The sequence below is a fragment of the Ruminiclostridium cellobioparum DSM 1351 = ATCC 15832 genome (assembly GCF_000621505.1).
GTDB classification, from domain to species: Bacteria; Bacillota; Clostridia; order Acetivibrionales; family DSM-1351; genus Ruminiclostridium; species Ruminiclostridium cellobioparum.
In genome coordinates this window covers 173,014-217,398 of record NZ_JHYD01000010.1, presented here as the reverse complement: position 1 = coordinate 217,398, position 44,385 = coordinate 173,014, and the positions used below count along the sequence as shown (strand labels likewise).

49 protein-coding genes (1 of these 49 only partly in view) are annotated in these 44,385 nt (G+C 41.4%); 44 read left to right on the top strand and 5 right to left on the bottom strand.

What is annotated here, in order from left to right; translation table 11 throughout:
• The 12 genes from T344_RS29650 to T344_RS0107805 all read left to right on the top strand — a co-directional run.
• The coding region (locus T344_RS29650; protein WP_154669429.1) for a peptidoglycan-binding protein at window positions 1–1,056 on the top strand (1,056 nt) is incomplete at its 5' end.
• Window positions 1,057–1,085: 29 nt separating this feature from the next.
• Window positions 1,086–1,352, top strand: coding sequence for a hypothetical protein (locus T344_RS0107860; RefSeq protein WP_034860770.1), 267 nt, complete (start codon window positions 1,086–1,088; stop codon window positions 1,350–1,352).
• 224 nt (window positions 1,353–1,576) lie between these two features.
• Window positions 1,577–2,218, top strand: coding sequence for an RHS repeat domain-containing protein (locus T344_RS31525; RefSeq protein ID WP_027628246.1), 642 nt, complete (start codon window positions 1,577–1,579; stop codon window positions 2,216–2,218).
• A 104-nt stretch (window positions 2,219–2,322) separates the two neighbouring features.
• Entirely contained in the window at window positions 2,323–2,595 is a 273-nt protein-coding gene (locus T344_RS31520; protein ID WP_027628245.1) for an RHS repeat-associated core domain-containing protein, read from the top strand.
• 46 nt (window positions 2,596–2,641) lie between these two features.
• Window positions 2,642–3,400, top strand: a complete 759-nt coding sequence (locus T344_RS31515; RefSeq protein WP_242842039.1) for a hypothetical protein — start codon at window positions 2,642–2,644, stop codon at window positions 3,398–3,400.
• 1 nt (window position 3,401) lies between these two features.
• Complete coding sequence (locus tag T344_RS0107840) at window positions 3,402–3,650, top strand: hypothetical protein (protein ID WP_154669428.1); 249 nt, start codon at window positions 3,402–3,404, stop codon at window positions 3,648–3,650.
• Between the two features lie 24 nt (window positions 3,651–3,674).
• On the top strand, window positions 3,675–3,923 hold the full coding sequence (locus T344_RS0107835) for a hypothetical protein (protein ID WP_027628242.1): 249 nt from the start codon (window positions 3,675–3,677) through the stop codon (window positions 3,921–3,923).
• Window positions 3,914–4,129 carry a hypothetical protein gene (locus T344_RS0107830; protein ID WP_027628241.1) on the top strand — a complete coding sequence of 72 codons (216 nt, stop codon included), beginning with the start codon at window positions 3,914–3,916 and terminating at the stop codon, window positions 4,127–4,129. The genes T344_RS0107835 and T344_RS0107830 overlap by 10 nt, the downstream gene beginning before the upstream one ends.
• 515 nt (window positions 4,130–4,644) lie before the next feature.
• Window positions 4,645–4,827 (top strand): ribbon-helix-helix protein, CopG family, encoded by a 183-nt coding sequence (locus tag T344_RS0107825; RefSeq protein ID WP_027628240.1) that lies wholly within the window; start codon window positions 4,645–4,647, stop codon window positions 4,825–4,827.
• A gap of 141 nt (window positions 4,828–4,968) precedes the next feature.
• On the top strand, window positions 4,969–5,274 hold the full coding sequence (locus T344_RS0107820) for a hypothetical protein (protein WP_027628239.1): 306 nt from the start codon (window positions 4,969–4,971) through the stop codon (window positions 5,272–5,274).
• On the top strand, window positions 5,271–5,564 hold the full coding sequence (locus tag T344_RS0107815) for a DUF6809 family protein (protein WP_027628238.1): 294 nt from the start codon (window positions 5,271–5,273) through the stop codon (window positions 5,562–5,564). Before T344_RS0107820 ends, T344_RS0107815 begins: the two co-directional genes overlap by 4 nt.
• A 267-nt stretch (window positions 5,565–5,831) precedes the next feature.
• Window positions 5,832–6,161 carry a hypothetical protein gene (locus tag T344_RS0107805; RefSeq protein ID WP_027628237.1) on the top strand — a complete coding sequence of 110 codons (330 nt, stop codon included), beginning with the start codon at window positions 5,832–5,834 and terminating at the stop codon, window positions 6,159–6,161.
• 132 nt (window positions 6,162–6,293) lie between these two features.
• On the opposite strand, the gene T344_RS0107800 is transcribed toward T344_RS0107805, so the two are convergent.
• Entirely contained in the window at window positions 6,294–7,793 is a 1,500-nt protein-coding gene (locus tag T344_RS0107800) for an MDR family MFS transporter (RefSeq protein WP_027628236.1), read from the bottom strand.
• Between the two features lie 49 nt (window positions 7,794–7,842).
• A complete protein-coding gene (locus tag T344_RS0107795) occupies window positions 7,843–8,268 on the bottom strand; it encodes a MarR family winged helix-turn-helix transcriptional regulator (RefSeq protein ID WP_027628235.1) in 426 nt (141 codons plus the stop codon).
• A 459-nt stretch (window positions 8,269–8,727) separates the two neighbouring features.
• Between T344_RS0107795 and T344_RS0107785 the strand changes: the two genes are divergently transcribed.
• The 20 genes from T344_RS0107785 (at window position 8,728) to T344_RS29645 (ending at window position 25,663) form a co-directional block, all read left to right on the top strand.
• A complete protein-coding gene (locus T344_RS0107785) occupies window positions 8,728–9,234 on the top strand; it encodes a phage tail terminator family protein (protein ID WP_027628234.1) in 507 nt (168 codons plus the stop codon).
• A 15-nt stretch (window positions 9,235–9,249) separates the two neighbouring features.
• The gene (locus tag T344_RS0107780) at window positions 9,250–10,314 is read left to right on the top strand and encodes a phage tail sheath subtilisin-like domain-containing protein (protein WP_004623561.1); all 1,065 of its coding nucleotides are present in this window, start codon (window positions 9,250–9,252) and stop codon (window positions 10,312–10,314) included.
• Window positions 10,315–10,401: 87 nt separating this feature from the next.
• Entirely contained in the window at window positions 10,402–10,836 is a 435-nt protein-coding gene (locus tag T344_RS0107775) for a phage tail tube protein (protein ID WP_084331146.1), read from the top strand.
• A 35-nt stretch (window positions 10,837–10,871) separates the two neighbouring features.
• Complete coding sequence (locus tag T344_RS0107770; RefSeq protein ID WP_004623501.1) at window positions 10,872–11,276, top strand: phage tail assembly chaperone; 405 nt, start codon at window positions 10,872–10,874, stop codon at window positions 11,274–11,276.
• 222 nt (window positions 11,277–11,498) lie between these two features.
• Window positions 11,499–12,911, top strand: a complete 1,413-nt coding sequence (locus tag T344_RS0107765; RefSeq protein ID WP_027628232.1) for a phage tail protein — start codon at window positions 11,499–11,501, stop codon at window positions 12,909–12,911.
• Window positions 12,912–13,532: a LysM peptidoglycan-binding domain-containing protein gene (locus tag T344_RS0107760; protein ID WP_027628231.1), complete on the top strand. Its 621-nt coding sequence runs from the start codon at window positions 12,912–12,914 to the stop codon at window positions 13,530–13,532.
• Window positions 13,533–14,504: an XkdQ/YqbQ family protein gene (locus T344_RS27805; RefSeq protein ID WP_051571653.1), complete on the top strand. Its 972-nt coding sequence runs from the start codon at window positions 13,533–13,535 to the stop codon at window positions 14,502–14,504. It abuts the gene before it with no gap.
• Between the two features lie 28 nt (window positions 14,505–14,532).
• A complete protein-coding gene (locus tag T344_RS0107750) occupies window positions 14,533–14,997 on the top strand; it encodes a DUF2577 family protein (RefSeq protein ID WP_027628230.1) in 465 nt (154 codons plus the stop codon).
• A 37-nt stretch (window positions 14,998–15,034) separates the two neighbouring features.
• Window positions 15,035–15,460 carry a DUF2634 domain-containing protein gene (locus T344_RS0107745; RefSeq protein WP_027628229.1) on the top strand — a complete coding sequence of 142 codons (426 nt, stop codon included), beginning with the start codon at window positions 15,035–15,037 and terminating at the stop codon, window positions 15,458–15,460.
• Window positions 15,453–16,529: a baseplate J/gp47 family protein gene (locus T344_RS0107740; protein ID WP_027628228.1), complete on the top strand. Its 1,077-nt coding sequence runs from the start codon at window positions 15,453–15,455 to the stop codon at window positions 16,527–16,529. The genes T344_RS0107745 and T344_RS0107740 overlap by 8 nt, the downstream gene beginning before the upstream one ends.
• Complete coding sequence (locus tag T344_RS27800; RefSeq protein ID WP_051571651.1) at window positions 16,530–17,231, top strand: putative phage tail protein; 702 nt, start codon at window positions 16,530–16,532, stop codon at window positions 17,229–17,231.
• An 11-nt stretch (window positions 17,232–17,242) separates the two neighbouring features.
• On the top strand, window positions 17,243–17,932 hold the full coding sequence (locus tag T344_RS0107730; RefSeq protein ID WP_027628227.1) for a hypothetical protein: 690 nt from the start codon (window positions 17,243–17,245) through the stop codon (window positions 17,930–17,932).
• 13 nt (window positions 17,933–17,945) lie between these two features.
• Window positions 17,946–18,356: a hypothetical protein gene (locus tag T344_RS0107725; RefSeq protein ID WP_027628226.1), complete on the top strand. Its 411-nt coding sequence runs from the start codon at window positions 17,946–17,948 to the stop codon at window positions 18,354–18,356.
• Window positions 18,353–18,511: a hypothetical protein gene (locus tag T344_RS30970; protein ID WP_154669427.1), complete on the top strand. Its 159-nt coding sequence runs from the start codon at window positions 18,353–18,355 to the stop codon at window positions 18,509–18,511. Before T344_RS0107725 ends, T344_RS30970 begins: the two co-directional genes overlap by 4 nt.
• A 48-nt stretch (window positions 18,512–18,559) precedes the next feature.
• On the top strand, window positions 18,560–19,687 hold the full coding sequence (locus T344_RS0107715) for a glycosyltransferase (protein WP_027628225.1): 1,128 nt from the start codon (window positions 18,560–18,562) through the stop codon (window positions 19,685–19,687).
• Between the two features lie 39 nt (window positions 19,688–19,726).
• Window positions 19,727–20,557, top strand: a complete 831-nt coding sequence (locus tag T344_RS0107710) for a hypothetical protein (protein WP_027628224.1) — start codon at window positions 19,727–19,729, stop codon at window positions 20,555–20,557.
• 118 nt (window positions 20,558–20,675) lie between these two features.
• Window positions 20,676–21,641, top strand: a complete 966-nt coding sequence (locus T344_RS0107705) for a radical SAM protein (protein ID WP_242842038.1) — start codon at window positions 20,676–20,678, stop codon at window positions 21,639–21,641.
• Between the two features lie 133 nt (window positions 21,642–21,774).
• Entirely contained in the window at window positions 21,775–22,275 is a 501-nt protein-coding gene (locus tag T344_RS0107700; protein ID WP_027628222.1) for a sigma-70 RNA polymerase sigma factor region 4 domain-containing protein, read from the top strand.
• Window positions 22,276–22,530: 255 nt separating this feature from the next.
• Entirely contained in the window at window positions 22,531–24,711 is a 2,181-nt protein-coding gene (locus T344_RS0107695) for a glycoside hydrolase family 9 protein (RefSeq protein WP_027628221.1), read from the top strand.
• A gap of 250 nt (window positions 24,712–24,961) precedes the next feature.
• Window positions 24,962–25,663: a lysoplasmalogenase family protein gene (locus tag T344_RS29645; RefSeq protein ID WP_027628220.1), complete on the top strand. Its 702-nt coding sequence runs from the start codon at window positions 24,962–24,964 to the stop codon at window positions 25,661–25,663.
• 99 nt (window positions 25,664–25,762) lie between these two features.
• Here T344_RS29645 and T344_RS0107685 read toward each other — a convergent pair whose 3' ends face one another.
• Window positions 25,763–26,242 carry a hypothetical protein gene (locus T344_RS0107685; protein ID WP_004623586.1) on the bottom strand — a complete coding sequence of 160 codons (480 nt, stop codon included), beginning with the start codon at window positions 26,240–26,242 and terminating at the stop codon, window positions 25,763–25,765.
• 376 nt (window positions 26,243–26,618) lie between these two features.
• Between T344_RS0107685 and T344_RS0107680 the strand changes: the two genes are divergently transcribed.
• Window positions 26,619–27,854, top strand: coding sequence for an SIS domain-containing protein (locus tag T344_RS0107680; RefSeq protein WP_027628219.1), 1,236 nt, complete (start codon window positions 26,619–26,621; stop codon window positions 27,852–27,854).
• Window positions 27,855–27,984: 130 nt separating this feature from the next.
• Here T344_RS0107680 and T344_RS0107675 read toward each other — a convergent pair whose 3' ends face one another.
• Complete coding sequence (locus tag T344_RS0107675; RefSeq protein ID WP_027628218.1) at window positions 27,985–29,586, bottom strand: dockerin type I domain-containing protein; 1,602 nt, start codon at window positions 29,584–29,586, stop codon at window positions 27,985–27,987.
• 367 nt (window positions 29,587–29,953) lie between these two features.
• Here T344_RS0107675 and T344_RS0107670 point away from each other — a divergent pair, with 367 nt between their 5' ends.
• The 11 genes from T344_RS0107670 (at window position 29,954) to T344_RS0107620 (ending at window position 43,940) form a co-directional block, all read left to right on the top strand.
• Complete coding sequence (locus tag T344_RS0107670; RefSeq protein WP_027628217.1) at window positions 29,954–30,955, top strand: substrate-binding domain-containing protein; 1,002 nt, start codon at window positions 29,954–29,956, stop codon at window positions 30,953–30,955.
• Between the two features lie 13 nt (window positions 30,956–30,968).
• Window positions 30,969–32,558 carry a response regulator transcription factor gene (locus tag T344_RS0107665; protein ID WP_027628216.1) on the top strand — a complete coding sequence of 530 codons (1,590 nt, stop codon included), beginning with the start codon at window positions 30,969–30,971 and terminating at the stop codon, window positions 32,556–32,558.
• Complete coding sequence (locus tag T344_RS0107660) at window positions 32,545–34,380, top strand: sensor histidine kinase (RefSeq protein WP_084331143.1); 1,836 nt, start codon at window positions 32,545–32,547, stop codon at window positions 34,378–34,380. Before T344_RS0107665 ends, T344_RS0107660 begins: the two co-directional genes overlap by 14 nt.
• A gap of 49 nt (window positions 34,381–34,429) precedes the next feature.
• Window positions 34,430–35,992: an ABC transporter substrate-binding protein gene (locus T344_RS0107655; RefSeq protein WP_027628214.1), complete on the top strand. Its 1,563-nt coding sequence runs from the start codon at window positions 34,430–34,432 to the stop codon at window positions 35,990–35,992.
• A 133-nt stretch (window positions 35,993–36,125) separates the two neighbouring features.
• Window positions 36,126–37,202, top strand: a complete 1,077-nt coding sequence (locus tag T344_RS27790) for a substrate-binding domain-containing protein (RefSeq protein ID WP_051571649.1) — start codon at window positions 36,126–36,128, stop codon at window positions 37,200–37,202.
• Between the two features lie 129 nt (window positions 37,203–37,331).
• Window positions 37,332–38,858, top strand: a complete 1,527-nt coding sequence (locus T344_RS0107645; protein ID WP_027628213.1) for a sugar ABC transporter ATP-binding protein — start codon at window positions 37,332–37,334, stop codon at window positions 38,856–38,858.
• Window positions 38,842–39,861 (top strand): ABC transporter permease, encoded by a 1,020-nt coding sequence (locus T344_RS0107640; RefSeq protein WP_034860764.1) that lies wholly within the window; start codon window positions 38,842–38,844, stop codon window positions 39,859–39,861. The genes T344_RS0107645 and T344_RS0107640 overlap by 17 nt, the downstream gene beginning before the upstream one ends.
• A 25-nt stretch (window positions 39,862–39,886) precedes the next feature.
• Window positions 39,887–41,026 carry a Gfo/Idh/MocA family protein gene (locus T344_RS0107635; protein ID WP_027628211.1) on the top strand — a complete coding sequence of 380 codons (1,140 nt, stop codon included), beginning with the start codon at window positions 39,887–39,889 and terminating at the stop codon, window positions 41,024–41,026.
• A gap of 60 nt (window positions 41,027–41,086) precedes the next feature.
• Window positions 41,087–42,076, top strand: coding sequence for a sugar phosphate isomerase/epimerase family protein (locus tag T344_RS0107630; protein WP_027628210.1), 990 nt, complete (start codon window positions 41,087–41,089; stop codon window positions 42,074–42,076).
• Window positions 42,077–42,230: 154 nt separating this feature from the next.
• On the top strand, window positions 42,231–43,049 hold the full coding sequence (locus T344_RS0107625) for a TIM barrel protein (RefSeq protein ID WP_027628209.1): 819 nt from the start codon (window positions 42,231–42,233) through the stop codon (window positions 43,047–43,049).
• A gap of 78 nt (window positions 43,050–43,127) precedes the next feature.
• Window positions 43,128–43,940 (top strand): alpha/beta fold hydrolase, encoded by an 813-nt coding sequence (locus tag T344_RS0107620; RefSeq protein ID WP_027628208.1) that lies wholly within the window; start codon window positions 43,128–43,130, stop codon window positions 43,938–43,940.
• 179 nt (window positions 43,941–44,119) lie between these two features.
• Here T344_RS0107620 and T344_RS0107615 read toward each other — a convergent pair whose 3' ends face one another.
• On the bottom strand, window positions 44,120–44,385 hold the 3' portion of the coding sequence (locus T344_RS0107615) for a hypothetical protein (RefSeq protein WP_027628207.1). 556 nt of this gene lie beyond the right edge of the window; only the last 266 of its 822 coding nucleotides appear in the window; the start codon falls outside the window, past its right edge; the stop codon is at window positions 44,120–44,122.

Genomic DNA, 44,385 nt, shown 5'->3' with positions numbered 1-44,385 from the left:
CTGGGGGACCGCAATGACCCGCTGAGTTTGAACCTGTATACGTATTGCCATAATGAACCCATAATGTATACTGATCCGACAGGTCACGTAACCATGAAGGTAGGCTCAAAAGGTGATGGAGTAGTTGCAATTCAGGAAATGTTGCAAAAGCTTGGTTATAATGTAGGTAAAGCAGACGGTTCTTTTGGTTCAAAGACAGAAGCAGCAATAAAGCAATTTCAAAATGATTATAAAATAAAATCAGATGGCATAGTGGGCAATCAAACATTGACATATTTGAAATCAACATCAGCAACTGTGAATGCACCGGATTATGCTAAGGAAGCTGCGATACAAAGTGCATCAAAAGCAAAATCTGGAGGTATTAGCGATAAAACGATATTAATGTCAAATACGACATTTAATAATACGTTAAATCAAATATCTAGTTTGCAGAAAGCTACAGGAGGGGTAGTCAAAACAGATGTTAAAGATGGTAAGATAGTAATAACCGGTGTTACTCCGAAGTCCTCGCCAGCTGTATCAAATAACAGCAGCAGTATTTCAAAAAATGGTAATCAGGGAACGGGGAATAGTGGGGGAGTAAATAAAAATAATAACAACTCTAGTATCAATATAATACAGAGTAAACCTGTCCTTAAGCAAAACAATAATTTGAGCAGGAGCGAGATTATACTTTCAGGGACTCTAGCTTTAGATGTAGGATTACTTGCTGATGATGTGACTGGAGTTGGAGTTGTTGATGATATTGCTATTCCTATCATAACCGTAATTGGCGGAATTGCTGTTGCTGGAACATATATTTATGAAAAAACTGTTGAAAAGTCTGACAAAGATCGTTTAACTGGTGAGCCTGGGGATATTAATAAATCGAAAAATAAAGAAACTAAAATCGGTGAGGACGGTCGTGCTAATAAGGAAAGGCATCATACAGACCACGGAAATCCGAAAGTTCATACAAATCCTCATGATCATGATATTAATTGGGATGAAAGTGGAAACCCTGATTTTAGTGGCCCAATCAATTACCCAAATGGAGCACCTGAACTTAAATAATACATTAGTATTATAACTGGAGGAATATTATGTCAAATGATAATTTTAAGTCTATAGAGGAGTTAATCGACAATGTAAGAAGGGGTGGAGAAGTAGAATTTGTTTATAATAACAAGCAATACTCAATTACACATTTTGGAGAAGGGCAAGAAAAGCAAATCCAGGTAATGGAGTTTTATAACTATGATTCATTAGTTATATATAAATCAGCAAATGAGATAAGTGAATATATTATTGAATCTGAGAAGTTGAAGGATATAATAACTAAAATAGAAGTTACATTTAGATGTTTCTAAAAACCAAACATACCAGTGTACCTATTTGTACACCTCCCAAATCCACAGGGCATGAGCTATTTTTCGACCACCCAACCGACACACAACAGGTCATTCCGACCACCTTACAAAAACAGTTACACCGCCGGCACTGCCGGCGGTTGTGTTTGGCACAGGTCGCTGTGAGACCACTAATATAAATAAATAGTGTATTATTTCTGGAACATTAAGATTCTATAAGTAATTTGTCAAAAAACTACGACAGAGCAGGCAGACTGAAAGCTGTCACAGCAGACGGAAAAACAACAACCTACAACTATCTGGGCAACGGGGCAAGAGAAAGTGTAGTATACAGCGGAGGAGCAAGAGAAGACTACACCTACTATGCAGATGGGCTGCTGCACACGCTGACAAACAAAAAAGCAGACGGAAGCGTAATAGACACCTACAGCTATACATATGATGCTGCTCATAACCAGATAACTAAAACCGATGCAAAAGGAACTACAAGCTATACCTATGATGTGCTGAACAGACTGGAAACAGTAACCGAACCGAACGGTACAAAAACCACCTACACCTATGATAAAGCAGGAAACAGGGAAACCGAAACTGTAAAGCTTGGAAGCAACACAGCACTTAATACATACAGCTATAATGAACAGAACAGGCTTATGCAGGTAACCACCAAACAGAATGGTACCCTAACAACCACAACGGCATACACTTATGATAACAATGGGAACCAGCTCACAACCACCGTAAACGGAACAGTAACCGTCACAAATAACTATGACAATAGAAATCAGCTTATACGGACAATTACTGGCAGCATCACAGTTGAAAACCTTTATAACGGAGAAGGCTACAGAGTAGAAAAAAAGTAAACGGAATAATAACCAGATACCTGTATGATTATACCAAGGTAGTCCTGGAAGTAGATCAATCAAACACCCAGAAGGGCAGGAATGTCTACGGCACGAACCTGCTGATGAGGACAGCCGACGGAACCACCTACTACTATATGTACAATGGACATGCAGACGTAACCGCCCTTTTAAGGCCGGACGGAACAATAGCTGCGACCTACTACTATGATGCCTTCGGAAACATAACCGACACAACAGGAAGTACAAGCAACAGCATAACCTATGCAGGCTACCAGTACGACAAGGAGACGGGACTCTACTATCTGAACGCTAGAATGTATGATCCCAACAGCCAGATTCCTGCAGGAGGATACCTACCTGGGGGACCGCAATGACCCGCTGAGTTTGAACCTGTATACGTATTGCCATAATGAACCCATAATGTATACTGATCCGACAGGGTATGCAGATGCAAAAATCACGGATTTAGCAAAAGCATCAAATGGAAGCGCAAAATGGAATGCAAGTGACAGTTCTGTTACTGTAACTATCAATGGTACATCGGTAAAATTCGGCTACAATGATTTTAAATTAGAAAATGGAAGTGCAATTATAGATAATGAAAAATTTAATAGTAAAATTAACTCCAAGCAACAAGATGTCCGTGTAAAAAGCTATATAGACAACAAGACAGGAAAAATAGTATGTACTACCGAATATAGAAATGCTTCAGCTGTCACAAAACAGGTAAATAATACATACAAACCTGAAAAAAAGGTTACAGATATATCGGTTGCAGGATTTAGACAGGCGGAAGAGATAAGTAAAACCACAACTTATCAGGGGACGGATAACACTACAATGGCAGATATATTGTCGGCAAATCCTCAATGGAATAAATCTAATTGGGATGACTCACAAAAGTACTATTCTGCATGGTTATATGGTACGCACAGTGTTGACCAAATTGCCGATTTGGAAAATTCATCGTACGTTTTAGCATATATAAAAGTAAAAAAAATTGATGCATCCAAGTTAACAGTAGCTGATATGGACAATATATATAAAACGGCAAACAGTATAGGATTTAAGGCAAAATCTGCAGTGATGGTGGGAGCAACAGCATATGGAATGTACGGGAGAGGAGCGGCTGTAGAGGGAACGAGTAGTACTGTAAATCTTTCAAGGAATGTTAAGTAAATTGAAGAATGAAGGTACAATCACTTCAGGCGGTAGAAGTGGAGGAAATAGACCACTTACTGGAACACCAAATAGTTATGTTAAGACCGATGCTGGACATACCTTTGTATATGACAGTGAAGGGAAGTTGATATATGATATTTCCGGTGAAAGGGTAAAAATTACAATTTGGGATAAGGCACCTAATGGAAATTCATATCCAAGAGATTTAAAACTTGAGGGCTCAGTTCCAAGTGATTTATTGAAATAATAGGTTTATTAAATGGAGGTTTATATGGAAATATACAGTAGCATTGTGGATAATAGTATTATTGAATCGTTCAAGAATTTAAGAGGTAGTACACTAATTAATAACGCAGCGAACTCCTGTGGTATTGAAGAAGTGATATCTGTCGCAAATCTCTTATGCCCGGAAATCATAGAAGTTAAGGGGTATATATTTATATCAGAATTTTATAATGGCAATATTGATAGTCTTGAAAAACAATTCAACTGTGACAGGAAAAGGTGGAAATGTTTGTAAATAGTTGGTCTTTAGCTGACTTCTTTCTTCAAGCGAGTAATGAATCTGTCCATGTAGATAAAATCATACAAGAATTTGGAAAAGTAATTCAATACTTTTGGCAGAGACGGTTAAAAGAAATATTTCCAGCAAAAAAAGTGACTGTTGAAATAGGTGATGAAATAATGGGGGAAAACGGTCTTACTGTGACTGTATATCAAGAATAATAAGCTACAGAAACATTAATGATAAATTGGTCACACAGTTTGATATGCTCCCTGTCTACTTGACAGGGAGCATATCAGTTTCGGCTGATGTGGCCTTTCTTCTTGTCATCTATGTAGACATAAAATTAATAAAATGAAACCGTTACAACATATACTTTTTAAACGCAGCATTAGCCACATGCAACCTATCTCGACCACCTCTCTTTAACCTGCTTCATTTTCGGCTGTATGGTTCAGAAGAACAATAGGCATGACAAGGAGAATTTCCCCTCATCAAATTGCACCCAATTTTCTTCAAATCCATTGATAGGTGCACTTATCCAAACCTATGTCTCAAAATCTAAAACAGGGGTAACGCGTTGATGCACATTGGTAAGAGAATTAATGATGGAAAACGTGCTGCTCAAATCAATTCCTTCAGCTAATCCGGAAAGCAGAATTAAAAACACAATTCTATTGACTTCTTGTACGCACAATATTATAATTAATGTGCGCACAAGAAAAGAGGTGAATGTATGGCGCAAAGGAAAAAAGGGCGTCCACCATCCGATAATTCCTTGAAAGATAGAATATTTATACGAGTGGATGATGATACAAAAGAAAAACTCGATAAATGCACTGAAAAGCTGAATACCACCCGTTCAGACATTGTTCGCAAGGGTATTGGAATGGTGTACGAATCCCTGGATAAAAAGTAAAAGGAAGCGGCGCTCTCCAACAAAGACACACGCCACTTCCCCAACCGACAACCGCCCAAAGGCAATTGCAGCGTAAATATTATATCATGCGCTGAAGTTCCTATCAAGCTTGCCGGAAAACTGACTGAAAGGATGGCGCTTATGACAAACGAAGAAAGCAAAATGATTAAAACCTTTATCAACATGCGGGAAGAGATTGCAATAAGTCGTTTAAAAAACAATTCACAATATTTTGAATTATGTACATTGCAGGAGAAAACTGAAAATATGGTGGAGGAACTGTTTCAGCGTTTTGAGAGAGCTGAGCTTATAACCATTCACCGCCATTATGAAGGCGAAACCAGAAAACATGGTTTTGAAATTGATGAAGTTTATATTCAAGGTATGAGAGACAGCATCAAAATTTTGACCTTTTTTGGAGCCTTCAGCGTAGAGGTGAGCCTATGAAATCCATATTACAGGAACTGTTTAATGGGAGTATATACCCTGATGAATTGATCATTTCGAGAGACCCTGACTATTCACTATTAAGTAAAAAGATATCCGAAATGATGCACATGTGGAGAAATAAGCTTTCAAAGGATGAATTTGCGGAGTTTGAGGCTCTGATGGACTTACGTTCTGAAGTAGATTCTCTGCACGCTGAAGCGTCGTTTATGTGTGGTTTTAAGCTTGCCACATGGATTATGATTGAAGCGATTACTGGAAAGGGGGAGCTTGTGCGTAATGAGAATTAAAGCTTGTACTCACCAGGATTACAACTATGCCATTGATGTAGTTACAAAAGATGATGTACAGGCTATTTTGGGTTATGGCAGAAGTTAACAATACCACCTATTGCTGCTTATGATGAATATGAAAGGACCGAAAAGGGCGGGTTGACAGCCCGCCCTTTTTATCAATCTTTTGAGCTATAAATTAGATAACTTGGAAAAACTTTTTTATTCTGTGGCATTTTTGAACATGATTTGGTAAAATTAAATGAGGAATGGAGAGTGTAGCAAATGGAAGATAAAATGTTTGAATTAGTAACAAAAATGTATGATGAATTTTCGGAATTCAGAAAAGATATGAATGAATTCAAAGAAGATATGAATGAATTCAAAGAAGATATGAATGAATTCAGAAAAGAAACAAATAAAGAAATAAGAGGCCTGAAAAATGATGTAATCAGGTTTGAAAATAAGCTTGATGCAGTTTTTGATGGGTATAAGCAAACTTTTGAAAAGCTTACAGTTGTTGAAAAGAAGGTAGATGATATTTCAGCAAAAGTTGAAAAGCAGGATGTTGAAATAACAGTTATTAAAGGCGGAAAGAAAACTAAATCAAAATGATGAAAACATCTAATACATATTAAAAATCAGGTTTATAGATGAGACCTGATTTTTTTGTTTCAGTAATTTGGTATATTTAAAACTGTCAACGAGAAACATAAAACCTGCAAGGGGGGATTTGTCCCCTGGTGTTCACATATCCAAACCTATGCTGTCTGTATCCATTACCTTCTCTTCAGGTGCTTTGGAAGCTTTCTTCAGGAAGAGGGCCGGTATTAGTCCAAATATGGTCAAAGCGGATGCTGCTAAAAAAACATCCTCCAGACCTTTTACAAAAGCCACATCTTGAATCCGGGCAGTCTGTGAAGTGACGGTTTTTCCGGCTGACATTAAGCCGGTGCTGATTTGTGCGGCATAATGGATGGTGCGGCTTGTTAATATGCTGGTCAAAGCTGCAATTCCCAGGGAGCCTGATACCCTTGATATGATATTTGATATGGCGGTTGCAGCACCGACCTCTGAATTTGTAACAGAGTCCAGGGATGCGGCCTGAGCGGATACGGCAGCAAAGGCCATACTTATACCTCTTAAAACCATCCAGTAAATGATTTTGGAATTGCTTGTTGTAACATCAATGCCGTGCAGCATGTAAGTGGTATAGGCAAGACTTATGATACCGAATATTGCAAGGGGCTTCGGGCCGGTTTTATCATACAGCTTGCCAATAACCGGCATTAACAGACCGGAAACCAGAGCACCCGGAAGCATAATGAGGCCTGTATTAAGAGCGCCTAAGCCTTTGATATTCTGTAAAAACAAGGGTACAAAGAATATACCGGAAAATAAGCCTACTGTGGTAATAAAGGTTGTTATATTTGCCGCTGTAAAATTCCTGTTTTTAAAAACTCTTATATTCAGCAGGGGATTTTTAAGCCTTAATTCCAAAAATAAAAACATTCCAAATGCAGCCAGGCTGATAAGCAGTAAAAGGATTGTTGTACCTGAGGTCCAGCCCCAGTCACTCCCTTTGCTCAGAGCAAGCAGCAGACTGAAAAGCATTATGACGGCAGTGACGGCACCTCCAAGGTCAAGCTTTTCTACCTTCAGTTTTTCAAATTTGGGAAGCAAAAAAACAGATAAAATTATACCGATAATCCCTATGGGAATATTTATTGTAAATATCCATTTCCAGTCCACATATTCAACCAGGTAGCCTCCGATGGTGGGACCCAGAGCCGGAGCAATCAGAAGGGCCACTCCAACAATACCCATTGCGGTTCCAAAGCTTCCCGTGGGAACAATTTTTTTAACCATTGTCATCATGGTGGGCATTAAGAGACCTCCGCCCAAAGCTTGAATCACTCTCGAAATAATGAGGGAATTCACACTCCAGCTTACAGCACACAGGAATGATCCGAAAGTGAACATTGACAATGCAAAAATATATAGTTTTTTATAACCGAATTTATCTCCGGCCCAGCCGCTAAAGGGTATTACAACACCCAGAGCAAGCATGTAAACTGTTACGACCCATTCAATCTGACTGGCCGTTGTATTAAAAACCTGCATCATTTTAGAAATAGCTACGTTAACAATACTGGAATCCAGAATCGACATAAAGCCGCCGATTAAAGCTGCCAGGATAGGCAGTACCCATTTTTGATTATTTTTAGTTTGAGTGATTTGAGTCATTTTGACAACCCTTTCTATAAAGCATATTACAAAAATGCAATAATCCGGTTCAATTATCGGTTTCTTTTATCAAGTGCTTCTGCAGGGTCTGCAAATCCTCCAGAAAATGTTTCAGGAATTCCGGGGGAAGTGTGTCCAACAAAGTGGTTAGTTCACCGTCGGCTTTTTCAACAAGGGATACAATCATATCCTTTAATTTTGGTGTACCCTGTATCAGAATGCATCTTCTGTCTTTTTTATCATGGGCTCTTGTTAAAAAATCCTTTGTTTCCAACCTGTCGAACAAGCTGGTCAAAGTACTGGCAGGGACACCCGTTTTCAATGAGAGGTCTGTTATTTTACATGGGCCGTTTTTATTGATTTTCCAAAGGATGATCAATTCTGTTACAGATATGTCGCTGGATTTTACAAGAGGCGACAATGCCCTTAAAATCTGTGCATTTACCTGTGTAAGCAGTTCTATCAATTCAAACAAATGAAAACCTCCTTAAAATAATTTTGCTGTATGATTAAAATATTACCAATAAGAAATATCCGAATATGTATATTACCAAATCGTAATAAATATAACACTCTATCTCAGATGAGTCAAGAAATATCAGTAAAATGTCCGTAAAAAGCAGGACAAAAACGGGATGAAACCTAAATACATTTGTGTTAAAATGCAAAATGTAAAGAAATGTAAAAAAGCTCTTGGATTTTTATTCAAAGGGCTTTTTTATTGTCCGGGAATTATAAATTTTTTTGTACTGAAATTAGTATGAAATGCCTGCAGGTAAAGATGTACAAGAGAATGTAAAGATTTCCCTGACAATAAAAATATTAAAATAACCTCCTTTATTCGCCGTATAGCGGATGAGGAAGGAAAAGATTTCATTACAGTTTTGTGGCCGCTATGCGGCTCAAAGCCACTAGTGTGGCTTGGGAGGTTAATATGCAGAATGTGTTTGACGCCATTTGTACATTGATAAGCGAGGCTTTCCCGGATGTTAAAATCTATTTTAGCGGAATAGACAGCAGCATTCAGGTTTCAATCAACAATACCCTGCCGGAGGCAAAGATATACTGCACGGGAACCGAAGCAGGCTTTGATATTCCCAGCATTCTGGTAACTCTGACCGGATATGAGCTTTCAGATGCAAATAGGGGTATGTCTGCTGAAAAATTATCCTTCAAAATAACCCAACATTTTTATTCAAGCTGTCTGGACAGAAATGAGGGGAAAAAGCAGATTGAACAATTTGTAAAACTGAAGAGATTATTCAGCAGCGGATTTACGGTAAGTGACGGAACCAAGGCAGAGCTAAACAGGCTGGAAGCCGGTATGAACCAGCAGGACATGTACCTGGTCGTACGTCTGGAACGCTTTTTGGAAAAAGATAATGTAGAAGGGGAATACGATATTATGAAATCGCTGGAATACAACCAGCGCAACATTTAAAAGGAGGATTGTATTATGGGTTTGCCAAAAATCAGTATTGCATTCAAAACAGCAGGTATAACAGCTGTTAAAAGGGGAGAAAGAGGCATAGTGGCGCTTGTTTTGAGAGATGATGCTCAAACCGGAGTTTTTACCATGTCGGAAATTGATGAGATTCCGGCAGGAATAAGTGATTACAACCGGGAGCAGATACAGTTGGCCATGATGGGGACAGCCAACCCGCCTAAAAGAGTCATTGCCTATTTCATTTCCATGAGTTCGGAAAACTATAATGAAGCGATGAATTATCTCGAAACAGTAAAATGGGACTATATTGCCATTCCTGAAATAACGTCCCAGGATACCTTGACGGTGGCAACCTGGATCAAGCAGCTGCGTAATAGCAGGAACAAAAAGGTGAAAGCCGTATTGCCGGATTGTGCTTCGGATAACGAAGGGATTGTAAATTTTGCTACAGACAGTATCCGGACTGCTGACAAAACTTATACCGCAGGCCAGTACTGCGGCAGAATTGCAGGAATACTTGCAGGTATGCCGCTTACCATCTCGGCCACATATCAGGTGCTGCCGGAGGTTACCGATGTACCGCACCTTAAGGATACCGAATTGAATGAAGCAATAGACGCCGGAAAACTTATTCTGTACCATGACGGTGAAAAGGTTAAGATAGCGCGTGCCGTCAATAGTTTTGTATCTGCGACCCAGGATAAGGGTGAGGATTTTAAAAAGATAAAGATCATGGATATTCTTGATCTTATCAATCAGGATATTACAAAAACCGCAGAAGACTATTATATTGGAAAGGTGGCCAACAGCTATGATAACAAGTGCCTTCTTATATCGGCCATACAGGCATATTTTGAGGCACTTGAACTGGATAATCTTCTGGATCCCGGTAAAAATCAGGTTTTTATAGATATTCCTGTCCAGAGCAATTTCCTGAAGGGTACAGGTGTTGATGTGAGCAGCATGAATGAGCAGCAGATAAAGGAAGCAAATACAAAGGACAAGGTATTCCTTGCTGCCAATATTAAACCATTGGATGCGGTGGAGGATATTACCCTCAATATAAATCTTTAGCGGAGGCATGCGGCTGAAAAAGCGAAGCAAACATTAGTGCTTTTATTACTATTTGTGTCGCTGCATGGCAGCAGAATGGAGATCAAAATGAATGCAAAGAGAATTATTAACGGAACCTGGGGCGAAGTATGGCTGGATGATGATAAGGTCGGCGAATGCAAAGGTTTGCAGGCCAAGATAGAGATACAGAAGGAAGATGTAAAACTGTGCGGACAAATGGCCCAGGATACAAAAATCACCGGATGGAAGGGAAAGGGCACGCTGAAATTATATAAAACCAGTTCGCGTCTTGCCCTTAAAATAAAAGACGAAGTGCTCAAGAATGGAAAAGATATCAGATTCAAAATAATATCAAAGCTGGCTGATCCGGATGCATCAGGAGCTGAAAGAGTTGTTATCAAGAATGTGAGCTTTGACGATTTGATGCTGGCCGACTGGGAGGCTGCTAAAAACGGCGAAGTAGAGGCACCATTTACTTTTACCGACTTTGATTATCTTGATATGATTCAGCCGGAAAACTGATATTCCGGCTCTGGAAATAATGGAGGTGTAGATTTATGAACCTTACTGAAATGCTTCTGGCAAGTGATATAAGTGAATTCAGTATGCCTGAGAGGGAACTGGAAATCAAAAGGCTGAGCAATTTGTACAGGCACCCGTTTGTTATTACCTTCCGTGCCATAAGGCCGGATGAAGAAGAGGAAATACAAAGGGACTGCATGACCATAACCAAGGACGGAGTGGATTTGGACTCTTCAAGGATGAAATATTCAACTGCGGCAAAATGTATTTTAAGTCCGGATATAAGGAATAAGGAGCTGCAGAAAAAATTTAATGCTGAAAACCATATGGAGCTGCTTAAGAAAATGTTCCTAATAGGAGAAGTTTCGGCTGTATATGATCAGATCCAGGAATTAAGCGGTTATGGAAAAGATAAGGTGGAAGAAATAAAAAACTTGTAGGCAGGGATAGGATTACCTATCTCTGCTATAGGAACTGGCAGAAGGGTATTCTTCCGGGTACTACATACAATCTGTCGGCAGGTGAAAAAACAGTCCTCGAGGCATTTATAAGGTATGAGGATGAGCAAAAAAGTGAAGCAGTCAGAGAAATATGCGAATCCGAGGCATTCTGCCCATATGTGCTGCTGAATCTGCTGTAGAATCGGTAAAGGCGGTGAGATTGTGGAAGAAGCAATAGGTTTAAGGAATATAGACATTGTAGTCAGTTATCTGGAGAAAAACAGGACTAAAGTACAGGAAACAATGAAAACCCTTGAAACAATGGGTAAAAAGGTATTTACTCCTGCGATAGAGATAGCTGATAAGACCAAGGGGAAAATCAAAAGTATAGAAAAAACCATGCTGGAATTTGATAAAAAAGTGCTGGGGCCCATAATCAAAATAACAGGCGGAGATAACAGCAAGCTTAAATTCCTCCAGGATGGACTGATGTCCATGGACAAAAAAGTGTTCAAACCGGCCATAGAACTGGTGGACCAAACAAAAAATACAATCAGCAGTATAAAATCCGGCCTGGATTTTCTGAGCAAGTCGGGAACAAGGATTTTTGACATGATGACTAAATCGGCTGTGTTCTTCTCGGCAGCCCTTGACATGGCAAAAGCGGGAACCCTTAAAGCGACACTGGCACAATGGGGCTTTAATGCGGCAATGCTTGCCAACCCCGTTACATGGATTGTTGTTGGGGTAATTGCTCTCATTGCCGCCATCATATTGCTGGTAAAAAACTGGGACAGGGTAAAGCAGACGATTTCGGGATTTATCACATGGTTTAAAGGTGTTTTTTCAGCGATAGGTACCTGGCTGTCAGACAACTGGAGGAAAGCCGTAACAGCGGTGCTTTTGGCAATGGGGCCTGTGGGCTGGGCTGTACTGGCGCTGGTGCGGGTTATCAGAACCAACTGGGATTCAATCAGGGAAGCTGTGGTTACGGTGTGGAATACTGTTGCAGCATTTTTCACAAATCTCTGGGATGGTATAAAAAGCACCGCTCTGACTGTATGGAATGCCATAGGAGACTTTATCGGCAGCATTGGAGAAGCTGTAAGGGGTGTTTGGAACGGCATAATGGAATGGTTTTCTCAAAAGTTTCAATGGGTCAGGAGTTTCTTAAATGAAATAGCAAACAATCCCGTTTTTAAACTTATTTCAGGTTCTGTTGACGGCACGGTAAATGTCACAGGTAAAGTAATATCCGGGATTTCCGACTGGGCCCTGGGGGAGGATGTCAATCAGGCACGGAAAGTTCAGATGAAAACAGTGGAAAGGGAGAAAATCCACGGCAAAGCAGCCGGCAGGGAAATAAATAGCAGCACAGCTGTTAAAAGTAATACCATACGCGCAGCGGCTCAACGGCGCCCGTCTGAGTCTCCGATTCAGCAATACAGGAAACTCAGCCAGCCGAATAAAATTAACAAAGCCGCTGCAAACAGGAATGCTCCTGATACTGTAAATATCACCATACCCAAACTGGCTGACAGTATCATAGTCCGGGAAAAGGAAGATATCGACAGGCTGGCTGCAGCAATTGTCGGGAAATTAAAACAGCACTCTGTTAACATGGGGGTGGTCTAAATGGAAATATCGCTTATACACAGCATCAGTGATGAAAAGCTGATCCTGCCGGTTTCTCCCGAGGAGTTTACCATACAGGAAGGCAGCAACAACCAGGTTGTCACTGTTGAAAATCTGGGTGAACTGAATATTTTCGGAAAGCCTAAACTTGTATGTATAACCTTGTCCAGCTTTTTTCCGGGACAGAACTACCCGTTCTGTACATCGGTTAACAAGGAGGACCCGCAGCCCTATCAGGATTACGTTGAATTGCTCGGCAGATGGATGAAGGACGGAAAACCGCTGATACTCAATGTACAAAATACCCGTTTCAACCTTACCTGCTGTATAGAGAACTTTTCCTACGGGGAAAAGGATAGCAGCGGTGATGTATACTACACCCTGGAATTGAAGGAGTACCGCATTGTCAATACCGTGACAAACTCAAGTGATAAAGGCGGCTCAAATCAACGGCAGCAAGTCAGGGAACCTGCAAAAACTCATATTGTAAAATCCGGAGACACACTCTGGATGATTGCACAGAAGGAATACGGTGACGGCTCACGCTGGAGGGAAATTGCTTCTAAAAATGGCGTTAAGGATCCCAAAGGACTTCAGCCGGGTCAGAGGTTGGTGTTATAAATGAAAGTGTTTTATTTGCCGCAGGACGGCAAATCAATGGAAATTACAAGCTTGTGCAGCAGTGTGCGGTGGAGCGGAGATTCACAGCAGGCGGCACGAAAAGTTGAGCTGGAAATTATTGCATCGGCTTATGATAAAAACATACCCAGGGTTAATATTTCGCCGGGAAGTATGATCACACTGGTTAATGATGATAACATTAAAATATTTCAGGGATTTGTATTTATGCAGGAAAGGGATTTCAGCAGCCAGACCGCAAAAGTGCTTTGTTATGATGCAATGATATATCTGACAAAGTCAAAAGCCAGCTATAATTTCCGTGATACGACAGCAGAGCAGATATCGGGGAGAATATGCCGGGACTTTGGCATAACGCAGGGAACTATTGCTGCCACAGGTATAAAGCAAAGCCGCATATTCATCGGAAAAACCCCCTACGAAATAATTACCGAAGCCTATAACAATGCCGCAAAGCAAAATAAAAAACAGTACATTTTCATAATGAAGGAAGGAAAGCTGAGCATTGCAGAAAAGGGAAATCTCAAAGTTGACTATCTGCTGGACCCGGAGGCAAATATAAGCAGTTCGCGGTACAGCGAGAGTATAGAAAACATGATCAACACAGTCAAAATTTATGATGACAGGGGCAATATGGCAGGTAAAAGGCAAAACGATGACTGGGTTAAATTATATGGTGTTTTGCAGGAGGCATATCAGAAGGAAAACGGTAAAAATGCGGCAACTGTAGCTGATAATATGCTTAAGGATATGGAGAGAAACGGTGAAATTGAAGCTCTGGGAAACACCGATTGTATCACTGGAAATGCGGTTCAGATCAAAGAAAGCTACAGCGGTATAAAGGGTCTTTTCTATATAAGCAGTGATAACCATACCTGGAAAGAGGGCTTGCATACAATGCAATTAACTCTGGATTTTGAAAAAATCTGCACCGAAGCGGGGGCGGGTGCATAGTGCCCGGAATGGGCACATGGAGGTTAAATTGAAAACAAATAATCCATATACTGAAATGCTTGGGCTCATACAGGAACACGGAGCAAAATACAATCCTCCGTCCATCCGGCTGGCAGAGGTTTTGGCGCCGCCTCCCGAGCTTATTATTAAACTGGGTGATATACAGGTTGACAAAAACAACATATTGATTGCCGACTACCTCCTTGCAGATTATAAAAGAGCATACTTTGCAAACGGAAGACTTGTATTCAAGGATGACAAACTGGGAGGAGAAACTGAACAAAATGCGTGTCAGCATCCTCATCCCCATAAAATGAAATCCATTGAGGCTGATACATATGACTATCACATTGAAGGTAAGGTCGGTGAAGCCAGCGGCCTATGGTTCAAGGATACTCTTGTAAAGGGAGACATGCTTGCGGTCATGCCGACTTACGATATGCAGCTGTATATCATTCTGGCAAGGCTGGTGAGACCGGATGCGTTTGCTTAGCGTATAAGTACAGGTGTTTGAAAAGGTGGTGAAAGCAATGGGTGAAAATATATTTCCTTTTATCAGCTATCAGGAGCCAAAGGAATATGTTGAAGAAAAAAAGATACCAAAGGAATTTGCCTGGGATTTCGGCAAAAATCAGTTCATCCTGGAGAACGGAAGGATGAAGATTCTTGAGGGAGCCGAGGCCTTAAAGGTTTGGATATGTAAAATGCTGAAAACCCAGAGGTACAGGTATCTGATATATTCGTGGAACTACGGCAGTGAGCTGGAGAAGCTGATAGGTGCTGGATATGCCTCAAATACCGTTCGGAATGAAGTGAAGAGGCTTCTGGAAGATGCGCTGCAGGTTAATTCCGGCATAAAGGGTACTAAAAATGTAAATGTGACATTCAGCGGCGATAAACTGGACTTAAGCTTTACCGTCATTACCGATTACGGGGAGGTGAAAATAAATGTATGAGATGTATACCAAAGAATTTCTTCAAAATAGGATGCTGGGCAGGATCAAAACCGATATAGACAAATCGGAAGGCTCTTTTACCTTTGATGCAATTGCACCGGCAGCCATAGAGCTTGCGCAGAACTACATAGAACTTGACGGTATATTGGAAAAGGCATTCGCCCAGACAGCCTATGGTGAATGGCTGCAAAAACGAGCCGAAGAATACGGGGTATACCGTAAAGCGGGAACCCGCGCATATGGAGCGGTCACATTTTACGGGGCGGACGGAACGGCAATACCCGAAGGAACCTTGGTACAGACAGAGGCAGGTCTGCAGTATGAGACTGTCAGGGAGATTATAATTTCACAGGGAAATGCCGTCGTCAATATCCGGGCAATCACTGAAGGGACGCAATACAATATTCCTGCCAGAACCATATCCCAGCTGCCTGTTCAGCTCACCGGCATAACAAAAGTGGAAAACACCGGGCCCATAGCCGAAGGCAGGGACATGGAAAGCGAAAGTGATTTTATACAGAGACTGCTTTTAAAAGTCAGGAAACCTGCCACCAGCGGCAACAAAAACCATTACAGGCAATGGGCTCTTGAAGTTCCAGGCATAGGTGATTCCAAAGTTTTTTCGCTTTGGAACGGTGCCGGAACGGTAAAAGTCCTTGTGGTTGACAGCAATAGATATCCGTTAAGCCCGGAGGGTGAATTACTGAAAACGGTAAGGGACTATATCAATGATAACAGGCCATTAGGAGCGGATGTTACGGTGGAATCTGCAAAGAGACTGGATATAAATATTGCGGCAAATGTTGAAGTTGAAAAAGACCATTCCATGGATCTGATCATGCAGGAATTTAAAACAAAAATTGTTGACTATTTAAAGAGTATCACATTTATTGATAATTTTGTAAATTACCTGCAGATAGGAAAAATGCTGGTGGATACCGACGGAGTTAAAAGATGCCATAGCATGAAGGTCAACGGAGGTACAGACGACATTGAAATTGATGCTGAAGAATGCCCTGTTCTGAATGAGGTGAACATAGCTCAGACTGTAGAACAGGAGGTATCTTAAATGAAGGAAGATTTCAGCGGTAAAGCTGCGGATATTCCGGCTGAAAAAAATCTGATGTCCTACATGCCGGGTTACTATATTGAAAACTATATTATGAGTGACATCCAGAATTCAATTTCTGCCGAACTGGGTGAGTTGGACAAACATATGTCGGATACTCTAAAACAGCTTTTTGTAAAGTCTGCCACCTGGGGGCTGAAACTGTGGGAAACCGAGCTGGGTATACCTCTTGACTCAAATAAACCCGAGGGAACCAGGAAAAACGCTGTTCTGGGAAAAATAAGAGGTTTGGGTATTACAGCACCGGATACCATAAAGGAAATGGCTGAATTATTCTCAGGCGGAAGAGCCGTTGTCACCGAACTTTACGATGAATACAAATTCATTGTCAAATTTTTTGAAATCCGGGGTATTCCAGCCAATTTAAGAGAGTTGAGCGAAGCAATAGAGGAGATAAAGCCTGCCCACCTGACTTTCAGTTATGAGTATACCTGGTTAATCTGGTATGAGACTTCAGGTTATCTGTGGGATGAAGTCCGTTTATTTACATGGGACGTATTCAGAGTTCAAAAGCCCAAATACGGTATGGGCAGTCCGGTGACATGGGGGATTGCACTCTGGTCGGAGGATATTCGGTTCTGGAATGTATTAAGGAAGATAACCTGGGAAGAAGTAACAAAAATAAAACTTATTAATTATTAGGAGGTACCAGTATGCAATTTACAGCTAATTATGATTTTAAAAAACCGGGAGGAACTGATCTCGTAAATGTTGACGATCTGAATACGAATTTCGACAATATTGATGCTGCACTTACACCATCTGCAGACCCAACGCTTGTACCGGCTTCAAGCGGCCCTGCAAAACTGTTCCAGTGGGTTTCATGGATTACCAACAGAATCAAGGCCATCACCGGTAAAGACAAATGGTATGAAGCACCCGACACAAATCTTGCAGACATAGTTTCCACTGCCACCGCAAACAAGGTGCTGAAACTGAATGGCGATGCCAGGCTGCCGGCCAGCATTACAGGAGATGCCGACACACTTGACGGCAAACATGCCGATGCTTTTGCTCCTGTTAATCATACACATGCAGCACCTTTTTCAATAAAAACAGGAACAATACTTGACCAGATGAAAATTGCTCCTACACCGGGATATCAAAATCATAAATACCTGGTGTCCATTGCATCCATAGACACTTACGGAAATACCTTCGATATTCCGGTGACAACTGCAGGGACATATCCAAACACTCATACTGTAGCCAGAGATACCACAAGGCTGGGATATGTATGCTCCCTTGATGAGGTCACTTTAACAGTGACTGTTAAAGCGATGGCAGATGACGGTTCATGGAGGTCCGGCTATGCCAACTATATTGAAATAGCATGGAATTAAGGGAGGGATTTATATGTTTCAGCTGATGATTGTGGATGCTGACGGAAATATTGCCGGTGCGTACACCGACAGCAGCCGTCTTCCAGAATTAAGGGAGGTTGTCCCCCAGGGAAACTATATAGGGATAGAAACACCATATAATCTTGATCTGCTATTCAATTCATCAGGTTATATATACAGAAACGGAGCTTTTGTAAAAAAGGAACCTGTACCCTACCGCATCACAAAATTATACATTGAGCCGGAGGAAGCAACATCCATTTACGTGCCCATGGGTACAATAGCATCCATTAACGGCGTGGAATATGAAATTGACGACGGGTGTATTGAGTATTCAAACCCGAATGTGGGAGTGCATCAAATAATGCTGAAGATAAAGGGATACGCCAATACACCGGTTTATGTGGAGGTGATGGAGCTATGAAAATAGAAGTCAATAAAAAGACAACAATTGAAACTCTGGAACAGGATGTGCTTGCAATCCGGGATGAAATATACAGGTTGTGGGAGATGTATGCAGACACGGCAAAACAACTGAAGGATCTAAAGGAGAGACTGGAGATGAAGGGTGTTTTGTAAGTTCATCAAGTATTTAATGGCAGATAAAATGTCCTTTGTGGAGGAGATATGAGGAAATTCAGTTTTGTAATACCTTCCTATAACAGCAGGACTATGCTGAGATATTCTCTTGAGGCTCTGAACAATCAGACCGGATATGGTCCGGAAGATTATGAGGTTATAGTGGTTGATGACGGTTCTCAGGATGATACCTGGGACTATATAAAGGGTGTAAACAGGAATTATGAGCTTAAGTATATATACCTTGAGAGGGAAGCCTGTTCAAGCCGGGGGAGGGCAAGAAATTTCGGATGGAAAGCGGCACAGGGAGAAAATATAGTGTTTATTGATGCGGATATAATAGTAAAACCAGGCCATCTTTCTGAACTGGACAGATTTTATAACTATCAGAGGAATGTTGTTGTTCTGGGAACCCGGTTAATGCTTCCTAAAGGAGCCTTCATTGACTTCAGTAATCTATTTCAGATATATGATTTCAACAGAAAAAAGTTAGCTTTAATCGATATAACCTACTTTGTTTATAACTCGCTGTCCTATAACATTTCCCTGGTCAGAACTCCGGGAATATTATTTTCCACTTGCAATTCGGCGGTACCGAAAGAGTGTCTGGAAAAAATCAGCGGTTTTGATGAGAGTTATGTAGGCTGGGGGATTGAGGATATGGATCTGGGCTGCCGGCTGTATAACCTGGACAATTTGCAGTTTGCAGTAAGCAGCAGGCTGGAGGTTTTACACCAGTTTCATAAGCATGGTCCAAATCTGGATGAAGAAGTGAAAAGAAACAAGGCAATATTTGAAAACAAGCTTCCCTACGGGGCTAAAAACGTACCAATGAGAATGGAACTTGAAATATGGGACGTGCTGGGCATGCCGAATGATATATACCTGGAGAGATTTGCCGGGATAAAGCCGGGAAAAAAGAATAAAGCAGTGTTGGAATTTAGAGACAGGGAAAAGCTTGACCAGTTGAAAGATAATATTATTAAACTGTCGGAACAGGAAAGTCTTGATATCGAGGTCCACGATTATTGCGAGAACACCGACCTGGATATCTGGATTCAGTTTCTTGGCTGCAGAAACAGCATTCCTCAGTACTTTCCCCAATCTAGAAAAATAAGCAAACTTTCACCTGAGGAAAGATCAAAATACTGTTTGAGCAGAAACGAGCTTTGGTGATTGGCTTTCCCACCATTAAAAAGCGGGAGGAATAATTTTATGTTAAAACAGCAAAGCACAGCTGTCCTGACTTGCATGGATAAAAATTTTGAAAATAACTTAATAAATGATTTTCTGAGAACACTGCGCAATACTGCTTGTTATCACGGAAAAGTGATAATTCTTGATTACGGTATGAGTATTGAAGCGTCTGAGAGAATTAGGAATGAGGATGAAAATGCAGAAATCATTAAATGCAGCAAGGACAGACATATATTTTCGGTAAGATTCAGGGACATGGCGGAAATAATAGAGCGTCTTCCGGCTGATATTACCAATGTTATGAGTATAGACGGCGGAGATGTGTGGTTTCAGGAACCCATAGATGATATTTTTGAAATTTGCAATAACAAAATAGGTTATATTGAAGATTATTCGCTTGATAACAGTTGGTGGAACAGACAGCTGCTAAATCTTCTGAAGCCTGGAGAAATGAAAAAACTGTGTAAAAACTTTCGCGGAACAAGGCAAAAAAATGCGGGCATGATATGCGGTCCCAGAAACATCATGATCAAGGTTTCCGATTTAATTGACAAATATGTTTTGAATAACGGAAATGATTTTTTCGGACTGGATCAATTATATTTCAACTATATTATAAATAATATGCCGGATAATGAAAAAATTGTGTTATCCAAGAAATACAATTATGTTCTTATTGATAACAGACATAAGCTGATTATTGAAAATGATCTGGTCTATAATGAAAATCATGAATTAATGACAGTAATACATAATGCCGGTGGAGGGTACTACAGGGTTGTCAGGAAGGAATCTTGCAGAGATGTTGATGAAACCCAGTATAAAAGGGTAATTCAAGTATATAAATGAGCTATGGCTATAGATGGATAAAAGGCCATAAAGTCAATAACCATAGGCCTTCTGCCGATAGTTATTGACTTTTGCAAGCTACACCCTGCTAACTGGCCGGAAGAGGAGATGAGAAGTTATGGTACTGGAAGATATTCATCTGAAGCGGGTCAATTTTATGGTTACAACCACATGCAACCTGCATTGCAGGATGTGTGACGTACCCGAGTTCAATAACCGGGAAAATAATCTGACTCTGGAAAAAATAAAGGAAATTATCTGGCAGGCTGCCCAAGCGGGGGCAGAAATTCTTGAAATATCAGGCGGAGAGCCGATGATGCGCAAAGATATTTATGAAATTATTGCTTTTGCAGCTTCATTAAAATTAAAAGTAATGATGGTTTCAAACGGTGTGCTTATAGGTCCTTCAGAAGCGCAAAAGCTGCTGGAGGCAGGTGTTTCCTTGATTCCGATGTCGCTGGAAGGCCCGGAGGAATTAAATGATAAAATACGGGGAAAAGGAAATTTTAAAAAAACACTTAGTGCCATTAAAAGCTTTTTGGCCAACAGCACAAAAATTCCCGAACTTCAGGTATCTGTCGGAATTACGCTTTCAAGGCATAATTATAAAATTGTTCGTACATTTTCAAAATATCTGCTGGAGGATGTAGGGGTACACTGTATTACTATAAATCCGTTTACGGGTACCATGATGTCACAGGAAAATTTTAAAGCACGTAAAGATGAATTTATTATACCGGAGGAACTTATTCCTGATCTTATTTTTGAAATGGAACAACTGGCTCAGTACTCGGAAAGCAGGCCGGGCAAGCTGCCTTCTCCCAGGTACATAAGAAGGATTCCTGAATATTTCGATGGAAATAAAATTTTACCCTCAGGCGGATGTGGTATGCCATTGACTTTTATCGGGATATCCCCTCAGGGATTGGTTTTCCCATGCTGGCACGGTCCGGTGATAGGTGATTTAAAGAAGTCTGTACTGAGTGAAATTCTGGCCTCCACGGCCCGGAAGGAATATGTTGAAAAAGCGTTGTCGGGAGACTGCCCGGGATGTCTCAGCTCATGCTATTCAGAAATATTTTGAAAATTTGCCCGCTAAATAGTAATGACAATTAAAAACTGAGCGCAATAGATTTTTTTGCCGATCCAGGTTGTAAAAAACAGCTTTACATTTCATTATATATGACAACTAGTTAAAGCTGACCTGGAGGTGCCGTATGAAACAGAATATCCCAATGGAAAAAATATTAAGGGAGTACAGGGTTAATAAACAAAGAATCAGTTTCCTGGAAAATCAGATAAGGCGTATGACGCCTGAGTTAGATAAGGATTATATTGAAAGTAAAATGTTTGCCCGCGGTCATAGTGACAAAACATTAAAACTTGCGGTAGTTAACGGTGAAGAAGTGGCTGTTCTCAACAACGTTGAAGAAACTGCCGACAATTACCGGCTTCATTGTGAAAATGAGTACAGAGAAGCAATAAACTGCTTAAGAAATGAGATATCCAGGCTTCATAATTCTGTTTACATTGTTGAAGATTCCCTTGATGCCCTTGGAGAGTCAAACGAAAAGTACAGGACTCTGCTGGAAAAATACTATTTACAGGGGGAGAGTATGGAGGAAATAGCTGAAATTCTTCATTTGAGCCGCAGCAGGTGTTACGAATTATGTAAAAAAGCAGTACAATACATGGAAATGGTAGTATTCGGAACATAGCTCTACAAATCAGGAAAATGTATTTTAATTTGATGAACAATTGCGAAAATTCCGGTATGTACAAATAAATTACAAAAATGTATAATTAAGTAACAAGGACGATTTTTATATATAAAATTGTCATAAATTCAATTACGGTTGAAACCTAGCCGTCCAGGTGAATATGTGCTTTTAAGCATTCTATTTTAAAGGTTTCACTGCCGGCTTTAGCCGATAGTAATTGACTTTGATAATTTAATAGGAGGAGAGATTATTATGTGTGAAAACAGAGGGCAATCCGGTAAGCTTTTCCGGATAATGGCTGTAATACTTGTGACTTCGTTACTGCTATCCACACTAATTTTTCAGCAGAAGGTTCAGGCAGCGTCTTCGCCAAGAACAGGCGGTTCTTATTACAATTATGGCGAAGCATTGCAGAAATCAATTCTCTTTTACAAGGCCAACCGTCTGGGTGATTTACCGGACAATTACATTTTGCCGTATCGTGCCGATGCAGCCATGACGGACGGAAAAGATGCGGGTATTGACCTGACCGGAGGCTGGGCTGATGCCGGCGACGGGATTAAATTTACCCATCCCATGTCCTATGCCGCCGGACAGCTGGGCTGGGCCGTATATGAATACAGGGAGGCATTTGAAAAATCCGGACAGCTGGATGATATACTGGATGAGATCAAATGGGCTACGGATTTTTTCATTAAAGCACATCCAAGTCCCGAAGTATTGTATTACATGTGCGGATATGAGGAATCCGACCATTCCGTATGGATACCCCACGAACTTCTTGACTACAGAACCAAAAGAACTTCCTTCAAAGTTGATTCTACAACACCGGGTTCGGATGTGGCCGGTCAGACTGCCGCAGCTTTGGCCATTGCATCCATTATATTCGAACCCACCGATCCGCAGTATGCCTCTACCTGCCTGACACATGCCAAACAGCTTTTTAGCTTTGCAGACAAATATAGAGGGAAAAACCCTCTCAAGACCTTGTATCCTTCGGGCAGTTATGTTGATGATCTGGCCTGGGGGGCAATCTGGCTTTATATAAAGACCGGAGATCCCAATTATCTTGATAAGGCAAAAGCTGTTTTGCCCGTCACATCACTGGGAGGCCAGCATACCCATTGCTGGGATGATGTCAGCTACGGAGCGGCGTTGAAAATAGCCCAGGTTACACATGACACAGGATATGCTGCCATGGTGGAAAAAAATCTGGACTGGTGGATGCCGGGCGGCGGCCTCAAATACACTCCAGGCGGTCTGGCATGGCTTTCGCAGTGGGGTTCCCTGCGCTATGCATCCACCGCTGCATTTTTGGCATTTGTCTGGTCTGATGATAAGACAGTAGGTACAGCGTCGAAAAAAGATACATATCATAAATTTGCGGAAAGTCAAATAAATTATGCACTTGGAGATAATCCCCGGGGAGGGAGCTATGTAGTGGGGTTTGGCAAAAATGCACCTGAACACCCGCATCACAGGACGGCTCACGGCTCGTGGACAAGCATGCTTACCGTACCGGCCTTCCACCGCCATATACTCTATGGAGCCCTGGTGGGAGGTCCCACATCTGACGACAGTTGGAAGGACGACATTTCCGATTATACATTAAATGAAGTTGCCACTGATTACAATGCGGGCTTTGCAGGTGCTCTGGCCAAAATGTATGACATGTACGGCGGAGAACCGCTGGAAAACTGGCCAAAACCTGAAGATTTCCGGGCGAAGGAAGATAATCTCACCGAGTATTTTGTCAGGGGCTGGATAATTTACGAGGGGTATGGGACTTTAAACCTTATGTTCCAGATCAACAACCGCTCAGCATGGCCTGCAGCAATGAAAGATAAGCTGTCTGCACGCTACTATATGGATCTTACCGAAGTATTTGAGTCGGGACATAAACTGGAGGATGTGGAAATAACACTGGGGCAGAGTCAGGGGGCCAAGCTGTACGGACTGAAGCAATATAAGGACAATATTTATTATTTCACCGTTGATTTCTCGGGAACACAGATAATGCCTGCCGAATGGGAGTTATGCGAGAAAGATGCCAATGTATCCATAAAGTATAAGGATAACTGCGGTTCCAATGAAAATGACTGGTCCTATAAAAACCTGTATGGACCGCCGGATTATGATGCCGTATCTTTTGCGGGCATGACCCCTTACATACCGGTATATGACAGCGGAGTACTCCTGTGGGGTGAAGAGCCTTTCAAACAGGAGCCGGGGTTTACTTACGGAGATATAAATTCTGACGGAAGCATTGACACCATAGATTTTGCATTGTTAAAGCAAATATTGATGGGAAGTACTCCGGGGAATGTCAACATGCAGGCGGCAGACGTGAAAGCCGATGGTGAAGTAAATGCTCTGGATTATGCGGTTTTGAAAAGCTATTTGTTGAATATGATTGATAAACTTCCTCAGTAGTAAAAATTAATAGAAATGTTAATAGTAATATTTCTTTAAAATGTTATGGTTTTATCTGGTAGAATTAATTTACATAATTATAACCCCACCCTTGACCGGAAATGTAAAGAGTGGGGTTATTTATTTTTTGAACTATTTTTAGCGTGTATTCCAGGATTTATGATTACAAATCCTGCTGATTTATGTTAAAATTTAGAAAAACATGCTTTTGAATTTCAATTGTTTGCTAATTTTTTAAAGGAGGTTTAAAATGTTTTATATTTTAATTGCAATTCAGTTAGTCATTTATTCAATCGGTTTAGTTATAAATACATCCAATCCGTCAGGAGGCCTTGCTGTACCGGTAAAAGTGATTTTAAGCCTGTCCTTTGTCCTGGCGGCATTATTAATAAGGCATTTTAACAGGACAAAGGTTTATACAAAATATGTTGCCATCGGGATGTCCCTATGCTTTATCGGAGATCTCATTAATTCGGATGTCATCCCTGGAGTTGGTATTATAGGAAGTATCGTATTCTTTGCCCTTGCACATGTTTCTTTTATCCTTGCTTATGCAAAAACCGTTAAAAAACATGGCTTAACAATTTTTTGCAAATACTCTTACATATTTATGGCACTGTACTGGGCAATAACCATTTTATTATGGGGGCTTTTAGTATTTCCAAAGGACAAAAGTTTCATGTCTTACGGCGTACTTGCATACGGGCTATGGGTTTCGACAATGGCTGCCTTCTCCTGGTCTCTGGTAAGAATACATAAAAAATACCTGCTGGTGGCAGCCGGAGCATTTATGTTTGTGATTTCAGACCTGTTTCTGGCAGTAACAGGAATCGGAGGAATAACGGTACATTTCAGGGATGCGGTAATATGGGCAACGTATATCCTGGGATTGACGGGAATAATTTATGCAGGACACTTTATAACTGAATCACAGCAAGACAAAAGTATTTAAACAGGGAGCAGGAACGAAATTAATATCGAAACAATTAAGGAACCCACTTTCAGGGTTCCTTAATTGTTTTATTGTTTAAATTATCCCGGACGATGAGGATTATGACCTGTTTTTATGAGGCCGTGCAAATTTGCCATCCTGCCACATTCCATAGAGATAGATTAATAAATAATGTGTGATTGTCATTACATATATCCAGATTCCTTTGAGAAAATCCTGATTTAGCCATATAAATATTCCTCTTCTATGCAGCCAGGGATGTATCACGCGGATAAAAAGAGTGCTCAGAAGTATTTCAATAACAAAATAGAGCCAAAATCGTCCATAGGTGAATTTGAAAATCCACATTGCGGCTATTGGCAAAACACCGTAGACAAAACTTATCATTTGATCAAGTGGAAAGATATTCACCCGGGTTTCCCACAGTTTTAGGCCAACACCTATATCTATGATAATTGTGTTTGTTACCATAGTGAATAGGGCAACCGGCATCCAGCGCCTGATCTCTTCCTTCTTCATAAAGAAGAGTGACAGCCAGGGCAGAATCAGCATAGACCATACTATTACCTGATTAGTCATAAGCAACCTCCCGTACCAATTTTTCTATACGATATTATGTGTGTATTTCAATATCCTATACTAATCTAAATTTTGAAGACCTATCCATTCACTATGATATAAAGTACGGTTACAGCTTTGAAATATAAAAAATTTTTACAGAGACATGACATAGAAATTTAAGTTGCAAAACAAGGGATTTATTAGGTAAATTTACCAATGTTACCGAATTGATAGTGTGTTATTCTGTTGTAAAAATTACCATATATGTAAAAAGGATGTTCCTTTCTGTTAAATATATTATGAATACATTCTCAAACTTTAAATCTGTTTTTGGTGAGAGAGGTGATTAATTTGAGGCAAAGTTTTGCTCGAGAGGTGATAGGGGTGATTAAATATGAATACGAACGCGGTATTAGCAGGAAAAACGAAAGAAGGGCTAAAATTTTATCCGGATATGAAAACACGGGCCGGTATAATAGAACAATATTTGAAGCAAATACGGAATGCCTTGCGTGAGCTATGCAGCAGCTCAATAGATGAAATAGAGGAATTTTCAAGGGTGCTGGTCCGGGCAAGAGCACGGCATAATGAAATAATGTTTTTTGGCACCGGGCAGGATTACCACATAATAAATCACGCAAATTTTAATTTCCTGAAAACAAACAATTTGAGTGTCATAACCATGGGAATCCCTGAAATAACAGCTTTCAGAAATGAAGGCCCCTGTCCGTACCGGCTGAAGGATATTTTAGAGCGGAGACATTTTGGTAAAAGAGATGTACTGGTGGGGGTGCAGTTTGAAAAAGATGACAGGATACTCCGGAAAGCATTTGAATATAACTATGAAAATGGCGGAATAAACGTATTGATTTCAAATATGAAAAGGATTCCGGAGTATACCGGAATCAATATTTTTATCAACTCGGATAACACACTTGTCGCAAGGGATACAGCTCAAATTGTTCTTCATTTCCTGTCTGCAAATCTGGCATTTAAAACTGATACCGAGTTTAAGGATCAGGGTGCCGAAGCATTATCGGAATATTGCCAGCTGCTTTTAAGATCATTAAAGGGTCGTTATTTTTCCAATAAAAATCTTGCCGGTATTTCAGCAGCAATAGAAAAAAAGCTTAGAGAAGGCAGCCGGATTTTTGCCTTCGGAAATGGAGGAAGTGCTTCCATAGCATCATTTGCTGCCGGTGCGCTCAAGGAGCTGGCGGATGATCCGGCTGATGGATATGCCAGAATATTTGATGTGACCTCTTATGTTAAAAATATGACAAAGAGTATAAACAATGGATATATTAATGGATATTTAAAAAGTGATGCTTTTACAAGGATTATCAGAAATCTGGGAGTTAGAAATGGAGATTTGCTGCTTGGCTTCAGTTCCAGCGGGAACTCGGAAAATATTTTACACCCGCTTGTAAGTTTGGATAAGACTGAACGAATAGGGATACTTGGTTTTGAAAATGGCGGGGTTATCGGTTCAAGCAATGCTGCCGATTTAATGGCCGTTGTGCAGGATGCCGGCGGCTTCAGAAGCTATCAGAGGGCTCAAGACGGCCAGAGGATTGCTGTGAGTGCCATAATAAATACACTCTATGATATGGGGAGATTTATAGCCTAATAAAGTTATTTTGTTTCATTTTTATGCCACGGAACATTAAAATGGGAATGTCTCAAAATGAGATGTTTTTGAGACACTCCCATTTGCTTGTTAATAAAAATATACCGGCATTCTTTTATGGTCTGGTAAACTAATTAACCGGCAGTGCTATAATTTCTCCCAGCAGGTACTTCCTTAATATTGCCAGGTCAAGAGCATCCACACTGCTGTCCCTGTTTACATCGGCCAGCCTGATTCCGTCCTGTGACGGGAAGGTGCTTATCTGGCCCGTCAGATACTGTTTCACAAGAGCAAAGTCAAGGGCGTCGACAACCCTGTCACCGTTGACATCTCCGTAGATTTCCTGGCTTGAACCGGTTGAACCTACAAAAGTGGTTATTGAGTTTGCTGCTATAGTACCGGTAAAACTGGAGCCGCTGACGGCTATTTTTGCACCTTCAGCTAAATTTTGAGTTGCTGAGGTGGTAAACGGTGTTACAGAAGCGGGTGAAAAGCCATTTAAGGTATATGTAACGGATTGGCCGGCCGAACTGTTATTCATGGCAACTATAGCAAAATTACCAGTAGAGGGATCTTTGTATGCAGTCACATATACACCCGATACCGGATTGGCCGTAGCAGAAATTCTCTGCCAGCCCGGTCTTATAAATCTTGCATATTGTCCGATGGTATAGAGTCTTTTGGCAACCTTATAGGTTTTGGAATTCATATCCATTTGTATGAGGCCTTCTCCGTTATATGTTTTGTAGCATGCACCCCACCAGTAGTTCCATGCATTTCCCTGAGTTACGGTCATAAAATCATGAATTTCCCTGGACCATTTCAAACCATCTGTGATTGTAATATCATTGCCGTTCATGTCAGATATCTCGGTCTGCCAGATTCCTTTCCCCTTTGCCTTTGTGGTAGGAAACGGCACATAAGTTGACCCGTAATTGTGACATCCCACGATATCAGTTCTTTTCACTGCGACAGCATCGTTGAGACTGTCTATTGCAAGGGATTCCGAACATGTCATCTTTTCACCCACAATAACTTTTGCAGTTATACCTTCCCTGTCAAAAGTGGGTACAAGATAATTGCTCATAAATGTCTTAAACTGGGCTGCAGTCCACGTACATGAAGAATAGGCCGTTTCCAGGTCGGGCTCATTTGATATTCCTATATGTGTAATGTCAATTCCGAATTTTGATTTGTAGTTTTTAATGTGCTCGGCCAAATAGGTGGCATAAGCCTGGTACTTGTCGGTTTTGAGTGATCCGCGTGCAACCGAACCGGTGGTTTTCATCCAGGCCGGCGGGCTCCATACGGTATAAAGTATGTTTTTTATACCATAGGTTGACTGGATGGCTTTGATCATGGGTATCTGGTCGTCGTTGGAGGCCGTCCAGTCCCAGGTGGTCTCCGAAGGCTGCATTGTCTTGTTGGGCCCGTCGGTTGCATTTCCCCAGGTTCCGCCGTCACCCAGTATTGAACGGAAGATGGAAAAACCGGCTCCATTGGTGGTTGAGAATAGCAGGTCGTAGATTTCATTTTGTTTGGCTTCACCTAAAAGAGCAATATTATTTGACTGGTGAAAAGCTTCCGATACACCAAAACCGTCAATGGTCTGGTAAGCTGTATTCCAGTCAACGGTAACTGCTGATGCTGCATACATGTTGGCAGGCAGAGCTATTGACAATAAAAGCATTAATACAATTGCCATACCTGTGAAACGAATAAATTTTTTCATGGTAATACCCTCCTGTTTTAAAATTTTGGTTATTAAACATATTGTACCATAAATTACCATAAAATATATAAATATACAAAAAATAAATTAGTTCGTCAGTTTTTGACTATTTTAATTATGTTATACAAAGTCATCTGGAAATACTTGATACTTTTTGTAAACCGTGATAAGACTATTATTAGTACAAATCAAGAACCGGAAGGGCTAGTATCTTATTAATACAAAAGTATTTAAAACTGACTTTTGTGACTTTTGGTGATTCAACAAAAATGTTTTTTATGATATAAAGTAAATATTATATAATCAGTGGATTATGCTTCCAGTTTCTATAGGCGGTAAAACCATGGGGAAAGAAGAGGAACTGTAAATGTGGAAAAAAATTTTTCTGATTTTTTTCATTATCTTTATACCGGCAGTATCTTCCTCAGGCTGCAGTAACTTCAATAAGGATAAGCCTTCCGGCAACAAAAATATTGTGATAGCAGTCAGTGTTATCGGGGAGACTCATGACTGGCCTGTTGGTGTCTCCTGGTACGCCGAAGAGGAAGTAAGGGATATAGCCGCAGAAAACGGCTGGAGCTATGAATTTAAGGTGGCTGCCGACGCCAATGAACAATCCGGTCAAATCATCAATTTAATTAATAAAAAAGTCAGTTGCATCATAATGCTGCCAATGGACGGCGCATCACTGAAAACCGCGGCCATGGCTGTGCAGGACGCAGGAATACCACTGGTTATTTTCGACAGGGAAATCCCGGATTTTGCTCCCTCTGCCACAGTCAAAGGGGATAATGCAGGGATAGGAATACAGACCGCAGATATTTTCAACGGCATGTTTCCGGACGGCACAAAGGTACTGGAAGTCATGGGCGACACGTCAACGGTTCCCCAGCAGCGGACAGACGGCTACGATGAGACCATCCACGACAATTTTACAAAGGAACAGGTTGGCTATACAGGATGGCGGCGGGATGACTCCAGAAAATTGTTTGAAGACTGGGTAGATAAGCACAGCCAGGCAGAAATTGACCGGGTGGGGGCCATTTTTACCCATGATGACGAAATCGCACTGGGTATACTGGATGCGCTGGATTCCTACAAAGCGGATAAAAATTTCCCAAAGACCTTCGACAGGCTAAAGGTTATTGCAGGCTCGGCAGGCTCGCAGGAAATGTATAGAAGGATTAAAAGCGAGGAGAAGTATACCATCTTCTCCCTTACATATTCCCCGAAAATGGTCAAAAAAGCCATCCGGGTGGGAGAGAGCATCATAAAGGGGGAGGAATATGAAGAGATGACAATTATTCCTACCGAAGAAGTGACAAAACGTAATGTTGATAAATATATAGATGTCAATTCACCATACTAAGGATGATGAAATAATGTATAAATTAATTGTTGTCGACGATGAAAAAGCCATCAGGAAGGGTATATGCAATTATATTGATTGGGGAGGCCTCGGCTTTGAGGTTACCGCTTCCTTTGAGGACGGGAAGGAAACCATAGAATATATTGAAAGCCATGATGTGGATGTTGTTTTAACAGATATAGAAATGGCCCAGGTATCCGGGCTGGAGCTTGCAAAATACATACATGACAGGCAGCTGCCTCCCAAGGCCGTGATCATAAGCGGGTATAAAGAATTCGAATATGCCCGTAAGGCTGTGGAGTACGGTGTGGAGCACTATTTGTTAAAACCCATAAAAATGGAAGAGGTAGCAGAGGTATTTACAAAAATAAGGAAAGACCTGGATAAGAAAAAAGAGAACGGGCACAGGCTGATAACAGAGCAAAGGAATTTCGAAGAGCTGCTTCCCGAACTCAGGGAACAGTTCTGGATAAGTTTGCTGGTGGGGGGACCGCGGGCAAAAGAAAAACTTATAAAACGAAAGAATCTGCTTAAACTGGATATGGATGTGGAGCTGCCATGCGGTATTCTGGATATTAAACCGGCCGGTGAGGATGAAGAGCTTCTGCCATATAACCGGAGTGAAAATTATCATAATCTGATCAATAATATATTCGGGGGCATAAGCGATGAAATTCAATGCTATCCAACCTTCCTTTCGGCAGATATTCTTAAAATTATTGTCACTACCTGCCGGAACGAGACGGCCGATATGTTCGGTAAAAGGCTGAAACTCCAGATTGACGAAAAATGCCAGTCGGCATACTCTCTGTTGAAGTTGAAATTTGATATTAAGATTGAAAAAATATTCAAAAACCTCGTGGAAATGTCGGAATACAATTGCAGGCTATCCTCCCGGGCGGAATTGGAACAAAGTCCGGATAACGGATTACTGTCGGAAGATTATGAACAATTGATACAAAAGTATAAATTGCTTATGGGCATCATAAACGACGGTGATTTTGAAGAACTGGACAATATGATTGATAATATCTTCCTGGAATTTCGAAATCTTCCCATAGATCAGGTGAAACAGATATCCATTGATATGTTCTCCATGCTTTCAGGCAAATTTGTCAAGATGGGAATTGATTTCTGGAAGGATATGAATAAAACCGTCAGTTACCAGCAGATCATGGAAGCAGAAAACCTAAGAGAACTTAAAATAAAGTGCCAAAACATGCTCAGAGCCACCATTGATATAGTAAGGAGCAAACAGAATGCCGGTTCCAGAAGTGTTGTGGAACAATCGCTGCTATATATAAAAAAACATATAGGAGAGGATTTATCGCTGGAGGGCATTGCCGACAGATTCTTCCTCAACCAGACATACTTCAGCAGACTTTTTAAGCAGTATACCGGAACCACCTTTACCGATTATCTCATAGAACAGAGAATGGAAAAGGCGAAGGAGCTGCTTTCGCTTGGGAGGTTCAAGGTGTATGAAGTGAGTCAGATGATCGGCTACAGAAGTGAAAAATACTTTTTCCGCATTTTTAAGCAGTACGCCGGCTGTTCGCCTGCAGAATACTTCAGAGGCAGGAGTTTGAATGATGAAAGATAAGCAGAACAACAAACTGTCCGGCAATCCTAAAAACATGATTTTAAAGTACATACAGGACTACCGTTTCAACAGCATTTTTGTAAAAAGCTTTGCGATTATACTGGTCCTGCTGGTTTTTACATTTACTGTGATCATGCTGGCAGTATCCAATAAAATGAACGGTATCATCACCAGGGAGGTTGGCAGCATGAGTGTCAATTCCCTCGGAAAAACAAGGGACCGTGTGGATGTGGTCATGGAAGAGGCCGTTCAGATCTCGGGACAGCTGTCCCTGGATGATGATATAAAAAAGTTTCTGCTGCCCGACACAAAGGAGCTGTTTGGCAGGGATCAGACTGCAAAGGTGAAAGCCAAGATCGAAATGTACTCGGGAGTATTCAATTATATCGATACAATATATGTATATTCCAACAAGAGCAGATACATCGTATCCAATGAAGGAGGAGGCAAACTCAGCGAGTTTGATGACATTACCTGGCTGGACAACCTGACCGAGCGCGAATATGAGCCTGCCAGAATGATAAGCAGGGTAAAACGCAACTCCTATCCGTACCTTATTTCTTATATACAGCCTCTACGCCTGACTCAGATGCAGTTTCTGGGCGGAATAATTGTAAACATTGATATCAGCAAGATGAAAGAGCTGATAGTATCGAATATAAAGGATTCAAGGGAAACATTAACCATTGTCGACAACCGGAATAATATACTGTTCAGTTCCAATGAGAAGCATATAATGAAGAAAATCGACAAGGTGGATTATTACAGGGACATTAAATTTCAGGATATTGACGGTTATCAGATAATTCATGACGGGGATCAGGAATTACTGGTGACGGTGGCATCCTCCAACGAATTCAATTGGAAATATATATCCACAGTGCCGTTAAATGCCTATGACGAATACAACAAAAGCACCAGGGGCTTCTATTTTAAGCTGTTTCTGGCCTGTATTTTAATTTCTATAGTGGCATCGTTCATCATTGCACTGTATTGTTATACTCCGGTAAAAAATATTCTGAATTTGTTGAAGCACCCGGATATATACGAAGAGAGCTATTCGGTGGATATAGGACTCAGAAAGGATGAAACCCATGAAATAGCACTCAATATAGTAAGAAACCTGTATTCCAACAAGCAGATGCAGGCAGAGATGAAAACCTACACAAACATCATCAACAAGGCCCAGCTGACTGCACTGCAGGCACAGATCAGCCCTCATTTCCTTTATAATACCCTGGAAAATATTCGGTGGAGGGCAATGGAAATCTGCAGGGGGGATAACGAGGTATCACAGATAATACTAAATCTGTCCGAAATGCTCAGAATCAGTCTTGAAAGCGATCAGCAGCTGGTCACTATAGAGGAGGAAATCAAAAATACAAAACTATATATAAAAATACTTCAGCTGCGGTATGAGGACAAGCTTCAGGTCCTGTGGGAAGTGGATGAGAAAGCGGCCGGCTACCACATCGTCAAGGTAAGCCTGCAGCCCATTATTGAAAATGCGGTTTATCATGGAATCAAGCCTCTGAGAAAACTCGGAGTTATAACCATCAGCGTTGACAAGCTTGAAGACAAAATAGTCATACGTGTAAAAGACAACGGCATTGGTATGAGCAGGGAAGAAGTTGAACGGCTCAACAGGGATATGAGTGAAAAATATATTCTCCAGGAAGACCATATCGGGATACGCAATGTCAATCAAAGGATCAAATTGCTTATGGGAGACGAAGCAGGACTTGAAATAGAGAGTGAAGAAAACCTCGGTACAACGGTAACCCTGATCCTGCCTCTGCCCAAAACAACGGATAACCTGTGATAAATTTCATTGCAGTTTTGTGGCCGCAATGCGGCTCATGGAGGTTAACATGGTCTGTAAAATGAAACATAAAGTATTGTATATAAAACTTCTGGTATTTTTATTTGTCATAATAACGTTCATGACAAATATCTCCTGTACACAAAAGACAAGTAGTGTACAGACAAATAATGAATATACCCCGAATGAAAAGATTGTGCTGAAATGGATGATCTATGGTGAGAAATCAAAAAATTCCGAAAGCGTATTTTCCGAGTTCAATAAAAAACTGCAGGAGTATTATCCTGATACAACCGTTGAATTTGATATTGTCCCATACGATATTTACAAGGAAAAGTGGGATATGAAAATGGCCACCAACGAGCATTTGGATTTAGCCTGGATAGGAAATGACATATTCAATTACACCGAAGAGGTAAAAAAAGGTTCCTTCATGGCTCTGGACTATTTATTGAGCACATATGGACAGGAGCTTCTGGCCGAAATACCTGAAAACATATGGCGGGTGCAAAAACGTGAAGGCAAGATTTACAGCATTCCGCTGATGGGAATGTTATACAGGAAAGATTATGCAGTGGTATCCAGTAAAAAGCATATGAATACCTATGGAAACATCCAAGAAATCGGTGCCGTAAACCGGGCCGATTACTATACAAATGAGGAGTGCTACGAGGTCCTGGAAAAATATTTGTCCAGCCTGAAAGCTGAAAAAAACCTGGGTACCGGCATTTCCAGCGAAACCATATCAAAGATTGCGGACAAGGGCCTGGAGGGTATATACGGACCCAATTCCCCCTTCGTAATCAAAATTTTTGACAATGATTTGAAAGTATACAATAAATATGAGCTGGATTCGTACAGGCTTTTCTTTAAAACCATTCATGACTGGTATGAGAAGGGATATATACGTGAAAACATTGAAGAGGTGCTGAATCCCAAAAGTTATGACGGGAAGAGGAACGGCAGTGTGCTTTTTCTGGATGAATACGGGGAACACGGGGTGGTGGCCGACAGGATTGCCACCGAATACGAAGCGGTATACGAACCCCTTCAGAATTATAAATATATTTCATTTGAATGCAGCAGGAATGCGGTTGCTCTTCCGAGAACCACAAAAAATCCCCGGCGTGCTCTTGAAATAGTAAACCTGCTGAATACCGGAAAGGGTGAAGCGCCCTACAAACTGCTGGTCAATGGTTTCGAAGGCAGGCACTTCATAAGTAAGGGGAGCGGACAGGTGGACAGGATAACCGGTGCATCGGGGAAGCCGCTTTATGAGCTGTCCCAATACACCCTGGGAAATGTTTTTTTAAATTACGAAAAAACCCCCGGTGAATTTGAACAGCTGGAGCAATATAATAAAAATGCCATAGTTTCACCGTTGACAGGGTTTGAACTTGATACAAGGATGATGGTGCTTGAAATGTCCAAGATTGACCTGGTGGTGGAACAATATCTCAATACCCTGAGACTTGGCACCTCGGAGGACTGGCAGCAGGTGTACGGTGAATTTGTCGATAAAATGAGACAGGCAGGTTCACAGAAGGTTATTTCGGAAATGCAGAAGCAGATTGACACCTTTAAGAAAACAAAAGATACCAAAGGCAGCTGACAATACCGGGATGATTTAAAAGAGGTTGCGTAAAGACGTGTATTGTAATGATAACATACCTTTCGGACAAAGCGGCGATGCTATACTTGAGCTATCAGGAAACTGAAAAAATGTTCTAAAGGAGAGAAAGAGTATGAAAAAAGGACGTCTAATTGCAACGTTATTGACAGCAGCTTTAACCGCTGCCTCCATACTGGGTTTTACCGGATGCTCCCAGAAGTCATCGGTAAAGGAAATAGCTGTTATGGTGCCGAGTGCCGACCACGGTTGGACAGGAGCGGTACTTACATACGCCCAGGAGAAGGTAAATAAATTAAATGAAGATCAGGCTGTTAAAGAAAAGTTTTCGGTAAAAGTTTATTCTGCAAAAGATGTTGAAGATCAGATCCAGCAGGTTGACGATCTTTTGACCAATACCGGCAAGCTTGCAGGTATTGTAATACTGCCATATGATAACGGACTTCAATCCACCCTTGAAAAAATCGCTACCGCAAAAGTTCCCTTTGTACAGTTTGACCGTGTTATTTCAAGCGGCATTATCGACCCCCAGGTGGTGGCAAATGTAAAGGGAGATAATGAGGGCATCGGATATGAGACTGCAAAGCGATTTATAAAAGACGGTCTTGGCAAAGACGATTATGTGTATGAAATGATTGGAGATAATTCATCCGTTCCCGAGCTCCGTTCAAAGGGTTTCAGAAAATATCTGACCGAACAGGGCTGGACTGAGGATGAAATAAACAAGGTAGTTGTAAAATCAGCAGCCACAGGCTGGAGCCGCGACACCGGAAAAGAACTGTTTGAATCCTGGTTCGGAAGCTCACAATGTGACACTTCCAAAAAAATATGGATATACACACATGATGATGAAATAGCCATGGGTGTATTGGAATCAATAAACGGTTCTGCCCTGGATGCGGGAAAGAAGGCCGAGTTTATGAAACAACTCAAGGGACTTTCGGCTTCATCAGGACTTGCTGAAATGTACGCGGTACTCAAGGACAAACACAAGACAATAACCCGCCCGGCGACATTCGATATCTTTTCTGTAACATATGATCCTGCAATGATCCAGGAAGCTGTCCAGGTGCTTGTGGACTCACTGAACGGCGGAAAAAATATAGATCCAAATTACATCATACCGGTACACGTTGTTGATTCCTCAAATGTTGGCGATTACAAAGCATTTGGAACCTATGATGAAAAATAATTCTGGAAGGTTTATACTTCAATAAAAACTTCATCAGGGTACAGGCCTGAAATTTCGGGTAAAAACTTATTATGAGTCCTGCAAATTTCAGGCATGTACTTTGTGGCAATTATTGAGGAAGGAGGTTCTATGGAATTACTGAAAATGACCAATATTTCAAAGTCCTTTTTCGGTGTTACCGTTTTGGACAATGTGACACTGGAGGTCGGCAGGGGAGAGGTCCATGCTCTGATCGGAGAAAATGGGGCCGGCAAATCAACGCTGATGAATATTCTGGCCGGAGTACATGCCAGTGACAGCGGGAATATCATATTCAACGGTAAGGAACTTGTACACAACAGCATAAAGGGAGCCGAAAGCGCCGGTATTGCCTTCGTGCATCAGGAACTGAACATATTCAATAATTTAAGGGTTTATGAAAACCTGTTTCTGGGGAAAGAGCCGGTGAATAGTTTTGGAAAGCTGAAGAAAAAAGAAATGATTTCGGAAACCTTCAAGCTGATGCATGACCTGGGGGTGGATATTGACCCGCTGGAACTTGCAGATAATCTTGACACGGGAAAGAAACAGCTGCTGGAAATTGCCAAGACACTGCACCGGGATGCCGAACTGTTTATCCTGGATGAACCTACAACTGCACTGAATAATGCCGAAATAAAAAATCTGTTTGAAATTGTAGGACGGTTAAAGGCTATTGGAAAATCGTTCATATTTATATCACATAAAATGCCTGAAATTTTTAAAATTTCAGATAAATATACAGTACTAAGAAACGGTAAATTTATTAAAAGCGGGAACATCCGGGAGATTTCACCCGAAGCAATAACCAGATATATGGTTGGCGAAAGTTATTCAAATCAGGAAATGTACGAGGAACGCAAACTGGGAGATACCATTCTGGAATTGAAAAGTTTTTCCGGGAAGGGTTTTTATGATGTGGATTTCTCCATAAGAAGCGGTGAGATCGTTGGGTTTACGGGCTTACAGGGGGCTGGCAGTTCGGAAGTGCTCCAGACGGTTTTTGGTGTATTGGAGCCGCAGGGTGGACAGCTGTTTGTCCATGGAAAAGAAATAAAAAACAACAGCATACAAAACGCCATGAAGAACAAAGTGGCCATGGTTGCTGCCAACAGGAAAGAAAACTCCATACTCCAGGACATGACAATCCTCGAGAACACATATATATCCGAACATACCATCAACAACCGGCAGCAGCATATATTTAAAAACAAAGAAATTAAAAAGTATTCTGATTTAAAAGATACATTAAATATCAAGGCCAATAGTCATAATGACCCTATAACCAGCCTTTCCGGCGGAAACCAGCAAAAGGTGATTCTTGCCAGATGGCTGAACACCCGGGCTGATATAATACTTTTTGACAATCCCACCCAGGGAATAGATGTAGGTGCAAAAAGTGAGATATACCGGCTTATTCTGAACTTATCCAAGGCCGGAAAGACAATAATCATCAATACTCTTGAGATTCCGGAAATCCAAAAAATTGCAGACAGGTGTGTTGTTTTTTATCATGGAAGGATATCTGTAGCACTGAAGCGTCAGGAAATCAATGAAGAAACGGTCATGCTTCATGCTACAAATGCTATAAATGCAGCTGGAATAAATACGGAGGTGGAAAATGTCCAATCAAGGTGAAAGTCCCATGCAAGCGAATGCTGTGGTTGCACAGCCTGTAAATAAGAGATTTAAGGGTCTGTGGAGCAATTACAATTATGTGATTATATTTCTTGTGATATTTATTGCCTTTTTAATCATTAACGGCAGTGAAACCTCCTGGACCAGCATTACCAATATTTTTCTGCACAGTGCCATTCTGGGTACTATCTCTCTGGGAATGGGTCTGGTCATTATGACGGGAGATATAGATCTGTCGGTTGGGTCCTCCTTTGTCTTTATCGGAGGTCTGACCATTATTGTATATAACGCTGCCGGCAGTATTTTTGTGACTCTGCTGTTTGCCATAGCGGCGGGATTGTTATGCGGAGCTTTGAACGGTGTGCTGGTAGGCAGATTCAAAATGCCGTCATTTATTGTCACTCTGGCTTCCATGCTTATTTTCAGATCTGTTTCCCAGTATATGATGAATGAAATGGGAGAGACCAGATACCGTGTAGAAGCCGGAATGGAAAGCTATAAGAGCCTTTTCGGCTTTGGTAACGGAAATATTCTTACAATTCCCCAACTGGCCGTGGTATTCTGGATAGTGGCTGCCGCAATGATTTACATGACAACCTGTATGAAATTCGGAAAGAATATATACGCAATAGGAAGCAATGAGAGGGCAGCCAAACTGGCCGGTGTCAACGTCATATGGACAAGGATAAAGGTATTTGCAATAAGCGGTGCTCTGGTAGGTCTTGCAGCCTTTTTGAAAATAGCCAAGGACACTTCCTTTGATCCGGCCACTTCAGGGAAGAATTTCGAGCTCTATGCCATAGCCTCGGTAGTAATAGGCGGGATCAGCATGTCAGGCGGAAAAGGCAAGATCGCCGGTATTATTTTCGGTACAATGGCATTTACCATCATTGACAAGATTATCACGGCTCTTGGTATGAACGCTTTGCTGAATGATACCGTAAAGGGTTTGATCCTGCTGGTAGCTGTGGGCCTGCAAATGATACAAAAGCGTGAGAAATAAAAATAATTGAAAAAGGAGAGTGTATATGGGCAAGGTTTTGAATTATGGAATGGTAGGCGGGGGACCGGGTGCATTTATTGGTGATGCACACAGAAAAGCCATTGGTTTGGACGGAAAAGCAAGGATTGTTGCAGGTTGTTTTTCCCGCTCCTTTGAAAATACTTTGGCTATGGGTGAGGCCCTGGGAATTGAAAAGGAACGGCTTTATAAAAACTATGAGGAAATGGCCGCAAAGGAAGCCGGCCGGGAAGACAGTATGGATTTTGTAGTCATAGTGACTACCAACTATGCCCACTATGAAGCGTGCAGGGCTTTCTTGAAGGCCGGTATCCCGGTAGTTTGTGAAAAGCCGCTCACAGTTACTCTTGAACAGGCACTGGAATTGGAGAAGCTTGCAAATGAGAAAAAACTGTTGTTTATGGTCACTTATGTATACTCAGGACATGTAACTGCAATGAATATCAGAGAAATCATAGCAGCAGGAGAAATAGGCCAGGTCCGTACGGTTATGGGTGAATATCCCCAGGGCTGGCTGGCGTTTGAAGATATAAAAGGCAACAAACAGGGGGAATGGAGGACCGACCCGGCCCAATCGGGCAATACCAATGCTTTGGGTGACATTGGTACACATATAGAAAATACTGTCTACCGTATGACCGGCTTAAAAATAAAGAGATTGCTTGCCAGAATGGATAAAGTGGTCCCGGGAAGAACTCTGGACGATAATTCAACTGTGATGCTGGAATTTGAAAACGGTGCAACCGGAGTTTACTGGGCTTCTCAGATAGCCATAGGACATGACAATGGACTCAGAATACGGATTTATGGCAGCAAAGGCAGTATATCCTGGTTCCAGGAGCAGCCGGAGGTTTTCCACATGGCAAAACAGGACGGCTCCCTGCTTGAGATACACAGGGGGCATGGGGCCATAAAACAGGCTGCAGCCAAATACACCAGACTGCCCAGCGGACACACAGAGGGCTGGTTTGAGGCTATGGGCAATTTCTATTCCAACTATATTGATTGTTTGAACGCCCAGAGAAACGGTGTATTTACAGAAGAAATGATTGAGTATCCTACGGTGGTTGACGGGGTTGACGGAGTGAGGTTTATTGAGGCCTGCCTTAAAAGCTCGGCCAACGGAAACATATGGGTGGATTTTTAAAACTATCAGCAATGTATTGGCAATTAACTATAAAAATTTTATTTATAAGGAGGATTTATAATGGGACGACCGGTAACATTATTTACAGGACAGTGGGCCGACCTGCCACTGGAAGAGATGTGCAGAACTGCAAGGGAAATGGGCTATGACGGTTTGGAATTAGCCACCTGGGGACAGATAAATTGCCGCAGGGCAGCAAGTGACGAAGGTTATGTAAAGGAAATAAAAGAGACCCTCAAAAGGCATGGTTTGATCTGCAAGGCACTGGGAGCACATTTAACGGGACAGTGTGTAGGTGATTTATGGGATCCAAGGCTTGACGGCTTTGCTCCGGCGGAATTTGCAGGGCAGCCTGAAAAAATAAGAGCATGGGCCATTGAGGAGATGAAATATACTGCCAGGGCTGCAAAAGCCATGGGCTGTGATGTTGTCACCGGTTTTATGGGCTCTGCGGTATGGAAGTACTGGTATTCCTTCCCGCAGACCAGTGAACAAATGATAGCCGATGCATATACCGAGCAGGTGGAGCTCTGGACACCTATTTTTGACGTGTTTGATGAGTGTGGCGTCAAATTTGCCCTTGAGGTGCACCCCACAGAAATAGCCTTTGATTATTATACTACCAAAAGGCTCTTAAAAGCTTTCAATTACAGGCCCACACTGGGGATCAACTTTGATCCCAGCCATCTTATCTGGCAGGGCGTAAATCCCACAATTTTCTTAAGTGACTTCATTGACAGGGTCTATCATGTACACATGAAGGATACTTCGGTGAATCTGGACGGAAGAAGCGGAATACTCGGTTCACATCTGACCTTTGGTGATATGAGAAGGGGCTGGAACTTTGTTTCCCTGGGGCATGGAGATGTTGATTTTGACAAGATAATACGTGTTTTGAACGGCGCCGGTTATCAGGGCCCTCTGTCCGTCGAGTGGGAGGACAGCGGTATGGACAGGATATTTGGTGCGACTGAGGCCTGCAGTTTTGTTAAAAACATTAACTTCAGCCCGTCCACAGTAGCTTTTGATGACGCGTTAAAGAATGACTGAGTGGCAGGAATTAAAAGGCTAAATTGCTTATTTTGGGATACTTTTTTGATTTTTTTGGTATTCTCAGGCAGCTGTAATATTAACCGGCAATATAGATACAATAATCTATGATATGTTTTTTATGCAGTTAATCAAAAGTACATGGATAATTAATATGGATAAATTATTGTTTGGAATATCAGGTTTGCCGATATACAGCGGGTTAAGGAACATGAATTACGCCGTCGGAATTTATTTTTTAGAGTCAATAGGTCTGGATGCCATGGAACTTCTTTTCGTGAGAAATGTCAATGTAACGGATAACAATAAGGAGAGTATCTTAAGGGCTAAACTGGAAAATAATTTTTATTTGTCGGCACATGCTTCACATTATATAAATTTGAATGCAGATGAAAAAGAAAAGCAGGAGCAGTCCCTGGAAAGAATAAAAAATGCCATGGAGGGCCTGGCAAAGGTTGAGGGGAGAAGCCTGGTCTTCCATCCCGGCTATTATTTAAATGATTCGAAAGAGGAGACATTCATTACCATAAAGGAAAACCTGTCGAAACTTCCATACAAGGGAATAGACTACAGGCTTGAAACCACCGGGAAGGGAACGCAGTTTGGCACGCTTGAGGAATTGATCGGCCTGTGCAAGGAAGTGAGGACCTGCAAATTATGCATCGATTTCTCACACATTCATGCCAGGGGAAACGGATGCCTGAAAAATTACAATGATTTTGCCGGAATTTTGCAAAACATTCTGGATCAGCTTGGCAGAGATGCACTGGACGATCTCCACATCCATATGGGGGGTATACAATACAATGAAAAGGGCGAGAGGAATCATATACGTCTGTTTGAAAGTGACTTTAACTATGTGGACTGCCTGAAAGCCTTAAAGGATTTCAAGGTCAAAGGCTGCGTGATTTCGGAAGGGCCGGTGGTGGAGAAGGATGCTTTATTATTGAAGAATGCGTATAAACGGTTATAAATCAACTATAGTATTCATAATTATATACTTGAGATAACAAATTCATGCAATGAATGAGTTTTTGTACAGGAGGTATTTGTGGGATACTATATTACTGTTGATACAAATGTAAAGATCTATGTTGAAGACCTTAACCCGGCGGGGAATAAGACAATCCTGTTTTTGCACGGCTGGCCGGGAAGCAACAGATTGTTTGAATACCAGTTCAACCAGCTTCCAAAGCTGGGCTTCAGGTGCATCGGGATAGATACAAGAGGCTTCGGCTTCTCGGATAAGCCCTGGAGCGGATATGACTATAACACGCTGGCTGATGATGTCAAAGGTGTGGTTGACGCACTGGGATTGCAAAACTTCACACTGGGGGGACATTCCACGGGGGGAGCCATTGCAATAAGATACATGGCCCGTCATAATGGACATGGAGCAGCCAAGCTTGCGCTGTTTGATGCGGCAGCTCCCAGCCTTGTAAAACGGCCGAATTTTCCATACGGAATAGAAAAGGACGTAGTTCTTCAAATCATTAAAGGAACCTACAATGACAGGCCAAAGATGCTTCAGGATTTCGGGGATATATTTTTTTACCAGCGTATAACCGGGGCACTTTCGGAATGGTTCTTCCAGCTGGGACTGCAGGCGGCCAGCTGGTCTACGGCAGCTATAGCCAATACCTGGCTGAACGAAGTGCTGTTTTATGACCTGGAGACAATAAATGTTCCGACTTTGATCATTCATGGCATCCATGACAGGGTTGTACCCTTCCAGCTGGGAGAAATACAAAAACAGGGTATTAAAAACTCTAGATTATTACCCTTCAGATACAGCGGCCATGCGACTTTCTACGATGAACGCGACAAATTTAACGATGAACTGGTAAAATTCATTGAAGAATAAGCGAAATGCAGTATAAGCTAAAAATCCAGAAAGTTTTATTTTATAAAACTCTTCTGGATTTTTATGGATTTCGAATACTAATCGTTCATAATCTCACCCTTCGTTTCTAGCAAAATTTTTGCTTTAGTACATTATATAATCTTTCCCCAAAATTCGTTACATTATAAGTGTTTTTTTAATTATAAATCATTTTTTTGCATATCCCATTTGATTGAATAGACCAACAGCATTAAAGGCTCCGGGACCGACCATTCGACAGCTGTTGTCGTATTATCTTCAACGGTGCTGTCATCAAAAAACAGCTCTCCGCTAACCAGGGGCAGCCGGCTGTCTATACAGGGAAAAGCTTCGAAGGATGCCTTGGCAATCCCGAATGTTTTGGGAAGTATAACCTTCAGGTTTAAATCGCTTGTAGGTTCCACAATTGTGGTTGAGAGTATGGGTA

Bases quoted from the DNA above. Each gene is read 5' to 3' on its own strand.
- T344_RS0107860 (WP_034860770.1), top strand. From the start codon at position 1,086: ATGTCAAATGATAATTTTAAGTCTATAGAGGAGTTAATCGACAATGTA.
- T344_RS31520 (WP_027628245.1), top strand. From the start codon at position 2,323: ATGAGGACAGCCGACGGAACCACCTACTACTATATGTACAATGGACAT.
- T344_RS31515 (WP_242842039.1), top strand. From the start codon at position 2,642: ATGTATACTGATCCGACAGGGTATGCAGATGCAAAAATCACGGATTTA.
- T344_RS0107835 (WP_027628242.1), top strand. From the start codon at position 3,675: ATGGAAATATACAGTAGCATTGTGGATAATAGTATTATTGAATCGTTC.
- T344_RS0107830 (WP_027628241.1), top strand. From the start codon at position 3,914: ATGTTTGTAAATAGTTGGTCTTTAGCTGACTTCTTTCTTCAAGCGAGT.
- T344_RS0107825 (WP_027628240.1), top strand. From the start codon at position 4,645: ATGGCGCAAAGGAAAAAAGGGCGTCCACCATCCGATAATTCCTTGAAA.
- T344_RS0107820 (WP_027628239.1), top strand. From the start codon at position 4,969: ATGACAAACGAAGAAAGCAAAATGATTAAAACCTTTATCAACATGCGG.
- T344_RS0107815 (WP_027628238.1), top strand. From the start codon at position 5,271: ATGAAATCCATATTACAGGAACTGTTTAATGGGAGTATATACCCTGAT.
- T344_RS0107805 (WP_027628237.1), top strand. From the start codon at position 5,832: ATGGAAGATAAAATGTTTGAATTAGTAACAAAAATGTATGATGAATTT.
- T344_RS0107800 (WP_027628236.1), bottom strand. From the start codon at position 7,793: ATGACTCAAATCACTCAAACTAAAAATAATCAAAAATGGGTACTGCCT.
- T344_RS0107785 (WP_027628234.1), top strand. From the start codon at position 8,728: ATGCAGAATGTGTTTGACGCCATTTGTACATTGATAAGCGAGGCTTTC.
- T344_RS0107780 (WP_004623561.1), top strand. From the start codon at position 9,250: ATGGGTTTGCCAAAAATCAGTATTGCATTCAAAACAGCAGGTATAACA.
- T344_RS0107775 (WP_084331146.1), top strand. From the start codon at position 10,402: ATGAATGCAAAGAGAATTATTAACGGAACCTGGGGCGAAGTATGGCTG.
- T344_RS0107770 (WP_004623501.1), top strand. From the start codon at position 10,872: ATGAACCTTACTGAAATGCTTCTGGCAAGTGATATAAGTGAATTCAGT.
- T344_RS0107760 (WP_027628231.1), top strand. From the start codon at position 12,912: ATGGAAATATCGCTTATACACAGCATCAGTGATGAAAAGCTGATCCTG.
- T344_RS27805 (WP_051571653.1), top strand. From the start codon at position 13,533: ATGAAAGTGTTTTATTTGCCGCAGGACGGCAAATCAATGGAAATTACA.
- T344_RS0107745 (WP_027628229.1), top strand. From the start codon at position 15,035: ATGGGTGAAAATATATTTCCTTTTATCAGCTATCAGGAGCCAAAGGAA.
- T344_RS0107740 (WP_027628228.1), top strand. From the start codon at position 15,453: ATGTATGAGATGTATACCAAAGAATTTCTTCAAAATAGGATGCTGGGC.
- T344_RS27800 (WP_051571651.1), top strand. From the start codon at position 16,530: ATGAAGGAAGATTTCAGCGGTAAAGCTGCGGATATTCCGGCTGAAAAA.
- T344_RS0107730 (WP_027628227.1), top strand. From the start codon at position 17,243: ATGCAATTTACAGCTAATTATGATTTTAAAAAACCGGGAGGAACTGAT.
- T344_RS0107725 (WP_027628226.1), top strand. From the start codon at position 17,946: ATGTTTCAGCTGATGATTGTGGATGCTGACGGAAATATTGCCGGTGCG.
- T344_RS30970 (WP_154669427.1), top strand. From the start codon at position 18,353: ATGAAAATAGAAGTCAATAAAAAGACAACAATTGAAACTCTGGAACAG.
- T344_RS0107715 (WP_027628225.1), top strand. From the start codon at position 18,560: ATGAGGAAATTCAGTTTTGTAATACCTTCCTATAACAGCAGGACTATG.
- T344_RS0107710 (WP_027628224.1), top strand. From the start codon at position 19,727: ATGTTAAAACAGCAAAGCACAGCTGTCCTGACTTGCATGGATAAAAAT.
- T344_RS0107705 (WP_242842038.1), top strand. From the start codon at position 20,676: ATGGTACTGGAAGATATTCATCTGAAGCGGGTCAATTTTATGGTTACA.
- T344_RS0107700 (WP_027628222.1), top strand. From the start codon at position 21,775: ATGAAACAGAATATCCCAATGGAAAAAATATTAAGGGAGTACAGGGTT.
- T344_RS0107695 (WP_027628221.1), top strand. From the start codon at position 22,531: ATGTGTGAAAACAGAGGGCAATCCGGTAAGCTTTTCCGGATAATGGCT.
- T344_RS29645 (WP_027628220.1), top strand. From the start codon at position 24,962: ATGTTTTATATTTTAATTGCAATTCAGTTAGTCATTTATTCAATCGGT.
- T344_RS0107685 (WP_004623586.1), bottom strand. From the start codon at position 26,242: ATGACTAATCAGGTAATAGTATGGTCTATGCTGATTCTGCCCTGGCTG.
- T344_RS0107680 (WP_027628219.1), top strand. From the start codon at position 26,619: ATGAATACGAACGCGGTATTAGCAGGAAAAACGAAAGAAGGGCTAAAA.
- T344_RS0107675 (WP_027628218.1), bottom strand. From the start codon at position 29,586: ATGAAAAAATTTATTCGTTTCACAGGTATGGCAATTGTATTAATGCTT.
- T344_RS0107670 (WP_027628217.1), top strand. From the start codon at position 29,954: ATGTGGAAAAAAATTTTTCTGATTTTTTTCATTATCTTTATACCGGCA.
- T344_RS0107665 (WP_027628216.1), top strand. From the start codon at position 30,969: ATGTATAAATTAATTGTTGTCGACGATGAAAAAGCCATCAGGAAGGGT.
- T344_RS0107660 (WP_084331143.1), top strand. From the start codon at position 32,545: ATGATGAAAGATAAGCAGAACAACAAACTGTCCGGCAATCCTAAAAAC.
- T344_RS0107655 (WP_027628214.1), top strand. From the start codon at position 34,430: ATGGTCTGTAAAATGAAACATAAAGTATTGTATATAAAACTTCTGGTA.
- T344_RS27790 (WP_051571649.1), top strand. From the start codon at position 36,126: ATGAAAAAAGGACGTCTAATTGCAACGTTATTGACAGCAGCTTTAACC.
- T344_RS0107645 (WP_027628213.1), top strand. From the start codon at position 37,332: ATGGAATTACTGAAAATGACCAATATTTCAAAGTCCTTTTTCGGTGTT.
- T344_RS0107640 (WP_034860764.1), top strand. From the start codon at position 38,842: ATGTCCAATCAAGGTGAAAGTCCCATGCAAGCGAATGCTGTGGTTGCA.
- T344_RS0107635 (WP_027628211.1), top strand. From the start codon at position 39,887: ATGGGCAAGGTTTTGAATTATGGAATGGTAGGCGGGGGACCGGGTGCA.
- T344_RS0107630 (WP_027628210.1), top strand. From the start codon at position 41,087: ATGGGACGACCGGTAACATTATTTACAGGACAGTGGGCCGACCTGCCA.
- T344_RS0107625 (WP_027628209.1), top strand. From the start codon at position 42,231: ATGGATAAATTATTGTTTGGAATATCAGGTTTGCCGATATACAGCGGG.